This is a genomic window from Bremerella cremea (assembly GCF_039541315.1).
GTDB lineage: Bacteria > Planctomycetota > Planctomycetia > Pirellulales > Pirellulaceae > Bremerella > Bremerella cremea.
The window spans coordinates 692,057-749,727 of the sequence record NZ_BAABFZ010000005.1; the positions used below are offsets into that span (position 1 = coordinate 692,057).

The 57,671-nt window shown below is 56.7% G+C and carries 47 protein-coding genes, 1 tRNA gene and 1 pseudogene (2 of these 49 running past the window's edge); 17 read left to right on the plus strand and 32 right to left on the minus strand.

The genetic code is table 11. From position 1 onward, the window contains the following. The 9 genes and pseudogenes from ABD890_RS19695 to mch form a co-directional block, all read right to left on the minus strand. On the minus strand, positions 1–70 hold the 5' portion of the coding sequence (locus ABD890_RS19695; RefSeq protein ID WP_345093775.1) for a phytoene desaturase family protein. 1,322 nt of this gene lie to the left of the window's left edge; only the first 70 of its 1,392 coding nucleotides appear in the window; it begins with the start codon at positions 68–70; the stop codon falls past the left edge of the window. Positions 71–220: 150 nt separating this feature from the next. After that, positions 221–472, minus strand: a complete 252-nt coding sequence (locus ABD890_RS19700; RefSeq protein ID WP_345093777.1) for an acyl carrier protein — start codon at positions 470–472, stop codon at positions 221–223. Positions 473–498: 26 nt separating this feature from the next. After that, a complete protein-coding gene (locus ABD890_RS19705) occupies positions 499–1,752 on the minus strand; it encodes a beta-ketoacyl-[acyl-carrier-protein] synthase family protein (protein WP_345093779.1) in 1,254 nt (417 codons plus the stop codon). A gap of 64 nt (positions 1,753–1,816) precedes the next feature. Then, positions 1,817–2,818 (minus strand): NAD-dependent epimerase/dehydratase family protein, encoded by a 1,002-nt coding sequence (locus ABD890_RS19710; RefSeq protein ID WP_345093781.1) that lies wholly within the window; start codon positions 2,816–2,818, stop codon positions 1,817–1,819. A 27-nt stretch (positions 2,819–2,845) separates the two neighbouring features. Further along, complete coding sequence (locus tag ABD890_RS19715) at positions 2,846–3,634, minus strand: hypothetical protein (protein WP_345093783.1); 789 nt, start codon at positions 3,632–3,634, stop codon at positions 2,846–2,848. A gap of 66 nt (positions 3,635–3,700) precedes the next feature. Continuing rightward, positions 3,701–3,787, minus strand: a pseudogene (locus ABD890_RS25545) (MJ0042-type zinc finger domain-containing protein); the annotation flags it as partial. A gap of 46 nt (positions 3,788–3,833) precedes the next feature. Continuing rightward, on the minus strand, positions 3,834–5,522 hold the full coding sequence (locus tag ABD890_RS19720) for a fatty acid CoA ligase family protein (RefSeq protein ID WP_345093785.1): 1,689 nt from the start codon (positions 5,520–5,522) through the stop codon (positions 3,834–3,836). Then, on the minus strand, positions 5,523–6,410 hold the full coding sequence (locus ABD890_RS19725; protein WP_345093787.1) for an ATP-grasp domain-containing protein: 888 nt from the start codon (positions 6,408–6,410) through the stop codon (positions 5,523–5,525). Then, positions 6,407–7,363 carry a methenyltetrahydromethanopterin cyclohydrolase gene (gene mch, locus ABD890_RS19730; RefSeq protein WP_345093788.1) on the minus strand — a complete coding sequence of 319 codons (957 nt, stop codon included), beginning with the start codon at positions 7,361–7,363 and terminating at the stop codon, positions 6,407–6,409. The genes ABD890_RS19725 and mch overlap by 4 nt, the downstream gene beginning before the upstream one ends. Positions 7,364–7,599: 236 nt before the next feature. Between mch and ABD890_RS19735 the strand changes: the two genes are divergently transcribed. After that, positions 7,600–8,691, plus strand: a complete 1,092-nt coding sequence (locus ABD890_RS19735) for a tetratricopeptide repeat protein (protein WP_345093790.1) — start codon at positions 7,600–7,602, stop codon at positions 8,689–8,691. A gap of 124 nt (positions 8,692–8,815) precedes the next feature. Further along, positions 8,816–9,772 (plus strand): RluA family pseudouridine synthase, encoded by a 957-nt coding sequence (locus ABD890_RS19740; protein ID WP_345093792.1) that lies wholly within the window; start codon positions 8,816–8,818, stop codon positions 9,770–9,772. On the opposite strand, the gene ABD890_RS19745 is transcribed toward ABD890_RS19740, so the two are convergent. Continuing rightward, positions 9,730–10,518, minus strand: a complete 789-nt coding sequence (locus ABD890_RS19745) for a PIG-L family deacetylase (RefSeq protein ID WP_345093794.1) — start codon at positions 10,516–10,518, stop codon at positions 9,730–9,732. The genes ABD890_RS19740 and ABD890_RS19745 overlap by 43 nt on opposite strands. 217 nt (positions 10,519–10,735) lie before the next feature. Here ABD890_RS19745 and ABD890_RS19750 point away from each other — a divergent pair, with 217 nt between their 5' ends. Further along, a complete protein-coding gene (locus tag ABD890_RS19750; RefSeq protein ID WP_345093796.1) occupies positions 10,736–11,248 on the plus strand; it encodes a hypothetical protein in 513 nt (170 codons plus the stop codon). 24 nt (positions 11,249–11,272) lie between these two features. Here ABD890_RS19750 and ABD890_RS19755 read toward each other — a convergent pair whose 3' ends face one another. Both ABD890_RS19755 and cbiE read right to left on the minus strand, forming a co-directional pair. Then, the gene (locus ABD890_RS19755; protein ID WP_345093798.1) at positions 11,273–12,148 is read right to left on the minus strand and encodes a glycerophosphodiester phosphodiesterase; all 876 of its coding nucleotides are present in this window, start codon (positions 12,146–12,148) and stop codon (positions 11,273–11,275) included. Positions 12,149–12,187: 39 nt separating this feature from the next. Continuing rightward, positions 12,188–13,441 (minus strand): precorrin-6y C5,15-methyltransferase (decarboxylating) subunit CbiE, encoded by a 1,254-nt coding sequence (gene cbiE, locus ABD890_RS19760; RefSeq protein ID WP_345093800.1) that lies wholly within the window; start codon positions 13,439–13,441, stop codon positions 12,188–12,190. A 121-nt stretch (positions 13,442–13,562) separates the two neighbouring features. On the opposite strand from cbiE, the gene ABD890_RS19765 reads away from it, so the two are divergent. Then, a complete protein-coding gene (locus ABD890_RS19765; protein WP_345093802.1) occupies positions 13,563–14,537 on the plus strand; it encodes a phosphoglycerate dehydrogenase in 975 nt (324 codons plus the stop codon). A 144-nt stretch (positions 14,538–14,681) separates the two neighbouring features. Beyond that, entirely contained in the window at positions 14,682–15,737 is a 1,056-nt protein-coding gene (locus ABD890_RS19770) for a linear amide C-N hydrolase (RefSeq protein WP_345093804.1), read from the plus strand. A 95-nt stretch (positions 15,738–15,832) separates the two neighbouring features. On the opposite strand, the gene ABD890_RS19775 is transcribed toward ABD890_RS19770, so the two are convergent. From ABD890_RS19775 to queA, 4 genes are all read right to left on the minus strand, one after another. After that, a complete protein-coding gene (locus tag ABD890_RS19775) occupies positions 15,833–16,165 on the minus strand; it encodes a HesB/IscA family protein (protein ID WP_345093806.1) in 333 nt (110 codons plus the stop codon). A 171-nt stretch (positions 16,166–16,336) separates the two neighbouring features. Next, a complete protein-coding gene (locus tag ABD890_RS19780; protein WP_345093808.1) occupies positions 16,337–17,515 on the minus strand; it encodes a cysteine desulfurase family protein in 1,179 nt (392 codons plus the stop codon). Between the two features lie 119 nt (positions 17,516–17,634). After that, positions 17,635–18,255 (minus strand): phosphoesterase, encoded by a 621-nt coding sequence (locus tag ABD890_RS19785; protein WP_345093810.1) that lies wholly within the window; start codon positions 18,253–18,255, stop codon positions 17,635–17,637. Positions 18,256–18,561: 306 nt separating this feature from the next. Further along, positions 18,562–19,608 (minus strand): tRNA preQ1(34) S-adenosylmethionine ribosyltransferase-isomerase QueA, encoded by a 1,047-nt coding sequence (gene queA, locus ABD890_RS19790; protein WP_345093812.1) that lies wholly within the window; start codon positions 19,606–19,608, stop codon positions 18,562–18,564. 139 nt (positions 19,609–19,747) lie between these two features. Here queA and ABD890_RS19795 point away from each other — a divergent pair, with 139 nt between their 5' ends. The 3 genes from ABD890_RS19795 to ABD890_RS19805 all read left to right on the plus strand — a co-directional run bounded on the left by ABD890_RS19795 (position 19,748) and on the right by ABD890_RS19805 (position 22,484). After that, positions 19,748–20,878, plus strand: a complete 1,131-nt coding sequence (locus ABD890_RS19795) for a glycosyltransferase (RefSeq protein ID WP_345093814.1) — start codon at positions 19,748–19,750, stop codon at positions 20,876–20,878. Positions 20,879–21,361: 483 nt separating this feature from the next. Further along, entirely contained in the window at positions 21,362–22,249 is an 888-nt protein-coding gene (gene rsmH / locus ABD890_RS19800) for a 16S rRNA (cytosine(1402)-N(4))-methyltransferase RsmH (protein ID WP_345093816.1), read from the plus strand. 43 nt (positions 22,250–22,292) lie between these two features. Continuing rightward, entirely contained in the window at positions 22,293–22,484 is a 192-nt protein-coding gene (locus ABD890_RS19805; protein ID WP_345093818.1) for a hypothetical protein, read from the plus strand. Between the two features lie 102 nt (positions 22,485–22,586). On the opposite strand, the gene ABD890_RS19810 is transcribed toward ABD890_RS19805, so the two are convergent. From ABD890_RS19810 to ABD890_RS19820, 3 genes are all read right to left on the minus strand, one after another. Continuing rightward, a tRNA-Lys gene (locus ABD890_RS19810) sits at positions 22,587–22,659 on the minus strand. Positions 22,660–22,839: 180 nt separating this feature from the next. Further along, on the minus strand, positions 22,840–24,210 hold the full coding sequence (locus ABD890_RS19815) for a DUF1501 domain-containing protein (protein ID WP_345095050.1): 1,371 nt from the start codon (positions 24,208–24,210) through the stop codon (positions 22,840–22,842). 60 nt (positions 24,211–24,270) lie between these two features. Beyond that, entirely contained in the window at positions 24,271–27,534 is a 3,264-nt protein-coding gene (locus ABD890_RS19820; RefSeq protein ID WP_345093820.1) for a DUF1553 domain-containing protein, read from the minus strand. A 124-nt stretch (positions 27,535–27,658) separates the two neighbouring features. Here ABD890_RS19820 and ABD890_RS19825 point away from each other — a divergent pair, with 124 nt between their 5' ends. Beyond that, positions 27,659–28,228, plus strand: a complete 570-nt coding sequence (locus tag ABD890_RS19825; protein ID WP_345093822.1) for a DUF1802 family protein — start codon at positions 27,659–27,661, stop codon at positions 28,226–28,228. 435 nt (positions 28,229–28,663) lie between these two features. Here ABD890_RS19825 and ABD890_RS19830 read toward each other — a convergent pair whose 3' ends face one another. From ABD890_RS19830 to ABD890_RS19845, 4 genes are all read right to left on the minus strand, one after another. Next, positions 28,664–29,485, minus strand: a complete 822-nt coding sequence (locus ABD890_RS19830) for a DUF1559 family PulG-like putative transporter (RefSeq protein WP_345093823.1) — start codon at positions 29,483–29,485, stop codon at positions 28,664–28,666. A gap of 137 nt (positions 29,486–29,622) precedes the next feature. Continuing rightward, positions 29,623–30,015, minus strand: coding sequence for a hypothetical protein (locus ABD890_RS19835; protein WP_345093825.1), 393 nt, complete (start codon positions 30,013–30,015; stop codon positions 29,623–29,625). A 66-nt stretch (positions 30,016–30,081) separates the two neighbouring features. After that, the gene (locus tag ABD890_RS19840; RefSeq protein ID WP_345093827.1) at positions 30,082–31,029 is read right to left on the minus strand and encodes a DUF1559 family PulG-like putative transporter; all 948 of its coding nucleotides are present in this window, start codon (positions 31,027–31,029) and stop codon (positions 30,082–30,084) included. Positions 31,030–31,316: 287 nt separating this feature from the next. Further along, on the minus strand, positions 31,317–34,247 hold the full coding sequence (locus ABD890_RS19845) for a zinc-dependent metalloprotease (protein ID WP_345093829.1): 2,931 nt from the start codon (positions 34,245–34,247) through the stop codon (positions 31,317–31,319). A 154-nt stretch (positions 34,248–34,401) separates the two neighbouring features. Between ABD890_RS19845 and ABD890_RS19850 the strand changes: the two genes are divergently transcribed. From ABD890_RS19850 to ABD890_RS19860, 3 genes are all read left to right on the plus strand, one after another. Beyond that, positions 34,402–35,628, plus strand: coding sequence for a phosphotransferase (locus ABD890_RS19850; RefSeq protein WP_345093831.1), 1,227 nt, complete (start codon positions 34,402–34,404; stop codon positions 35,626–35,628). Between the two features lie 200 nt (positions 35,629–35,828). Then, on the plus strand, positions 35,829–38,468 hold the full coding sequence (locus ABD890_RS19855) for a protein-disulfide reductase DsbD family protein (RefSeq protein ID WP_345093833.1): 2,640 nt from the start codon (positions 35,829–35,831) through the stop codon (positions 38,466–38,468). 111 nt (positions 38,469–38,579) lie between these two features. Further along, on the plus strand, positions 38,580–38,954 hold the full coding sequence (locus tag ABD890_RS19860) for an endonuclease domain-containing protein (protein WP_345093835.1): 375 nt from the start codon (positions 38,580–38,582) through the stop codon (positions 38,952–38,954). Positions 38,955–39,017: 63 nt separating this feature from the next. Here the strand turns inward: ABD890_RS19860 and hisG are convergent, their stop codons facing one another. Further along, positions 39,018–39,869, minus strand: a complete 852-nt coding sequence (gene hisG, locus ABD890_RS19865) for an ATP phosphoribosyltransferase (protein ID WP_345093837.1) — start codon at positions 39,867–39,869, stop codon at positions 39,018–39,020. Between the two features lie 42 nt (positions 39,870–39,911). Beyond that, on the minus strand, positions 39,912–40,238 hold the full coding sequence (locus ABD890_RS19870; RefSeq protein WP_345093839.1) for a phosphoribosyl-ATP diphosphatase: 327 nt from the start codon (positions 40,236–40,238) through the stop codon (positions 39,912–39,914). 203 nt (positions 40,239–40,441) lie between these two features. On the opposite strand from ABD890_RS19870, the gene miaA reads away from it, so the two are divergent. Beyond that, entirely contained in the window at positions 40,442–41,407 is a 966-nt protein-coding gene (gene miaA / locus ABD890_RS19875) for a tRNA (adenosine(37)-N6)-dimethylallyltransferase MiaA (protein WP_345093841.1), read from the plus strand. 11 nt (positions 41,408–41,418) lie between these two features. On the opposite strand, the gene ABD890_RS19880 is transcribed toward miaA, so the two are convergent. Then, positions 41,419–42,135: a zinc ribbon domain-containing protein gene (locus ABD890_RS19880; RefSeq protein WP_345093843.1), complete on the minus strand. Its 717-nt coding sequence runs from the start codon at positions 42,133–42,135 to the stop codon at positions 41,419–41,421. 299 nt (positions 42,136–42,434) lie between these two features. Here ABD890_RS19880 and ABD890_RS19885 point away from each other — a divergent pair, with 299 nt between their 5' ends. The 3 genes from ABD890_RS19885 (at position 42,435) to mqnC (ending at position 45,084) form a co-directional block, all read left to right on the plus strand. Then, positions 42,435–43,025, plus strand: a complete 591-nt coding sequence (locus ABD890_RS19885; RefSeq protein ID WP_345093845.1) for a hypothetical protein — start codon at positions 42,435–42,437, stop codon at positions 43,023–43,025. A gap of 105 nt (positions 43,026–43,130) precedes the next feature. Continuing rightward, complete coding sequence (locus tag ABD890_RS19890) at positions 43,131–43,979, plus strand: menaquinone biosynthetic enzyme MqnA/MqnD family protein (RefSeq protein WP_345093846.1); 849 nt, start codon at positions 43,131–43,133, stop codon at positions 43,977–43,979. Further along, positions 43,957–45,084, plus strand: a complete 1,128-nt coding sequence (gene mqnC, locus ABD890_RS19895) for a cyclic dehypoxanthinyl futalosine synthase (RefSeq protein ID WP_345093848.1) — start codon at positions 43,957–43,959, stop codon at positions 45,082–45,084. The genes ABD890_RS19890 and mqnC overlap by 23 nt, the downstream gene beginning before the upstream one ends. Before the next feature lie 87 nt (positions 45,085–45,171). Here mqnC and ABD890_RS19900 read toward each other — a convergent pair whose 3' ends face one another. From ABD890_RS19900 to ABD890_RS19920, 5 genes are all read right to left on the minus strand, one after another. Next, positions 45,172–47,220 carry a prolyl oligopeptidase family serine peptidase gene (locus ABD890_RS19900; RefSeq protein WP_345093850.1) on the minus strand — a complete coding sequence of 683 codons (2,049 nt, stop codon included), beginning with the start codon at positions 47,218–47,220 and terminating at the stop codon, positions 45,172–45,174. Positions 47,221–47,422: 202 nt separating this feature from the next. Beyond that, positions 47,423–51,337: an AAA family ATPase gene (locus ABD890_RS19905; protein ID WP_345093852.1), complete on the minus strand. Its 3,915-nt coding sequence runs from the start codon at positions 51,335–51,337 to the stop codon at positions 47,423–47,425. A 49-nt stretch (positions 51,338–51,386) separates the two neighbouring features. Continuing rightward, positions 51,387–52,607 (minus strand): metallophosphoesterase family protein, encoded by a 1,221-nt coding sequence (locus tag ABD890_RS19910; RefSeq protein WP_345093854.1) that lies wholly within the window; start codon positions 52,605–52,607, stop codon positions 51,387–51,389. 194 nt (positions 52,608–52,801) lie between these two features. Continuing rightward, a complete protein-coding gene (locus ABD890_RS19915; protein WP_345093856.1) occupies positions 52,802–53,251 on the minus strand; it encodes a hypothetical protein in 450 nt (149 codons plus the stop codon). A 30-nt stretch (positions 53,252–53,281) separates the two neighbouring features. Next, complete coding sequence (locus ABD890_RS19920; protein ID WP_345093858.1) at positions 53,282–55,300, minus strand: ATP-dependent helicase; 2,019 nt, start codon at positions 55,298–55,300, stop codon at positions 53,282–53,284. 251 nt (positions 55,301–55,551) lie between these two features. On the opposite strand from ABD890_RS19920, the gene ABD890_RS19925 reads away from it, so the two are divergent. Then, entirely contained in the window at positions 55,552–56,586 is a 1,035-nt protein-coding gene (locus ABD890_RS19925) for a YihY/virulence factor BrkB family protein (protein WP_345093860.1), read from the plus strand. A gap of 1 nt (position 56,587) precedes the next feature. Here the strand turns inward: ABD890_RS19925 and ABD890_RS19930 are convergent, their stop codons facing one another. Then, positions 56,588–57,671, minus strand: partial view of an aminotransferase-like domain-containing protein gene (locus ABD890_RS19930; RefSeq protein WP_345093862.1) — the 3' portion only. The gene runs 368 nt beyond the window's last position; 1,084 of the gene's 1,452 nt are visible here — the last part of the coding sequence; its start codon lies off the right edge, out of view; its stop codon occupies positions 56,588–56,590.

The following is a 57,671-nucleotide window of genomic DNA, read 5'->3' on the forward strand; positions in this document are numbered from 1 at the left end:
CGAAATAGGCCAGGCGAATGCCAGCCGCGAGCCCGGACATGCCTGCGCCGATAATGATCGTATCGTACATCGTGACGATGGAGCTCCGACGCTCGTAGGTTATGAGGAGTGGATCGAAGCGGAACGCAACGCACCGTAATTGGCTTCCATCGTCATGCCAAGGCGCGAAACGCATTGGTTTCACACCCTACGGATTTGCGTGGGACCTGCCTCTTGCGAGTTACAGGTCTTTCATCTTCGGCTCGAGATAGCTGACCGTGCTGGCCATCGAAGCGAGCTCTGGATATTCTTCTTCCGGAATCTGCACTCGGTGACGCTTGCGGAGTTCCATGACGATGTCGAGGAAGTCCATGCTGTCGAGTTCGAGCTGGTCGCGGAAGGGCTTGTCATCATCGATATCCGTGATGTCGTCATCCGGAGCGATGTCCCGCAAAATGTCCAAAATTTCTTCCCGGATTTCCGCTGGCGTCATCCCGATCTGGCTCCTTCAAGCGTCTATTACAGCTTTTTGATGATTACTACAGAGTTGATTCCCAGCATCCCGAACGAGTTGTTCAGAATGGTCTGGACTTTGCCAAGTTCTCGCGGCTGATTCAAAACCAACCCGTCGATGGCACACGCTGGATCGAGGTCGTCCACGTTAATCGTGGCATGACAAACTCCATCCTGAAAGGCTGGCAGGTTTCCAGAGAGCTCGAGAGCCCCGGCTGCCCCCATGGCGTGCCCAATGAAACTTTTTGTGTTGTTGATAAACGTGGTTTCGCTCTTGCCGAACACGTCGCGAATCGCCGTGCATTCCTGCTGGTCGCCCAGGGTCGTGCCGGTGGCATGCGTGCTGACAATGTCGATGTCGGTGGCATTCATCCCGGCACGCTTCAAGGCCAGGTTCATGCACTGAACTTGTCGTTCAGGGTTGGGCAGCACGAAGTCGGTCGCGTCGGTGTTCATGGCATAGCCTGCCAATTCGCCGTAAATCTTCGCACCGCGTTTTTTCGCATCCGATAACCGCTCGAGCGTATAAATACAGCCACCTTCCGAAACGACGATGCCGTTTCGCTGGGTATCGAACGGACGCGAGGCCTTCGTCGGATCGGTATGCACGGCCAGAGCACCTTGGCTCTTGAAACCGGCGAAGATCCCAAAGGTATGGACGCTTTCCGAAACACCACCTGCCAAAGCCAGATCGCATTCGCCCAAGCGAAGCATCTGAGCCCCTTGAATCAGACCGGCATTTCCGGCGGCACAAGCAGCACCGATGGTGTAGTGTGGCCCCACAATGCCCATCGTCAGGCAGATCTCGCCGGCGGGATTGTTGGCCACGGTTCGTGGATTGTGATGGTGCGACCAGAACGAGGTGTCGTAGTCGTAACCCTTCAGGTTATAGACTTCGTTCTCGGTCTCGACATTGCCATGTTCGGTAACGCCAACATAGACGCCGACCATGCTCTTGTCGATGTTTTCCCATTCCAGGCCGCTATCGGCGATCGCTTCGCCAGCACAGTAAATACCAATGCTGCCAGCACGGGTACCGCGACGGATGTCGCGCTTCTTCTGGTAGCGGGTCGCTTCGTAATCGCAGATACCGGCGAGCGTTTCGCCAATGTATCGGATCTCGTAGTCAGACACACCGCTTTTGCCTGCGAGCAACGCCTCACGATACTCAGCGTACGAATTGCCATTCGGGGCGGTCAGACCGACGCCCGTGATGACGATGCGCTGTGAATCGGGTAGTTGTTCGGCAGTGGCAACCATTTGCCCATCCTCGGCAATTTAACGGAAACCGTTCAAGCTACCGATTCCCAGGAACCTTGACAAGTCACCTGCGAGAAGCCAAGTCGTCCGCCAGGCGTCGCATTCCCTCTTCCGTCGAGATTTTGGGAGAGTATCCCAAGTCGTGTCGTGCTGCGGAGATATCGAAATAATGATGCGTTGCCAGCTGTCGGGCGAGGAACCGCGTCATGCGTGGCTCTTCGTTCATTCGTCCCACCATTTTGTAGGCGGTTTCCATCATGGCACCGGCATAATACGCAACGTTTGCCGAAACGCGTTTTCGGATCGGGGGAAGGCCCTCCAGGGCCAGGATGTCGTTTATCCAATCCCAGAGGCGAACCGGAGCACCTTGAGTGATAAAGTAAGCCTTGCCGCCGACCTTCTCTGGAGACTCGAGAAGTGCCCCAGCCGCCTGAATATGAGCCGACGCCGCGTTTTCGACATAAACCATGTCGACGAGATTCTTTCCGTCGCCTACAACCCGCAGCTTACCTGTTTTCGCGCGAGCGATAAGCCGTGGAATCAAGTGCTGGTCGCGAGGTCCCCAGATGAGGTGTGGCCGTAACGCACATGTGAGCAGCGTGCCTGGCCGATTCGCCGCCAGGACGGACTGTTCCGCGATTGACTTGGAGTGCGGATAATGAGCGAGCCATGTTTCAGGATAAGGAGCCTTCTCATCAACTCCCTTTTGGTCGGTCCCGTCGAAGGTCACGCTCGGGCTACTGCAGTAGACCAGTCGCTCAACATTCCAGGCCTTGCAAGCGGCGATGATGTTGTCGGTGCCTTCGACATTGATGCCGTAGTAATCGGACCAGAGGCCCCAGATGCCGGCGATCGCCGCCACGTGATAAACCACGTCGCAGCCCTTCACTCCCTTTTCGACAGCCGATGCGTCACGCAGGTCTCCCTGGATGCATTCAACGCCGAGACGCTCGAGATCAGGATAGCGTTGCCGCCCCAAGACACGGACCGATTCGCCATGCTGCAGTAGCTGCTCGACGAGATATCGGCCAAGGAAACCACCTCCGCCAGTGACTAGGACGCTCAAATCGGATTCCCCTGATACCGTCTTGGATTAGAGGCCTTGAATCATCGACTTGGGAATCTGGAATCGGTACGAGCCGCTCAGGCCGACCGCTTCGCCAGGCAGATCGAGGTACAGATTCTGAACCTTGTTCGGATCGAAGTCCTCAGGCACGTCGAAGACGATGCAATCGGTTCCTTCGTCCAGCGGATCGAACGTCTTGCTCGGCGTCCACCATTTCAGATCCTTCAAGTCGTCAAACTTGAGGGGATAGTACACGTTCTTATCGTCATCCGAAAGCTGTGCCGTTCGGATTGCCCCACCCTTGGTGGTAAATTCGTTGCCATACCAGCTCTTGAAGTCGAACGTCTTGTTCGAGCGATTGGCCGTTTCCAGATAGATATTCACGAACGGACGGGACGACGTTACCAGTTCGCCTTGCTCGTCACGCCCGCGGACTTCACCCCAGTCGACGTGATTGACTTTGACCTTGAAGCCTTCCATGGTGGCCGAGTTCTTCGCCGGGATCCATTTGATGTGGATCTCACCCTTCTCGGCAGCTTCCATCACCTCTTGAATCTGATTGCCGCTGTTGGCCACGCCGTCTGCTTCGTAAGGCGTTTCATTGACGACTTCATCGCCACCGGTACTGATCACACCGACCGAGACCAGCACGACAAACAACACCACTGCCAGAAAGATCGGCAGCACAAACATGTACCCGATCTTCACAATCAGGTCCCAAGGAATTTCCTTGGTGGCCTCTTCTTCCCCTTCGGCTCCTTCTTCAGCGGTCGGCTGTTGATTGGGATCGGCGGCCTTCTTTTTGGATGGCTTCACGCCCGGTGCCTTCGGCGTAATTACGGGCGGTCCGACTTGAGGTGCTGCCTGAGGGACGACGAACACCCCCTGACAAGTAGGGCATTTGACCTGAGTTCCGGCCGGACTGTTAACACTGAGCACGGTCGAACAATGAGGGCACTTGAGATGCATCGCAGGGAATTGCCTTGAAGGTGAGACGATGAGGGCAAACGTCAGTTTACCGGGGCAGGACCGAGTCGAGCCGATCTTCGGCCCATAGGGTTAGTTTTTCCCGGAAAATCTTCGAGTTATGACGAACGTCGACCGGGAAATTCGGGTGCAGCAGGAAATGCTCTATTCGCTGCGTCAGCTGGCTTTTATTGCCGATCTCTCGCAGTTCGTCCAGCAGAGTGTCAATCTCTTCCGGCGTGTCAGGGTACATCCTAGGCCACGGTTGCACGATCACCACGGGGACCTGTTGGCCTAGTTCGCCAATCCCGACCAACGCACTCCGAAAGATCTTTTCGTGCGTGTTGAAGATTGCTTCGACCGGGATCGTATACATCGCCCCCTCTGCCGTTTGCAGACGATGCGATTTCCGACCACAGAACCAGAATCGGTCCTGCTCGTCGAGATAGCCAACATCTCCCATGCGATGCCAGACCGCGTCGCCATCGTAGATCTTCGAGCGACGTGTCGCCTCTTCACTGGTGGCGTAGCGCCGCGTGATCACCGGACCATGCACGATCAGTTCGCCAATTTCACCACGCGGTAGCGGCTGTACTTGATCGACCGATTCGATTGCCTCGTCCGTGATCGCGATCACTTGCCAGTCGATGCTGTTGAAGCGTGTGCCGACGCAAGTCCCGCCTCCTTCGCTCGACTTCGCCGAGGTTTCTTCCAACACCTCGGTCGCGGAAATCGAAGCCACCGGCAACGCTTCGGTCGCACCGTATGGCGTGTACATCTCCGCATTGGGTGCCGCTTTTTTCATCCGCTTCAAAACGTGCGGCGGCACCGGAGCCCCAGCCGACAGAACCCGCTTCAGCGAAGGCATCCATAACCCTTCGCGTTCGCAGAACTGCCCCACCGAGTTCCAGACCGCCGGCGAAGCGAACGACTGCGTAGCGTTCCAGTCGTCGACCGCTTCCAAAATATTGCGAGGATCGACGGTTGCTGGCCGGCTGAAATCCATTTCCGGAATGACCGAGGTCACTCCCATCGCACTGTTAAACAAGCCAAACAGCGGGAAGCCTTGCACATCGACATCGCCGGGCTGAATGTCGTACCGCTGCTGAATGAATTGCACCTGGCGGCGGAAGCCTTCGTGGCGGAACTCGACACCTTTTGGCGGACCGGTACTGCCCGAGGTGAAGATGATCGCGGCTTGATCGTCCGCTTCCGCGGCAAACGGCTGGAAGTCGCCGACATCGGTTTGGCGAAGTTCGTCGACGGTGGGGCCTCCCCAAAACCAGCGACGTCCGGCGGTGACGTTCCACTTGGAATCGCGATAGCGTCGACCACACAGTTTACGGATCGCATGCACGATCGGAATCGCAACAAAGCCCTGTGGTTTGACCTGATCGAGACAGGAAAGCACATTCTTCTTGCCCATACCTGGGTCGATGAGAATGCTGACGGCGCCGACCTTATACAACGCGAACACCAGCGAGACGAAATCGATTCCTGGCCGGACCATCAAGGCCATCCGCGTCCCTGGCGTGACTCCCATCTTCGCCAGGCCAGCTGCAATGACGGTGCTGTCTTTCGCGAGATCGGCGAACGTGATCGTGTCGTACTTTCTCTTACCCGATGCGTCTCGTTTCCCGGCGACAGCGATGGCGATACCATCGGGCTGTTTCGTGGCAACTTCATCCAGAAGTAGTCCCACGTTGAAGATCGTGTCGGCCGCGTTGGCTTCGAGCATTTAGATTCTTCCTACGACAAAGCGAATAAGCTCGGCAGCGATGTCGACGTCGCATGCCGCCGACAAGCCTTTCCATCCTGGAACAGCGTTGGCTTCGAGTAAATACCAGCCCCCTTCCCCGTCCGGCAGGAAGTCGAGGCCCGCGATCACCAATCCCAATGCTTCGACGGCACGGCGTGCCTGATCGGCGATCTCTGGCGGGATCGGCTCTGGCGTGGCGGTCGCTCCGTGACTGAGATTCGTCCGCCAATCGTCCTGGCTCGATCGCCGCATACCCCACATCTGATTTTCGAGCACCAAGACTCGCAGATCATAGCCGGGATGGGAAATGAATTTCTGTAGGTAGATCACCTGCCCCAGTTGCTGGAGCGTCTTGAACACGCGATGTGCAAGATCAGCACTTTCGACCCGCATGATCCCCCGCCCTTCGCCGCCGAAGATTGGTTTGACCACCACCGAAGGCCCAAGCATCTCGTACGACTGCATCGCTTCCTGCCAGGTCTGACAGACGTGCGTCTCGGGCACGCGAAAGCCTGCCTCGGCAAGGATCGACAGCGTAAGATACTTGTCGATCGCCATTTCCATCGAGCGCGGAGGGTTGACCACCAGCACGCCCTGACGCTGCAGGGCCGCCAAGGCATCCATCCGGAAGACCACTTGTTCCAGCGAACCAGGCGGCATCGTGCGTACGATCACCGCATCGAACTGGCCAGAGATCTTCACGCCGGCGTCGATGCACTCCGATCCGCCGATCTGGCTACGAAGTGCTCCGAAATCGAGGCGTTCGACTTCGGCCAAGCCGGCTGCAGCTCGCTGCAAATCACGGAAGTACCAGCTATCTTCGTTGGCCAACACGCCGATGCGTGGCAGTCGGGAAATCGAACTCACGGCGACACTTCCTGGCCAAACGATCGTGCCAGCACGGCTTCATCATGTTGTCCGAAGATCGTCGCTTTACCATCGATCAGGCTGAACAGGCAGACCTCGGCAGGGCTGAACAAGAGCGGATCGATCTGATAGAAGTCGAACTTCGCGTCGCGCAAGATCTGCTCGAACGGCTGGCCATGCATTGCGGACGAACTGCTGGGAAGCTGCTCGCCGTAGGTCCGCAGGTTCTCGGAAGTTTCGTGAACCCAGAGGGTGACCGTTCCCCCATACAGAATCGCGTCATTGGTTCGCCCTATTCCCACGACGTCGTCAGCAGCGACGGGAGGCAGCGGAGCCGAGCCGTAGCCGCTGGCGATCTTCGAGAGATCGAACTTCAGCTCGTGCAGCTTATGCAGGCAGGTCTCGACACTCCGGGCAACCACTTGGACGTGACCTGCCAGGCTGGCCGTGCGAGCCGCCAGCAAGACCAGGTTCTGGGGCTCGATCTGGCAATCAGCCGCGATTTTCTGACAAACTTCATCGCCGGGAAGCTGCGACGTTTCCAGCACACCGACGGCAACCGGGTAGTCGTCAACCAGGTTCATCGCTTGAATCACTGGCTCTTTGGCCGCTTTGACACGCATCGGGCCCGAGCCCATTCCAAAGAAGTCGCCCGCTTTGATCTGCCAGCCAGCATACTGTGAAGCAATGCAAGCCAGTTCCGGACGATCGGTGGCGACGTTTACTTGCAGTCGTGTGCCAGGCCCAGTGGTGGGTGTGAAGTCGACTTTTCCCAGCCCTGCCAGGCAGATCTCGGCCAGCAGGCGGCCAGCTTCCAAGCCGCCAAGTCCGGACGAAACGCCCAGATCCAGGACTTTCGCCCCGCAAGCGACCTGAATCAGTTGAGCCCCAACTTCGGCGGGGGCATCGATGATCGGCTGTACCAAGGCATGGGCCCGTTGGTTCAATTCCAAGATGGTCTCCTCTGCGTGCGAATGCGTCGTTCGTCCCGTGATTCCCCATCTTCTATCTCTTTCCTGTCTGCTGCAACGAGGCGTCTGGGGGACGGGGGGAGCGCTATTGACGCTTTTTGCCGGGTTCTCCTATACTCAGGCGCTTGTTTGTAAGCAATTCCTATGAAACGCTTTAGTGGCAGTCTTTCCCCTATCGCGTTTCCCGTGGCAACCACTCAAATAGCGTTGAATCTGCGATGAAGTCGGAACGTCGGCACGAAATTCAAGAGAATTCCCTGGCCCACTTTCTCGAAGGAATATTCGAGTCGGCCAAGCCTCACGCCAACATGATTGGTGGCGTGATCCTCGCTCTTTTGCTTGGCTATCTGGCCTACATCATCCTGAATCAGGAAAGCAGCACGGTCGAAGACGCCGAGTGGAGTGCCGTTTACACGACTCTCGACCAGTCGTTCCGCGTGGGTGAAGATGACGTCAAGCGTCAGGAAATCGCCCAGGAATTCGCGACCATTTCGACCGATTACGGCGATACCCGCCCTGCTTTGTGGGCCGAGTACTTCTACGGTCAGCAGAACCTGACCCAGGCCAGCGACGTCGCTTTCAGCGATCCGCAATCGGCCGCTGCCGACATCGAACGTGCCATCACTTCGTTCCAGAAGGTTTACGATTCGAGCGATCTGCCGGTCCTGAAAGTGAAAGCTTTGTGGGGTCTGGCCGATGCTTACGAACTACAAGCTACCAAAGAATCGCTGGGCAAAGCCAAGTCGTCCTACGAAGAAATCATGGTGATCTGGCCCGACACCAACACCTCGCGTGCCGCTGAAGAACGCATCGAACGGCTGGACAACGCCGGTATCGATAGCTTCTACGCCTGGTACCGCGATCAAGACTTCGCTGCTCACGCCGCGGAAGTCGAACGTGAAAATCGTGCTCCACTGCAAGGCACAATCCCAGGTCTCGAACCAGATGGCCCTGGCGGCAACATGTTCGACAATCCAACGGGTACCACCCCAGGTGCTGCTAACCCGTTGTTCACGCCAAGCATGGACTTGAACGCCCCTGGCGATGCTCAGCCGAAGCCATCCAGCTTCACCGAAAAGGAAGAAGCTGCCACTGCCGAAAAGGCAGCCGAAGAAGCGAAGCCGGAAGGTGACAAGCCTGCCGAGCCCATGACCGAAGCTGCCGCTGAACCGGAAAAGAAGGCCGAAGAAGCCGCCAAGCCAGAAGCCGAACCAATGAAGGAAGCTGCGGCGACCGAAGAGAAACCGGCTGAAGAAGAAAAGGCCGAAGAGCCTGCCAAGGAAGAAGCTGCCAGCGACGAGTCGAACTAGGCTCTCAGGCCAGTTCTGCTGGCTGGCAAATCTCCTTAGAATACGCTCATGGCCACGATTGTTCGTGGCCATGATTTGTTTTAGCCCCAGAAATATCGAGACGGACAACCGCAACTCGAAACCCATGCGATACACGGTCGACAACGCAGATGCCGGACAACGGCTAGATCAGTTTCTGGCGAAGAAGATCCATCGAGCCAGCCGCGGCCAGGTTCGCGAAGCGATCGACGACGGACAGATCACCGTTAACGATCAAGCTCAGAAGCCGTCGTATAAGCTGCGAGCGGACGATGTGATCGATTACCCACAAATCGATGCCCGCGAAGAAGAGCAAACGCCAGAACAAGTCGATCTCGACATTCTGTACCAAGACGAGCACCTGGCCGCGATCAACAAGCCGGCCGGCATGGTTACGCACCCCGCTAAAGGGCACTGGGATGGTACGTTGACGGCGGCCTTGCTGGCGAAGTTCAGCCAACTGAGCGATATCGGCGGCACGTCGCGTCCTGGCATCGTTCATCGGCTCGACCGCGACACCAGCGGCGTGCTGGTGATTGCCAAGAACAACGAAGCCCACCAGGCCCTGACGCAGCAGTTCCACGACCGTGAAACGGAGAAGGAATACTTCGCGATCGTGACCGGCTGTCCCGATCGCGACCGCGACATGATCAACGAGCCGATCGGTCCGCACCCGCGGTATCGCGAACGGATGTCGATCGTTCGCGACGACCCAGCCGGCAAAGAAGCCCAGACGTTCTACGAGGTCGCCGAACGCTTCGACGGGTTCTCGGTCTTTAAAGTGATGCCGAAGACTGGCCGAACGCATCAGATTCGCGTTCACCTGGCGCACGTTCGCTATCCGGTTCTCTGCGATCGTGCTTACGGTAGCCGTGCTCGGATCACGCTTGGTGAAATCGCTCGCACCGAAGACGCTCAAATCGTGCTGGGTCGCACCGCCCTGCATGCTCGCCGTTTAAAGATCACCCATCCGGTGAGTGGCGAGCCGATGGAATTTGAAGCCCCGATTCCGCCCGATCTTCACTCGACGTTGGAAGTCTTGCGCAAGTTCCGCTCGCTATAGTCGCGAGGTTCTGGATACAGCAGGTCCATCATGTCGTGGGTGCCGATGGCTCGCGTGGTGTAGAACAACTCGCCCGCTCCATAGCCCGCGGTCGCTCCCAGGTAGATCGCCGCTCCCCGCACGCGGTCGAAGATGTAATCTTTCGCCGGTGGGAACTGCGTCTGGTAACAGCGAACACTCTCGAGTTTGCGATCAAGACAATCGGTGATGTCGTGGACGAAGCTTCCCGGGGCGTCAAGCTTGTGAATCGGCTCGAAGGCAATTTTGTAGTAAAGCTGCCGCCCGATCGTATGCACCGGAAGGTGGTCGAACGTTTCGTCCCACTTCGTTAGCCGCGAATAGAAGACCGCCGCGTCGGTGATCTGCATCGCCTGCCAATGATCGGGCGACGCCATCGGCGTGCGATCGCCGAAGCCGATGACCACCTTCGGACGATACTTGCGAAACTCTTTCGCCAAAGCGACGCGGGCCTCGAAGCAATCGAACAGCCGGCGATTGGGCAGATCGAGCGTGATTCGCTTCGAGACGCCCAACACCTTGGCCGCCGCGGCTGCTTCGGCCAGTCGCGTCTCTGGATCGGGCGAACCGGGTGTTGGCTCGCCGTCGGTCAGATCGATGATCGCGACCGAATGCCCTTGATCGGCCAGCTTGGCGAGCGTTCCGCCGCAGGCAATTTCGACATCGTCCGGATGGGCTCCCACGGCGATGATATCAATCTGAGGGTACTCTTTCTCGACGTCGACCATGCTTCTACTTTCTTCCTTCGGCAAGTTGCGATTTCCATTCTAAGTCTTTGGTTCTTGGCTCGTCAGGTCAATCACCGTTCGCCGTAATCCCACAAGGCATGGCGAAAAATGGCTGCTTCGTGCTACGATTCTCATGCGGGGCCCCTCGGCTGGTGTACAATGCGGCCCTGCGATCGGACTTTCAGATTTCTCATTCGCCGCCTTAAAGCAGAATGCCATGCCTGAGCCTTACGATGCTTCGTTGATTACCGAAGGGATTGTCAACGAAGAGAACATGAACCTGATCCAGGCCGTCACGCAAGACGCGGCAGAATACTTGGATCTCTCGCTCGAAGAGGAAACGCCTGACGCGATTATCGCCAAGGTGAACGAGGCGATCTGCGATATCAAACTTGACCGCGGCAATCCGTTTCCCGAAGGGGAAGATATCGAGATCTTGCTGGGCTGCCTCTGGGCTTCTCAGTTGATCAGAGCGATGGACTTCGCGTGGGTCGAAATTGACTTCAACGACGAGGCTGACACGAAAGCGATCGGGCTGGTCTCGCCAACTCGCAATATTGCGATTTACCCTTTCAGCTTCGTCCACAGTTGCTTAACCGCCGGCGTCATTTGTACGATCGCGTTGTCTTACAACATGCTCAAAGAGAACGGCGTCGAGAGCTATTACGAGCCGAAGCAATACGGCGACATGATGGCCGATGTCTATCACATCGTTCCGCCAGAAGCGTAGACGCGTCGAATCTTCTTCCAGGGGCTATTTGCCCTGAAACTTCTTCACCGCAGCCACGGTCACTTCAGGGTAGTCGGTCGCGAACGATTCGACGCCCAGTTCCAAAAGCTGCGTGTACGCTTCTTCGTTCGAGCATTCCCACGGCAGCGTTTGAAACAAGATGCCACGCTGCTTCAGTTCATCCCGAACCTCGGTCAGAAACTTCTTGGAAGGGTTGAAGGGGTCATCACTCTTCAAGTCTCCCACGCGAACGTGGATCTGTAGCTGCGTGATGCCCTCGAAGTTGCCCTTGCGAATTTCAGCCAGCTTGGCGGTGAGCTTCTCTTCGCTGCCACCATTCCAGCAAAGCGTCTGGGACTCGGGCACGCGCTGCTTCCACTGCTGAATCAACTCAGGATGCGTGGTCGTGTAGATGACCTGCGGAGCGACCTGATACTTGTGAATCAATTCGATCAAGCGAGCCTGGTCGGCGGTCTTGATATCGAGATAGAGCATTCGCTCTGGTCGACCTTGCATCGCCGCAAAGATCGACTCCAGCTTCGGCACCTTCTGCCCTTCAAACTGCTTGCCTCGGAACGATCCCACTTCCAGATCGGTGACCTGAGCCGCAGTCATGTTCTCGATCTTCTGGCTCTTCTGCGATTCGTCGGCGTTGCCAACGACTCGTTTTAGATTGCCATCGTGGAAACAAACGATCACCCCGTCCGAGGTCGTCCGCAAATCCGCTTCCGGCGTGACGCCGAGGCTCCAACTGTACTGGAAAGCCTCGAGCGTGTTCTCGGGCTGGGCGATCCCGGCTCCGCGGTGGGCTTGGATCATGAATGGCTTTTCATCCGCCATTCCGATCGAAGCGAATCCCACAACCAAAGCCAGGCTCAAACCTCGCAGGCAACCAAACATCAGCGATCGTCTCTCTCAAAAGAATCTAGCGGCCGCGATTTACTTCTTCAGCGGCTTCTTGGCACTTACCAGGAAGGTCGGGTTGGAAGCCTCGAAACGGTGGCGTTCCAGCTGATAGGTCGCGTGCGAGATGTTCACCATCGTCACCTTGGCCTGATCCATCTGCTGATCGAACAACTGATGCACGTCGGCCAGGTTTTCGATACTGCTGAGATTGCAGACGATGCGTCCGCCGGGCTTCATGCGGGCAATGGCTTGTTCGCAGATGCCTCGGACCTGACGCCCAGTTCCGCCAATGAAGACGCAGTCAGGATCAGGCAGGTCGGCCCATGCGTCGGGAGCCTTCCCCAGAATGGCCTGAACGTTGGTAACACCGAAAGCATCGATATTGGTGCGGATCAGGCCGTGATCTTCCGCATCCATTTCAATCGCGTAGATGCTTCCTTTTTCGGCGATCATGCCTGCTTCGATCGAAACGCTGCCGCTACCAGCACCGATATCCCACATGACACTCGATTCGCCCAGGTCCAGCAATGACAAAGCAATGCAGCGAACTTCCATCGGCGTCAGCAAGCCACGTTTCGGCTTCGACTGACGAAAGACATCGTCCGGGTTACCGAACTTACGCTTGCCAACCAGCGACATCGGACGATCTGGCACGTCTGGCTTGCGAACGAGAATCATCACGTTCAGCGGACCAAAAGTCTGCTCGCTAATCTCTTTCAAATCGCCCTGGGTCACGCATTCGTTGGGCGAACCGAGGTTCTCGCAGATGTAGGCATGAAAGTAATCGAGATTGTGCCCGAGCAAAGTCTTCGCGACTTCGGCTGGCGGAATCGCTTCGGTCGTGAACAAGCCAATCGCTTCCGAGATGCGCGCGGCGGCCACAACCGATTCCAGTGGTTGGTTGGCGAGATTCGCCAGGTGAGCATCGTCCCAGCTCTCCTTGATTCGAGCAAACGCCAACTGCATGCTGCTGACGTGCGGGATTACATGGAAGCGATCTTTTCCGAGCTTATCGCAAAGATACTTCGACACCCCGTAGAACAATGGGTCGCCACTGGTCAGAAGAACGACGTTGCGATCCCGGTACTTTTCCAGGGCTTCGACGATCTCGCCCAGGTCGCCGCTAACCGGCACCTTCTCGGCAGAGACTTTTTCAACGTGTCCAAGGACCTGCGGATTGCCGATGATCGCCTGAGCATCGCCCAGGATCCGTGTCGATTGGCTGGTCAGCCCCTCGAAACCGTCATCACCAATGCCAACAATATAAATTTTGGGAGACGTAGTCACCGATTGTTCCATTACCAAGCGTCTGAAGTAGAAAAGACTTGCGTCGATTTTACGAGATGCGACCATTCGTGGAAAGTTCACCCAAGGGGAACTCCCGCTGCCACCTTTGCAAGGAACCGAGATGCCGACCGTTTGCGTTACCGCTCCGCACTATCACCAACCGAAGCACGACTACTACAACATTCTGACCGGCGCGGGGTTCGAGGTACGCTTCATCGATCCGAAACAGCACGACCTAAGCGACGCCGATACACTTTTAGCCCAGTTGGACGGGGCAGAAGTCACCATGTGCAGCATGGAACCGTACACGCCAGAGGTAATGTCCCGTTCGAACCTGCGTGTTATCTGCCGTTTTGGTGTCGGATTCGATGCCATCGATGTATCAGGAGCCACAGCTGAAAACATCGTCGTCTGCCGCACGACCGGCGTGCTTCAGCATTCCGTGGCCGAGCAGACACTAGCCCTCCTTTTCGGGGTGATGCGCGACGTGGTCCGCCGTGACCGAGCCGTCCGCGAAGGAAAATGGAGTCAGCCTCCCCTTCCCCGCCTGCATGGAAAAACGATTGGCCTTTTGGGCCTCGGTTCGACCGGCCGCTGCGTTGCTGCCAAAGTTCTGGGTTTGGGAATGAAGGTCATCGCCTATTCCCCATCGGGACGCCCCTATCCCGGCGTCGAGATGGTTTCGCTTGAACGGCTCTGGCGTGATTCGGATGTGCTGAGCATCCATGCCCCGCTGATCCCTGAGACGCGTCATATCGTGAACGCTGAAACGTTGGCGAAAATGAAACCAGGTTCCGTGCTGATCAACACCGGTCGTGGTGGTCATGTCGACGAAGTTGCCCTGGTCGAGGCCCTCAAATCAGGCCATTTGCTGGGTGCCGGGCTCGATGTCTTTCAGGAAGAACCAACGCCGGTTGATAACCCGCTGTTGAATCTCGACAACGTCGTGACCGCGCCGCACATTGCTGGGGGCGATCACGAAGCTCTCTACGATATCCCTGTGCTGGCCGCACAGAATATTGTCGATCTGTACGAAGGGCGCTGGCCGGCCGAGAATATCGTCAATCCCGAGGTACGGCCAACCTGGAAGTGGTAAATCGCCGTTTCAGCGTCTGACCTTTTCGCGCAAACGGGATAAATTCGCCGAGAATCGTGGGCGAATTCCACTCCGTGGCCAATTCCAGGGTGTAGGCTCCATGGAAACGACCCTTCAATTGCCCGGCCATCCCGAGGAAAAGCAATGACAACCATCCATTACATGCATGTTATCTTGTCGGCGATCATGATGATCGTACTGACGACCCCCACGATCTTCGCTTGCTCGCGGATCTTGTGGAATGACAACGGCGTGGGTGTCTTCAGCTCGCGCACGATGGACTGGCCCGAATCGACCGAGCCAACCATCCTGGTCTTTCCGAGTGGCATCGAGCGCGACGGCGGCAAACTAGCGGGCATGGACGTTTTTAAAGAGAACGCAGCTAAGTGGACCTCGAAATACGGCAGCCTCATCACCAGTGTCTATGGCATTGGCACCATCGATGGCATGAACGAAAAAGGGCTAGGCGTTCATGGGCTGTACCTCACCGCGACCGACTACGGCAAACGTGATGCCTCGAAGCCAGGCGTGCACGCAGGCCTGTGGGCTCAGTACATTCTGGACAATGCCCAGAACGTCGAAGAAGCGTTGGCGCTGAACGAACAAATCCAAGTCATCATGGTCGAGGCTCACGGTCGCGAAGCTTCCATTCACCTGGCCTTGGAAGATGCCAGCGGCGACTCGGCCATCATCGAATACATCGATGGCAAGACGGTTGTGCACCATGGCCGTCAGTACCAGGTCATGACCAATGACCCAACCTACGACCAGCAGCTCGAGATGTTGTCGAAGCTCGACTTCTCGAAGCCTAGCAGCGACTTGCCTTTGCCTGGCAACGTGAACCCACGCGACCGTTTCCAGCGTGCTTCGTACTACGTGAAGCTGTTGCCGAAGCCGAAAGATAGCGTCGAAGCGGTGGCCGACGTGATGGCGATTGCCCGGAACGTTTCGGTTCCGTTTGGTGCCCCTTACAAGAGTTTCGGTGTCTACAATACCGAGTATCGCACGGTGATGGACCTGACCAACCAACGTTACTTCTTCGAACTGACCACCAGCCCGAACGTGCTTTGGTTTGACGTGAAGGCCCTCGACTTCTCGCCGGGTGCTGCGGTCCTGCAGCTGGATCCTTACAAGAACAAATTGGCCATCAGCGGTAACGCGACCGATGCCTTCGAGAAGCTTGAGAAGGCTCCGTTTTAAGAACGCTTGATTGGATTAACCACCAAGAAACGAAAGCGGCCCTCGCAGATTTGCGAAGGCCGCTTTTTTCGTGTGTTTGTCGGTCGCGTACAGGACTAGGCCTGGAACGATTGACCACAACCGCAGCTTCGGGTCGCCTTTGGATTGTTGAACGAGAATCCGCGGCGATCGATACCATCGTAGAAGTCGACCGTAGTGCCATCCAGGTAGAGGGCATGCTTCTTGTCGACCACAACTTCCACGCCGTGGAAATCGTACTTGGTGTCTTTGTCCGTGTCGAAGTCCTGCGTCAGCGTCAAGCTGTACGAGAAACCGCTGCAACCGCCGGCGGTGATGCCGATACGCAGCTTGGTGTCGTTTTCGTGCTTCTGGTCTTCCAGGATTCGCTTGACTTCGTCGGCCGCTTTTTCGGTGATGACGACTGCCATGTTTTGAGTACTCCAGACGTTATTAACGCAAACTTGTATGTGTTTATTATTATCGATGCCTTGATCCGGGAAAAGGGTGCAAAAAATCTTGCCGAAACAATCCTGTTCCCTTTTTCGGTAGCTTACCCCAAAAACGAGGGTCCCTGGGACTTTTTGCCGGAACAATTCGCATCAAACGATCAGCTTGCGAAGTTTATCTACCGCATTCGACACAACGTCAACGGCAAATTCGACTTCCGAGACAGAATTGAACCTTCCCAGGCCAAATCTCAGGCTGCTGCGGGTCAAATCCTCGGACAGCCCCAGAGCCCGTAGGACATGGCTGGGCTGGGGATTCGCTGAGGTGCAAGCCGAACCGCTCGAAACAGCGATCTCGCGGACATTCATCATCAACGCCTCGCCGTCGACCTTTTCGACCGCGAAGTTGAGATTGCCCGCCAGGCGGACTTCCGGACGATCGAGTTCGGGCCCATTGAGGTGCAAACCATCGATCCGCTGCCGAAGGCCATCCCATAACCGTTGCCGCAATGTCGTCAGCCGAGCCGTCTCTTCGCTCATTTCTGCGACCGCCAGCCGAACGGCCTCGGCCAGACCAACAATCCCTGGCACATTGAGTGTGCCGCTGCGGATGCCTCTCTGTTGGCCACCACCCAGGATCGCCGGCTGAAGCCGCACGCGGGGTCCTGACTTACGGACATATAATGCCCCGACACCCTTCGGCCCATAAATCTTATGGGCTGAGAAGCTCATCAGGTCGACGCCCAACTTCTGGACATCGACCGGAATCTTGCCGACCGCCTGCGTGGCATCGCAGTGGAGCAGCACGCCGGCCTGTTTGCAGATCGCTCCGATCTCGGCCAGCGGATGGATTACACCAATCTCGTTGTTGGCCAGCATGATCGAAACCAGACCGGTATCAGGCCGGATGGCATCTTCGACTTGCTGTGGATCGAGATAGCCGGCCCAAGGGTCGCCCTTTTGTCGTGGAACCAGCCGCGAGACTTGGAAGCCTTGATGCTCGAAGTGCTCGATCGGATCGAGCACCGCTTTGTGCTCGGTCGTAACCGTCACGATATGGTCACCGCGACGACGCCGCTGCGTGAGCACGCCTGCGATGGCAAGGTTGTTGCTTTCGGTCGCCCCGCTGGTGAAGACGATTTCGCTGGGCTCGGCATTCAGAAGGGTGGCGAGCGATTGCTGGCAAGATTCGACCAACTGCTTCGCATCTTCCCCGAACAAATGCCCGACGCTGGACGGATTGCCGAAGACCTCAGTAAAGGTCGGGAGCATCGCTTCCAGCACGCGCGGATCGACAGCCGTCGTAGCATGGTTGTCGAAATAGATGGGCATCGGCTCGGGCCGCTTTCGTACCGAAGAAACCTGGCAAAGTAACGATTCCCCCTATCATACGCCCCGCAGGTCGTATCTCGCTACTTGCCAAAGATTCGCCGCTTGGTCACAGCAGGCGTTTACTTACCGTAAATCGCTTGCAGGCACATGCTCGACCAAGTCTCGAATTCTTCGAGCTTCGTCAGCATGTCGTTCACGGGGCGGAAGCCGGCATCGAGGATGTCTTCTTCGTTCGGCAGAACTTCCGGACGCTCGATTTTGCAAAGATAGACCACGCCCAAATGGACACGTCCGACTTCGCTTTCGTCGTCGTTGATCAGGCCGGCACACACCATTTCATGTGGCGCGTTGAAGGTGACTTCTTCGGCCAGCTCGCGACGCATGCCTTCCTGAAACGGATCGTGCGAATCGCTTGGTGCGTCTTCCGACGAAACGTGACCTCCGATGCCAATGCTGCGTTTGCTATGCAGACGCGATTCGCCTTGGCCCTTACCACGCACGTACTGGAAGACATGCTTAGAGCCCTGATCGTCGACGTACTCGAAGATCACGTACGGAATAAGCTGCTTGAATTCCGGCGACTTCTCCATGATGTCGCGAGGACGAAAGCTCATCTGCTCTGGCGTCAAAAGCTGGTCGAGGTAGTGTTCGACCTGGTCGCTGAATCCCTGGAATTGACCGATTTCGTGGAACTTCTCGGTGGGAACCACGAGTACCTGTTCGACTTCTGCGATGCTCATCTTCTACCCTTCCATGTGGGGGAAACTATGTGCGGGTCCAAGGGGACATCGTATCGAATCGCTAGCACGGGATCGACACCCCCAAACAATTTCACAGGCGGGCTTTTTGTGACCAGCCACTGCGGCACGTCACGATAAGCACTTTGCGCTGATTGGCATTCGTGGTGGTGAATTAAAATCTACCGCATATACCACGGGAAATCACCCCAATAATGGAGAATCGATCGCACGAAAAGCGAAAGAATTCCTCTTTGGGGGTCCACGATCAAATAGGATCGCAGGCCAATTGAGGTTTTGAATCTTCCCTTAGAGGATCAACATCGCGTCGCCGTAACTGTAGAAGCGATACTCTTCCCGGATCGCTTCGCGGTATGCCTGGCGAATCAGCTGATCCCCCCCGAACGTACGAACCAGGATCAACAAGGTCGACTTCGGCAAGTGGAAGTTGGTCAGCAAAACATCGACCGTTTTGAACTCGTAGGGTGGCCGAATGAACAGATTTGTCTTGCCACTCCAAGGCTTTAGTTGCCCTTCCGCGGCTGCCGTTTCTAGCACGCGCGTCGCGGTTGTTCCCACAGAAACGACCCGGCCGCCATCCGCTTTGACCTTCGCCAAGTGATCGACCGTTTCCTGGTTGATTTCACCGAATTCAAAGTGCATCTCGTGCTGTTCGATGTTGTCGACACCGATCGGGCGGAACGTTCCCATCCCGACGTGCAGCGTGACAAATTGCCGATCGACCCCCTTGGCGGACATCTTGTTCAGCAGTTCGTGCGTGAAATGAAGACCCGCCGTCGGAGCCGCCACAGCACCGGGCGATTCGGCAAAGACCGTTTGATAGTCCTTCCAGTCTTCCGGCATCATTTCGCCGCCACGAATATAGTGCGGTAATGGCACGCGTCCGACACGTTCCAGCACGGCAAATGGCGACTCTTCGCTCAGTGGCTTCACGGCCCACTGGCCGCCACCCAGGTTGGCCAGCAGTTCCAGCTCGACGTCTTCACGAGCCTCGCGATTTTCGAGCACGACTTTCTCGCCGGGCTGGATCTTGCCGCGAGTTTTGGCCAGAACCAGCCAGTTGCCGTTGGCGTCGGTCTCGACGAACAGCCCTTGCCAGCGACCACCCGTGTTCACGCGACGCCCCATCAGACGGGCCGGAACCACTTTGGTGTTATTCAACACAAGGCAATCACCTGCCCCCAGCAAGTCTGGCAGGTCGCGCACATGCTGATGGGTGATTTCCTCGGTCTGGCGATTGACGACCAGTAATCGCGCATCGGTCCTTTTCTCCAAAGGTTGCTGCGCGATTAAATCGGAAGGAAGATGGTAGTCGTACTGGTCGATACTGGTCATAGAGCTTTCGGAATTCCTCGGTAAATCCACAGTCCACGCCCATCCAAAGCGTGGTCCAAGGTTGAGTATATGTCGCCAGCGGGGAATTCGACTAGAGCCTGTTTGGGTCTAACCCATGTTCCGCCAAGCCACCTGCACCATGCCCATTGACCGCAAGCGAATCCTGATCGTCACCACCGAGCTGAGCATGGGAGGCGCTGAACGCTGCGTTGCCAACCTTGCCTGCCGGCTCGATCCGCAGCGATTCGAGGTTCAGGTCGTCGCCCTCGCGCCCCCGCCCGAGCCCCCCAAAGACGCGTTGGTTCACCAGCTTGCCGATGCCGAGATTCCTCTGACATTTCTCGACTGTCGCAGCAAATGGCAGTTGCTTTCGGCGACAGGCCGATTGAAGCAAATCATCCGTCGGTTTCAGCCCGATGTCGTTTGGAGCTTTCTGTTTCATGCGAACATCGTTTCGTACCTTGCCACCCGCAACATGCGACTGGTCCGCCTTCAATCGCTGCGGGTGGTCGAGCAAGGCCATTGGCGTCGGAAGCTTCAGTCCTGGGCGGCCCGTGGCGCGGATTGCGTACTCTGCGTGAGCGAAGGGGTCAAAGCGTTTGCCGAACAATCGCTGCGGTTGCCGGCCCAGAAACTGGTGGTAATTCCCAACGGGATCGATCTCGACGTGATCATCCCCACCAGCTATGCCGAGCCGATCGATCGACCGTTTCGCATCCTCGCAGTCGGCCGGCTGCACGAGCAAAAAGGATTCGACTGGCTCATCTTTCGCCTAGCCGAACTGCTGCGTGAGAAGCCGGAGTGGGAACTGGTGATCCTCGGAGAACACGGAGAAGGCAAGGTATTGGCGGAACTTCTCACGCAAGTTGAATCGGAAGAGCTCGAAGACTCGGTCTCGCTACCAGGCTGGCAAGCGAACCTCCCCGAGTGGTTCAATCAGGCCGAGATCTTCGCCCTTAGTTCCCGCTGGGAAGGGATGCCCAACGCCTTGATCGAAGCGATGGCCCACGGCCTGCCGGTGATGGCCACCGATGTCGAAGGGGTCGCCGAGTTGCTTCCCGGCAAGTTGGCTCGCCAGGTCGTCACCCACGATGAAACCGAGCAGGCAGAACAGCTCCTGCGCAAGTTGATGGACGACGCCGAACTTCGCCGGACGCTTGGTCAAGCGAACCGTCAGCAGATCGAGACGCAGTTCTCTCTTCGCCAGATCGTCCATCTTTACGAGTCGTTGCTGAATCGCCTGCTCGACACTTCTCGCCCCGAACGCTAGCACGCGGTTTCGGCAGGCCGAAAAACTTTTTGTTTCCGGGGGGCCTGTGTCCAACTCTTGGTTATGGCGTTGCTTAATGACGCTAGCTCAAAACGCTAGCAGAAATTTGGCGGGTTTTTCCGGATTGACGAAAAACGGGTGCCGAATATCTTCAATCACATGCTCGTCACGCGACATCAATTGCTGATCTTTTGCTTAACAAATATTGCTTAACTAAGAAACAAATCCTTACGTCCGTTGCTTGTCTTGCCCGCTGTCGATGTGCCCGATCAGGCCACTATTGGGACATTTGTCAGCACGGTTTCAAAGATTGAAATCGGGGCATTCAAGCCGTGTGAAGTGGCTAGTGCAGCGGCTACTTCACCAGATCCGTCGGTTTGGCGCACGGAAGCGCCACGACGGATTTTTTCCTTTCCGCCCTGCCACTGGGGCGGTGGCTCCGGTAAGCTGGAGACTTTGCCTTAAAGCTCGCTGCATAACTCTATGGCCGCACCGACCATTCACGTCCCTGTACTGCCGGCGGAAGTCCTCCAGTGGCTCGACCCTCAACCAGGAAAAATCCTGGTCGATGGCACCCTCGGTGGCGGCGGTCATACCCGCATGATGGCTGAGAAAGTCGACCCGGAAGGCTTCGTGGTGGCGGTCGATCGCGATGTGATCCCGCTGCAGCGAGCCGAGGAAACGCTATCAGGCCTGCCGGTGAAGATTGCTCACGCGAACTTCGTCGAAATCCCGAAGATCCTCGATTCGCTCGAGATCGATCAGGTCGATGGCATTCTTCTCGATCTGGGGCTATCAAGCGACCAACTGGCCGACGACGGCCGAGGCTTCAGTTTCGACAGCGACGGCCCGCTCGACTTGCGTTTCGACATGCGAGACAAGAAAACGGCCGCCGATCTGGTAAATCATCTGAAAGAGAAGGACCTGGCCGACCTGATCTATCAGAACGGCGAAGAACGGCTCAGCCGCCGCATCGCCAAGAAGATCTGCCATATCCGCAAGGACACCCCCTTCGAGACCGCCAAGCAACTGGCGGACGTCGTGACGAGTTGTTATCCGCCGGTGGCTGGCTCTGGTCGAGGCCGCATCCATCCCGCCACGCGAACCTTTCAGGCGCTGCGCATCGCGGTTAATCGCGAGCTTTCCTCTCTGGAAACGGCGCTGGAAACGTTGCCCGACCGTCTGAAGCCAGGCGGCCGACTGGCGATCATCAGCTTCCATTCGCTGGAAGACCGCCCGGTCAAACAGGCTTTCCTCGACGATCCTCGCTTAAGCCGCCTGACAAAGAAGCCAATTGTCGCCACCGAGGAAGAGATTGCCCGCAATCCTCGTAGCCGCACCGCCAAGCTCCGCGTCGCCGAGCGTGTCTAGCCAGCGGCTCCCCACGGCCAGCCTCGTGCCAGGATTCCGTACGATGACCGACGAAACCCTGAAAGCCTTACAACTGGAATGGGCCCAAACCAAAGCCCAGCTCGAAGAGCTTCGCGCTCAGCCCGAGGACACCGAGAGCGCCGACCTGGACGCGGAACTTCAGCAACGTCTCGACGAACTCGAATTCGAGATCGCCCTGAGGCAACGCGGCACCGGGCCCTGCTCGCTCATGTAACCGCCGGCGAAGACCGCCCAGCGATCCATTCCAAGAACCAAAAAGGGCGACTCCAGTCTGTGACCAGAGTCGCCCTAATCTGTTGAATCGTTTTGATTTAAGTGAGATTGCTGGGGCTCGAACCCAGGACCTACGGATTAAAAGTCCGTTGCTCTACCGACTGAGCTACAATCTCGTTTGGGAAGGGAACAAGTTTCGGCCGGATGGGGCGGATTGTCAAGGGGCCGTTTGGGGGCATCATGACGTAAGTGCATACGCCCGGGCATTTTGCTGCGTGAACTTCGGCTTTCATGGCTTTCTTTAAGACCGGAAAGTCACGGAAAAGTTCACAGCCGCTTTCTGCGTCTCACCGAGATCACGCCAGAATGTCGTGGACGATATGCCCATGAACGTCGGTCAGACGCATGTCGCGGCCGCTGAAGCGGAACGTCAGGCGTTTGTGATCGACGCCCATCAGGTGCAAGATCGTGGCGTGCAGGTCATGGATCTCGACTCGGTTCTCGACCACCTTGTAACCGAACTCATCGGTCTGGCCGTACACCGTGCCTCCCTTTACTCCGCCGCCTGCCATCCACATGGTGAAGCCGAACGGGTTATGATCGCGGCCGTTCTTTCCCTGGGCGAAAGGCGTGCGGCCGAATTCACCACCCCAAACGACCAGCGTCGAATCGAACATGCCACGTCGCTTCAAATCGGCCAGCAAGGCCGCGATCGGTTGATCGACCGCCAGGCTATTCTTCTCGTGGCCATCCTTCAGATTGCTATGTTGGTCCCAGCGATCGTGGCCAACGCTGGGAACCGTCAGTTCCACAAACCGCACGCCCCGCTCGACCAGGCGACGCGAAAGCAAACAAAGCCGCCCGAACGTTTGCGTCTTATCGAAGCTGTGATTCAGACCATATTCTTCCAGTGTTTGCGGTGTCTCGTCTCGCAGGTCCATCAGTTCCGGCACGGCGGACTGCATGCGATAGGCGAGCTCGTAGTTGGCGATGGCCGATTCGATCTGGTCGTTGCGTCCAACCCGATCGATCGTCAATTGGTCCATTTGATCAAGCAGGTCAAGCTTGCTGCGCTGAGCAGCGGGACTACGATCGCGCGACTTGATGTTGGCCACCGGCGGATCGCTGGCGGCGAAGATCGAACCTTGAAACGCTGCCGGTAGAAAACCGCTGTTGAAGTTATCGAGCCCGCCCGGCGGAATAAGGCCCCCGTTCAGCACCACGAAGCCTGGCAGATTGTCGTTCTCGCTCCCCAGCCCATAGGTCGTCCAGGCTCCCATGCTGGGACGCCCCTGCAACCCGCTACCAGTATGCAGGAAGTAATTGGCGTTGGTATGCTCCGAGAAGTTCGACGTCATCGAACGAATCACAGCCAGATCATCAACATGCTTGGCCACATGCGGGAAAAGCTCGCTAACTTCAATCCCGCTTTGACCATGCTTCTGAAATTTCCAGGGACTCGCCAGCGTTCCGCCCAAATTGTTGAACTGCGTTGGCTCAGTTTCCGCAGGGAACGGCTGGCCGTCGTACTTCTTTAGCATTGGCTTCGGATCGAAGGTATCGACCTGGGACGGCCCGCCATCCATATACAGAAAGATGACGCTTCGCACCTTCGGCGGAACATGCGGAGCCCCCAACAGGCCAAGCCGTTCGGCGGCGGACGCATCACGCTGCAACATCCAGTTCAAAGCGAGCGAACCAAAGCCACACGCGGCGCGACTCAGCAGTTGCCGGCGACTTAGCCCGGCGTTATTTCGAGAACCACAATCCACGACATCGCTCCGCGTTTAACGAACAAAAACAAAGGACTTCGCGTTGATCAGCACGTGTGCCAGATCTCGCCACAGTTCGACCGAGGCCAACTGCTGGCCAGGATCGACCGAGATCGTCTGGCCATGCGTCTCCAAAAACTGAGCCGCCAAGGACCGTTCTGCATCGGTCGGCTTGCGGGAGAACGCCTGTTCGACCATTCGCTCGAATCGCAAGCTTGCATCGTCGGGCGTTTCCTGAATGGCTCGCTGTGCCCAGACATGGCACTGTTCCAGGACCATTGGATCGTTCAACAGAATCAGCGACTGGGCTGGCACATTCGATTGGTTACGTCGACCAATCGTGGTGATTGGCTGCGGCGTGTCGAAGGCGAGCATCATCGGCGACAGAAAGTTACGACGAATCGACAAATAGATGCTTCGCCGCCCTGCCCCGTCCAGCGGTCCGCTTTGCCCAGGTCGACCACGGCCTTGCATGAAAGCCGTGAGATGAACCGGCACACTGGGCCCAAACATCGTTTCATCGAGGCGACCGCTGATCATCAGCAAGCTGTCGCGAATCGATTCGCCCGAAAGGCGTTTCACTTCGGCCCGGTGGAACAAGTCGTTCTTTGGATCGAGTTCTTCCGCGGCACCTTCCTGAACAGAAGACATTTGATAGGTCTGCGAAAGAACGACGCGACGAACCATCCGCTTCAACGACCAGCCATCGGCCACGAATTCGGTCGCCAGGTAGTCGAGCAGTTCAGGATGGGTCGGCGCCTGCCCGAGTACTCCGAAGTTGTCGACCGTCCGCACGATGCCACGCCCCATCAAGTAATGCCAGATACGATTCACGGCCACACGCGACGCGAAAGGATTGTCAGGCTGCATCATCTGCCGCGCGAGTTCCAACCGCCCGCTACCGACGGTATCGAATTGATGGTCGTTTCCAGCGATCGCCGTGAGCATTCGTCGCTCGATTAGATCGGCCGGATTACGAGCGTTGCCGCGAATCAACAGACGTTCGCTTTCCGCCGAGTTGTCCCACATCCCAGGAGCCGTGCGGGAACGCCACTTCACTTCGGCAAACAGCGGCTGAGTCGCATCCCGATATTGCTGCGCCAACGCATTCAAAGGATTGGCATCGCCGGGCATCACCTTCGTCCAGTTCCGCACCAACCAATCGGCCAGGGGTGCGTACTGAGAGTTGTCACTTGCTTCGCTAAAAGCCTTCACCAACAGCGCCGCAGGACTTCCCCCTTGAGCGACCGCCGTTTGAAACGACGCGGCAGCCGCTTGCTGAGCGGATGGCAACGGCGGAGGTGCGGTCCCTTCGGCGACCTGATAAATCTCGGCCGGCAGGCCATCGATCGGCGAGAGCTCGATATGAACCGTGTGTCCTTGATAATCGCGAAGGTTGTGCGTGACCCAACGCAGCTGCTCAGGATGGTCGGTCTTGAACTCCTGGCAGACAACGCCATGCAGTGGACCTTGAACCAGCCGATGCGAGTCGACCACGGCGAAGGCTCGGACGCTTCCTTTGACGAGGTAATGCACCAGGCCATCGCTCAACGTGAACGTGTTCGACTTGAGCGTTCGACCGGCGCGGTTCCAGTTGCGGATCCGACCGAAATCATCTTGCACGCCATTCTGCAGTTTGAGCGGTTCCCAGCGAGTGTCGAAGACCGCCGCCGTTTCGGTTCGGACGCCAGCGACCTCTGGCTGTTCGGTCTTCGCCCAGACGAATTGCCCGGCCGGTTGTGGTGCCGCACCAAATACAAAGCCATCGACACGCCACTGACCAGGCATGGCCTGGCTGAAGTCGTTGATGATCTGGCCCGAATAGGTATTCACTTCGCTGGTAAGCTGCGTCTCGGAGGGCTGGCCTTCGCCTTGGATCGCCATCGCCCAGTAGTGCAGCGGATGCTGTTGGTCTTTGCGGGCCTTTTCGAGTTCGGCAGCCCAAACCGAGTCGGCCTGGGTCAGCTCTTTTTCCCATTGGCCACTGACCTGGGAAACTTGCTGTCGATAGATTGCCTTCGCCTTTTGCTGAAATTCGGTATTCAGTTTTTCCAACGATTGGGCGATTCGCTGATTGTGCGGTTCGGTTTCAAAACGAACCTGGCGATAAGCAGAGCTTTGCAGGAAACCCATCTGAGCGTAGTAGTCTGCCTGACTGATGGCATCGAATTTATGGTCGTGGCAACGAGCACAAGTCACCGTCAGGCCGAGGAAAGCTTTGTTCATCACGTCGAGCATGTTGTCGAAGCGATCGGTTTCGTCCTTGCGGATATCGACCGGCGAATGCACCCAGTCTCCCATATGCCAGAAGCCTGTCCCCAGGACCGATTCGTTGAAACCGGTTTGAGCATCGACGCGTGGCTGGGCGAGAAGGTCGCCGGCGATGTGCTCGATGACGAGTTCGTTGTAAGGGATGTCGGCATTCAACGAGCGAATCACGTAGTCGCGATACTCGAACGCATTTGGGATGTCGTAATCAAACTCGTGCCCGCGCGATTCGGCGTAACGCACCAGGTCGAGCCAATGGCGTCCCCAATGTTCGCCAAAGCGAGGCGATGCAAGCAACTGATCAACCACCTGCGCCAAAGCTTCCGGCGAGGGATCGCTGAGGTAAGCTTCCAACTGCTCGCGCGTCGGCGGCATGCCGGTCAGATCGAAATAGACACGACGCAGCAGTGTGGCTTGATCGGCTGGGGAATTCGGCGAGAGGTTGGCTTCTTCCAGCTTCGCCAGAATGAATCGGTCGAGCGGATCCTTCGCCCAGGTCTCGTTCTTGACGGTCGGCAGCGCTGGGCGCGTGACCGGTTGCCAGGCCCAATGATCTGCTTTGCGTTGCTCGAGATCGAAGACTTCCTTCTTTGGCGTGTTATCTTCGCCGGGTGGCCAGGCCGCACCCGTTGCGACCCACTTTTCGAGCTTGGCGATTTCATCTTCTGGCATCCGCGACTTGGGAGGCATCTGATAGATGCCGTCGTAATGGATCGCTTCAATCAGCAGACTTTCGTCTGGTTTGCCGACGACGATCGAAGCCCCGCTGTCGCCACCTTCCAAAATGGCGGCACGCGACGTGAGATAGAGCCCACCACCAGGCGTCTCGGCCTCGGGCCCATGGCACTCAAAGCAGCGATTGGCGAGAATAGGCCGAATGTCTTTCTCGAAGAATTCAAGCTGCTGCGCGTCGAATTGCGGCGAGGCCTCTTCGGCGGCATCGATCGTAACAGCCACGATCAGTGTCAGCGCAACGGCAGCCAGCAATATTCGGAGGCGAGAGAACGTCATCGCTTCGATCCAGGCGGGTTGTGGAGAAGGAAGTGAGGTGGGATGGATTAGTTCCACCTTATCATTATGCCGCCCAGGTGTCACTATTTCTCTTGGCTCAATTTCACGGAGACCGGTTCCGCCCATGAACTGCCAACTTGCCTTGAAAGAATGGAACGTCGTCTGCGAGGCGATTCGCCGCGGACAACAGATCGTCCTGGCCCGCAAAGGTGGGATTTCGGAGCCCGAAGGTGAGTTTGAATTGCCCAAAGACCGCTTCTGGCTTTACCCGACTTACTTCCATGAGGCAGGATCGAAGCTGAACGAATTGGGCAAGAAGTTATTAGAAGATCATCCCGAGTTCACCCAGCCTCCGGCATCGGCGGAGGTAACGCTCGACCTGGTGTGCGAAGTGGTCGAAGCGATCTACATCGAAGACGAATCAAAGCTGCGTGCATCGTTGTTTGAACAGGTCTTAAACCAAGAGGCCGTGACGGCCCGCTTTCATTACCGGAACCCTGGAATTCACCTGCTGGTAATCCGAGCTTTCGAGGTCGCATCCCCAGCGATGGTGGTCCCGACCGAGGCGATGGCAGGCTGTAAGAGTTGGGTCGAGCTTGCCGAGTCGCTAGCCCCTGGCCAGCTATCGCCGATCGTCGATGAGGGCTCGTTCGAGATTCGCAAAAATTTACTACTTTCCGCTCTGAAGGCGTGAACCTACAATTGGATTGCCCTGTCCTAAGGGGGCGTTCACCGAGGAACATGATGACAAAATGGTCTTGCCATTTTGGAAATCATGTTGCAAAGTGAGTTTTACCTAGGGTCGCGTCACGCAACGCGACGTTACTGAAGACCGGCGGTTGGCTCTACACGGCGTTCTGTCCAACCAAAGGTGAGCTTTAGTAGAAAGGAGGTGTTCCAGTGGAATATGTCTGTAGTTGCCGTAGAGGTGGTTCTGCCTAACGGCTGCCGGCGGGTTGCCGGTAGGCAACCACATTCCTATCGGAACCTCTTCTAAGAGAATCCGATCAGGCTACCAATGAGGCCCCGCAAGTCCCGTGCAGGATTTGCGGGGTTCTCTTTTTCTTGGGCTTCGTATCTGCGTCGAAGCGATGCCGCTGACCACCTTTAAAATCCAAAGTGTCTTCCGTTACTTTTCGAGGCGGAATCCACCAGGTGCGTTCTCGTCGGCGACGATTCGTTCACCTCCGTTGATGGTGATCATCGCCTTGAGCACTTCCGGCGGAAGGTCTGGCGATAGCTGGATGACGTGTCCATCGGCCATTACCGCGCATGGTCCATCAGGATGATGGCTCGAAATTGACATCTTTTCCGGATCGTTGATCTGAAACGACATCGTCTCGACATCGAAGTCTTTTGGCTCGAGCCAAGAGATCTCTTCCGAAATGGTTTCTGCCACGGCGATCGTAGTGGAAAGGCCATCCGAAATATCTCGCAGATTGCGACCACCTTCCGGCAGGCCGAAAGCATTGTCTCCAACGAGCATCAAGTAGTTCGTGTGCGTTGACTTAGTGTTACGTTCGATCGGGCACTGCCATAACCAATAGGCGCGTGACGGTTTGTCTCGATTAACGTTCCCAGGGACAAGGTCACTTGCCTGTACCTTGCGCATGGGTTCGGGAGGTTTGCCTGCGTAATGAAACTCGCGGAACTCTAACGTTTGATTCCATTCGCTATTCCAAGGCTCGTCGAGGCGATACAGCGAATAGACCACTGACGATTCGACGAATGGTTGAATGCGAATTCGCCAACTGTTGTCGAGCATTCTCGCCGGCGGCATCTTCAGGTAAGTATCGTGGTAGTTGTGCAGCGCCAACATCACCTGTTTCAGATTGTTCTGGCACTCGATCGTATGGGCGGCATGGCGTGCGTCTTGAATTGCCTTGGCCAGTAACGGCACCGTAACGAGGATTCCGATCCCGATGCACACCAATATAAGTTTACGCTTCATGAGTCATTCCGATGGTCGACAAGTTGCCAACATCATCGTAAAGCAATGGGACATTCCGTGCGAATCGCTGGCCAAGAAAACAAACACGCCGGTGTTCGGTCCGGCGTGTTTCGTTCGCAATTGGGGTGTTGCGTTGATTACTTCTTCAGATCGAAGGTATAGACATTCTCAGCCTTGTTTTCGACCGTTTTGGTCAGAGTCGTTTGCGTGTTGTACTTCGCGGGGATGTACGGAATGTAATTTGGGAGGCCGTCGGGTGCTGGCTTATCTCCGACACGATTGGCTGTGATCTCGACCTTCTTTTCGCCTGGCGTGGCGATGAAGGAGAACTCGCCGTTGGAGATGGGCCCGGCACTCACCGGCCCGGTTCCGTCCGCCGGGATAAACAAAATCTCTCCCGTTTCGACCGGGGTTCCTTCAAAGGTAACGGCCCCTTTTACGGTGATTTCGGAAGCGGTGTTACAGCCTGCCAGCAATCCAATCAGGCCGAGTCCGATCGACAAGGCAATTGTCTTTCGATGGATGTCCATGCGTCGTCCTTTTCCCTGAGTCCAAGGGATTCAGTTCCCTTCAACGTTGTCTCGTCCAGTTGATAGTTAGTACGCCTTGGGAACTTCGCCACCAGCACGGGTACCGAGGTCACGCCAGGTTTGCGTGTCGATCGTTTCTGGCACGAAGTGCACACTGGCATCCATCAACGTCATCAAGGCACCGCCTGGATGCATGCTGCGGGAATAGATCACCTGGGTGTTGGTGTCCTGGGCACAAGGCGCGTAAGAAGGACTCGTTGGCGAACCTTGGCATGTGCGGCACTTGTCCGAGGCGGTCGTGTTCGGCGGCAAACGGGTGCTGACAATGCTGCTCAAGTGATCTGCCCGGTAGTACCGCCCGCGCCAGTCACGTTTGCCGGTGATGTTCGAGGGAACAAGCAGGATTTCAGCAGCCATCACCGTGTTGGCGGTCCCGTCGGTGACCGACGAGAAATCGGTCTTCGACAGGTAAAAGAACATGCCACTGGCGGCGTTGTCGGTGGTGGTCGTGATCTCTTCGTTGCCGTGGCAAAGCAGGTAGTTGCCGTGGAACCCGTCGTTAAAGTCAGGCACCGGTTCACCGGTTCCGTGGACTTCGCCGGTCTGACCACGATTGGGATCGGAAGGACACATGAGCGTTTCGATCTTGGTGTTCATCAATGCACTAGGGAACCCACTCGAGTTGCGCGTGGTGAAGTACTGCGAGAGCTGATCGTGGAGCGCCGCTTGTTCGAGGTAAGGCAGGATGACCGGCATCCACGACATCGAGTGTGGCGGCGTGTTCAAACTGTCGTTCAAACCGTCGGCAAACACCCCGGGCGGAAAGACGCGATGGGTATCGTGATAGTTGTGGAGCGCCAGCCCCAGTTGCTTTTGATGATTCGAGCAGGTCATTCGCCGGGCCGCTTCGCGGGCTTGTTGCACGGCCGGCAACAGCAATGCAATTAACACCCCGATAATCGCAATCACAACCAGCAATTCCACGAGCGTGAAGCCCGTCCGTTTGAGCACCATGGGACCATCCTTATGAAGTAATAATGAGATTATGGAAGAGCAACCTTCACACGGATTTTATAACGGTGCACTATCTACCAAAACTAATTTTTCGAATTTTTCACCATTTTTACCTTTCTCGACACGCCCCATTGGAGTGGACTGCCAGGCAACAAGGTTTACCAATCCAGAACCCCTCTACGGGATGCCATGCAGGCATGAACCCATAAAAAAAGCCCCACCCAAGCATGTGCCAGGGTGGGGCTTTGATTTGCTTTGAAAGGGTTGCCCGAAAGCAACCGCTTCGCTTAAGGACGCGACAGCGTCAGTTCAGCGTCGAGAACCTTTTCGATCCGACGGGTCGTTTCCAACAAGTGGGCCCGGGTGTAAGGATCGAGTTCCAGGTCTTTCTCTTGCAGTTCTTCCAGCTTCTCTTGCAGGTCGATCAACTGAGCATAGGCGATCGTCTGGCAGTCGGCCGGAGCGAAAGCATCCCCCATCGCCAGGGTCGACAGACGCTGCAGATAATCTCGCTGCAGGTTACGACGAAGGCTGCTGATCGCCGGCTTGCGAACCGTGTACTCGCCTTCTTCCAGCGAATCGAGTTCGCTGTAGATGGAGTCGGTCAGCGACTGGATCATTTCTGCCGTGGTGAAGGCATCTTCATCGGAAGGAACTTTCAGTTCGGCATCGTGCATCCGCTCGAGGTTCATCGCTCCCATCATGCGGGACAAGATCTGCGACTGCCATCGCGAGATGGTGTCGTGAATCGCGTAGTCACCTTTCACGTCGAAGTTGGTACCCCAGTGGTTCCAGTGCGAAGGAGCCAACTTGTTGTACAGGTCGGCATCGAACTGGAATGGAGCATCGCTGAAGACCTGTTCGCTGAGCAGGGTCATCACTTCACGCTGCTTTTCGGCGGGAACAATCTCGAATGGTGCCTTGGCGTCCTTCTGACCCTTGTGGGCTCGATTGACGTGCACGCCACCGATGTAACGCGAAGCGAAGTACATTGCCTGACCATGGGTATTCAACAAGGTGTTGAAGGCCTGACGGGCACGCGAGTAGTCGTCGCCATCTTCAACCACGCGATCGGCCAGACCGTCCATGGCAGCCTGAACAACGGCGGCCTGGTTCTTAGCGAACTCGATGGCGTCTTTGCCGAAGTCAAAGCGGTTGGAATCTGGATCTGGCGAGATGCTCGTGGTGTCTTCGTCGGTCGAGAAGTGCAAAGCTGGCTCGGTGCTGCGCGAGGCAATCTTGCCGAGTTCACCCTTTTCGCCATCGGTACCACCGCTGAACGGCTTGTAACCGTATTCGATGGCCCACATGTCATAGTCACCGATCGACTGTGGGAAGAACAGACCTTGCTTCTGGCCTGGAGGCGCGATGTGTGGTGGAACGTAGTCCATCACGCTGGCAACCGTAGCGGCGTCGCCTTCCATCTGGCTCATTTCTTCCATCGTGCGGTACTTACTGGCAACAAAGTTGTGACGCAGACCAAGGGTATGCCCCACTTCGTGCATTGCCACTTCCTTCAGACCTTCCATGATCATGCGATCGAGCAGTGCTTCACGCTCTTTCTTGATCTCTTCAGCCGAAGGCTTCTTTTCTCCTTCTTTCTTTTCGTCGTCCTTCGACTCTTCTTTTTCTTCCTTCTTGTCGTCGGAAGATTCTTCCTTCTCTTCGCCCTTTTCCTCGGACTTTTCGCCGTCGGTCATTTCTTCTTCCGACTTGGCTTCTTCCTTGTCAGCCTTCTTCTTCTTTTTCTTCTTCTCTTCGTCAGCCTTTTCCTTCTCGGCTTGAGCCAAGACCGCGGCAGCACCATAGGCGAACTGCTGCGACATGCCGCCCGAGAGCATGCACTGGTGACGAGGCGAGATCGAACCAACACGCTGCAAGAATTCCTCGGCGTTGTTGACGTCGAGAGGGCCACCCAACAGGGCTTCGGTTGCTTGCGGGTTGTAATTCTCGAAAGCGGACTTCCAGTAGTTCAAGAAGCCAGCGTCGAAGATAATGTCGGCATCCAGGATCTGACCGGTGTATGGATTCACACGGGATGGGCCCATAGCGAAACCAGCGTCCGAGGTGATCCAGCGGAAGGTGTTATAGCGAACGTCTTCCGGATCCCAATCGGCATCGTCTTCCTGCTGGCGGACATGGATGGCGTCGATGAAACCAGCCTTTTCAAAGGCCTTGTTCCAAGCCAGGATGCCGTCGCGGATTGGCTTGCGATACTTGTAAGGAATCGTGTTTTCCATGTAGAAGATGATCGGTTCTTTCGGTTCCGACATCTTGGCCGATGGATCGGCCTTTTCGAGCTTCCAACGGTTGATGAAACGAACGAACTGTTCGTCGTCACGGTTCGAGAAGTTCTTCACGGCCGTCAGGAAGTAACCAACGCGATCGTCGGCAACTCGTGGCGTGTAACCACCGGTTGGGATCTTGCTGATCGAGTAGTGGACGTCGACGGTCAGACCGCGTGAGTCAGCCACGGTGTCGATGTTCGAACGGCCGCTCGAAGCGTAGGTAGCTTCGACCTGCAGTTCGAGGTTCTTTTCAAAACCCTTCACTTCCCCAAAGATCGACTTGCTGGCCGAGAAACCGAAGCCTGGGAGCGTGTCGCCGATCATCGGCAAGTCGCTCATGAAAACAGGAGTCACTTCGACCAGATCGCCACCCTTCGGGCCCTTGCCGGCAATCGGCAGGCTGAAGAGCACGCTGTCGTTGTAGGCATGCTTCACGGCACGCGATTCTGGCTTGCCGTCGTTGGCCTTGAAGCGGACGTTCTTACGCAGGATGTGGACGCGATCGTCAACCTTACGGAACGACCAGACCCAGTCGTCGCCAAAGCCCCATGACATCCCGCCATACAGAGGTTCAATACCGGCACCACGTGCGATCGAGATCAGCACGATGAATTCGCCGTTGTAATGCGAACTACTCAGCTCGAAGAACATCCGGTTCCCTTTGTAGTGCGTAGGAACCAGGCCATCGGCCGTTTTGAAGTCCTTCAAGATACCGGACGAGGCCGAACTCGACCCGCCGGAGCTTCCACCGCTGGAACTGGAACTCGAAGCACCGGTGGTAGCGGCGATTTCCGACGGAATGCCCTTGGCGTTGTCGCCGGCAGCGTCGGACTTCGTATCGTCGGCCATAGCTACGTTGGCTGCGGCCAGGGCGACTACAGCCGTCGCACACCAAACCGTCGACCGACGCAAAATTGAAAACACCTTCATGCGTACAACTCTCGTACAAATTCAAGGAGGGGGAAGTGTCCGATGGTTTTCCGGATTTCGTTCCCAAAAGGAAACGTGCGGCGAGGTCCGATTTCCGCCCAGTCGGAAGCGGCCTCTTCTGATAGAGGCTTCCCAAGCTGGAATCTTGCGGAAAATGACAACGAAATTCAGAAAACGTACCAAAGCGACGTTCTGCCGAAGCGTTGGGAAAATATACCCTACTCTAAGCAGCCGCCGTAATTGTTCTATTCTGCGCACGAGATTTTGGGAAAGAAAAGCCGGTTGTACCAATAAAATTGATTCACAACCGCGATTATCCCAATTTTCCCGAGGCGGACTGGGACCGAAAATAGAACGGAAAAAACAGCAGGAAATGACTAGCCACAAGTCTCCACTCGAACCGGTTCTTTCCAGATTTCCCGCGATCCACGGGTTGGGCGGGCAGATCGAGCCTTGTCGAGGTGGACTGAGTGGAAGTAAGGCCTGGAAAGTGGTGGGTCGCTCCAAGTCCTTCTGCCTTAAGCGTATGCCAGCCGACTTTCCGGTCAATCTTCTGCAGGCGATCCATACCGCAGTTCAGACTCGTCGGCAGCAAGGAATGACCACCCTCCCCTCCTTCGTCGCGGCCGACAACGGCGAAACCTATATTCAGCACCAAAACCACTTTTGGGAACTTCAGGAATGGCTGCCTGGCGAGCCGCCTAACGCCCCACCAGATCGATATCAGAAGCAGGAAATGCTGGGCCTGATCGCTCAATTTCATGCGCTGTCCAGCGACCTCAGTCCGGCACTGGAAGTCTCGCCTGGTGCCGAGCGGCGCCTGGCCATGTTCCAGTACTGGAACATGGTCGACATTCCCCACACCCACGCCCTGATCAGCAAACTCGGGCACCCGCAATGGCAGTTCTGGCTGCACGCATTGGTCGACAGTTTCGTCACCTATCGCCAACCGCTAGGCTCGCTGTTGCAGCAAATGCAGGCCGAGCGAACGACACTTCGCACCTGTATTGGAGATCCGCGGCTGGAAAACTACCGCTTCGATGGTCCACATCTAGTGGGCATGTTCGACCTGGGCTCGCTGCGACGTGACAGCATCGCCTTGGATGTTTCGCGACTGGCAGGCGAAATGTCGACCGAAGGTGTTGTCGACTGGGAAGAGGTTTTTGCGCTACTCCCTGCCTCGCAACGGCTTACCCCTTCGGAAGAGCGGTTAGCGATCGAACTCGACGCGAGCAACGTACTACTTACGGGGCTCAATTGGGTACAGTGGCTCACGACCGACGGTTACAGTTTTGAAAACTGTGACCAAGTCAGTTCGCGCCTCCAGCATTTCCACACACGAATGGTGAAAATCGACGGGCATTTGGCCTGGAAAATCTAATTCGTTTGGTTGAAACTGCCTATGGTAAGAGGCATCACAGACTTTGATTCCTCTGAACGGGAATAATGAGTCAACAGGCTCGGATTCCCGTCGGAGCGAATTACGGATTCTACGTTTACGAACCGTTCGATATTTCCGAAGATGGAAGGAGACCGATTCGTAGGTCCTTTCCAGCTTTACTCTTGGGACAGAACTCTCTCATGAAGCGTATTGCCCCCCTCGCCGTGGCATTAATTCTTTGCTGCTTACCTACCCTGGGTTTCGCCCAAGGTTTTGGCGGCGGCGATCTGTTCCAGGGGATCGAAGGTTTCGACGACTTTGGCGGCAACCAGAACGATCCGAACCTGGAAGTCTCGGCGAAGTTCTTTGTCGATCCTTCCGGCACCCATGGCCGCATCGACGTGAAAGCATCTGTCGGCAGTGGCTGGTGTCTGTATTCGATTACGCAGCCCAAGGGTGGCCCGATCGCGACGAAGATCAAGATCGAAGAAAACCCAGCGATCCTCGCCGTGGGCAACTTCACCCCTGACCATAAGCCAAAGATCGTTCCTCCCGATAAGATCATTCGCGTCGCTCAAGAGAAGTTCTACGACACGGTGACCTGGAGTGCTCCGATCTTGCTGGCCAACGGCACCGATGCTGGATCGCTGAAGCTCGACGTCAAGCTCGCCGGTCAAAGCTGCCACGACAAGGGAACCTGCTTCCCCGTCTCCGGCGACGCCGTCGCGAAGTTTGGTGGCACCGAGAAGATCGCCAAGGACGAAACGCTGCTACCAGAGGTCGCAACCAAACCTAGTGCTGCGATTCCGCCGACCGACTACAAACTGCAAGGCACCATCGGCGACTATAAAGCGGAATCGGGCCATGCGATCATCAGCGGTAAGTTCGAACCAGCCCAGGTCACCCCAGGCGACAAGGTTACCGTCTCGCTGAGCATCAAGCCGACTGGCGACTATCACGTCTACGCATACTCCCCAACCGATTCGGAATTCAGTTACAAGGCGACCGTCGTTGGTCTGGGCGAACAGACGCCATGGCTTTCGATGAAGCCGAAGACTGAGAACCCCGTCGTCGAAAAGCCACTGATTGAAGGTCTGCCTGACATCGTGCGTTATCACGAAGGTGTCACGACCTGGAAGTTTACCGTTCAAATTCCGATCGATGCTCAGCCGGGCAAGTACCCGCTGGTCGGTTATCTCGGCTACCAGACCTGCACCAACACCACGTGCGATCGTCCTTCGGCTGTGATGTTTGAAGGCGTGGTTCAGGTCGGCGACAAGGCCGGCACCGATTCCTCTCCCCTGGCCTTCTCGAAGGCTCCTTATTCGACCGCGGCCGAGCGAGCCAAGATCACCAACGCCGAAGTCCAAGAAGCTTTGGGCGAGACCAGCATGGTCGTGCCGCCGCTGCGAGGCAATTCTGGCGACGACCAGCCAGAAGCCAAGGTGGTTGCTCCACCGGTTCCGCTAAAGGACAGCATCGCCTGGGAGGTGCTCAATCCACCAGAAAACGCCAGCCTCGGCTGGATCATCCTGCTGAGCTTTATCGGCGGGGCGATCTTGAACCTGATGCCATGTGTGTTGCCGGTGGTTGGCTTGAAGATCTTGTCGTTCGTCAATCAGGCGGGCAAGCATCGCGGTCAAGTCTTCATGCTGAACCTGATTTACTCGGCCGGTGTGATCTTCGTGTTTATGATCCTGGCGGTCTTCTCGTCGTCGTTGAATTTGATTGTCGAAGCCATCGCTCCACCGACCGAAGGAGCTGCCGCAGGTTCCGACGGCTTGGCTTGGGGCCAATGGAGCGGTGACTGGCGCTACATCCTGGCGATGATCGTGCTGGTCTATACGATGGGCCTGAGCATGCTGGGTGTCTGGGAACTGACGATGCCCAGCTTCCTGGGAAGTGGCAGCGTCGCGAGTGCCTCGAATCAGTCGGGGTACGGGGGTGCGTTCTTCAAAGGGATCATCACCACGCTATTGTCGACGCCTTGCAGCGGTCCCTTCCTGGGCCCTGTGTTCGGCTATACGATCTCGCAGCCAGTCTTCGTCACCTTCCTGGTGTTCGGGTTCATTGGCCTGGGGATGGCTTCGCCTTACCTGATCATTGGCATCAACCCACGTTTGATCGCCTTTCTGCCGAAGCCAGGCAACTGGATGGTCGCGTTCAAGCAGATCATGGGTTTCGTCATGATGCTGACGGTCGTCTACCTGATGTACACGCTGCAGGACGAATGGGTCGTGCCAACGCTGGTTCTGCTGGTCGCCTTGGGGGCCGCCTGCTGGATGCTTGGCCAGGTCCATACGCTGGAACACAAATCATCTCGCATCGCGACGACAATAGGTGCTTTTGTGGTGGCGATTGGTGTTGGTGTTTTCTCGTTCACCAGCCTGGTGGAAGGGGAAGCCCACGACGGGCAGATCGCCTGGGATACCTACGCCGAAGAACGTTGGCCTGCCCTGGAAAACGACATCTATGCCCGGCAAAAAGCTGGTGAAACGGTGATGGTCGACTTCACGGCCGACTGGTGCCCAACCTGTAAGTTCAACTACTACACCGCCATCAACACGGCTGGCGTCGGTGCCGTGGTCGACGAACACAAGATCGTGCCGATGCTGGTCGACTGGACCAACACCACGCACGACAACTCTGGCAAGGTGCAAAGCTTCATCAACAAGCTCGGGTCGAACAGCATCCCGCTGCTGGCCATCTTCCCCGGCGGCCAGCCTGGAAAGGTCTACGTGCTGAGCGACCTGCTCACCGAATCGAAGGTGATCGAAAGCCTGAACGCGGCTCAAGAAACTTCAAGCAGCGTGGTGAAGCAGACCGCGATGAACGAGTAATCGTTGGCCTGTTGTCCGAGCATCACAACTTCAGTCCCCTCGCCCCTGAGGGGAGAGGGTTAGGGTGAGGGGCCTGGTGAAATCGGTACCCTCACCTTCCAAGCTCGCAGGATGAATGATTTTCCTGCAGATCGCCAACAGCAACGACGCCGCCAACTGCGTCGAACTTCTACCGAACCTGAGCAGCTTTTATGGTCGGCACTGCGGGATCGCCGTTTAGGTGGCCTTGAATTTCGACGGCAACACGCAATCGATCCGTGGATTGTCGACTTTGTTTGCCTTGAGAAATCGCTGATCCTCGAAATCGATGGAGGCTACCACGATAAGAGTCAGGCAGAGGATCTGCGTCGGCAAGACGACCTGGAAGCTCGCGGCTTTCAGGTCTTACGCTTTCAGAACGAAGAGGTTCTAACGAATCTGGAAGGGGTCGTCATCGCCATCCGCCGACACTCGGGGCTCGCGGACGGAGAGAGCCCCTCACCCTAGCCCTCTGCCCCTTAGGGGCGAGGGGACAAGAGATTGCTGCAGACGGTTTACAAGACTCGCCGACTACAGGCGGCAGTTGGCGATGTTGGTTTGCAGGATCGCGGATGCTCCGAGCTGTTCCAGCTTTTCCATCACGTCGATCACTTCTTTGCGTTTGACCATGGCCCGGACGGCACACCACGCTTCGTCTTCCAGCGGGTTGATCGTTGGCGAGTTGAAGCCCGGCGTAATGGCTTCGGCGGCGGCCAGGTTTTCGCGGCGGATGTTGTATTCCAGCAGCGAATAGTCGCGAGCGATCACCACACCTTCCAGCCGACGAACGATGCGGTCGGCCAGTTCCGGCATCCGCTTCTGCTTGTTCTGGATCAGCACCGTTTCGTAGCTGCCGATTTCGGCGAAGATCTTCAATCGGTTCGCGGCCAGCGTGCTGCCGGTTTCAACCAGGTCGACAATCGCGTCGGCGATACCAAGCGAGATCATCACTTCGACCGAGCCTGACAGGTTCACCAGGTGTGGCTGGGCCCCGTTTGCTTCCAGATACTGACGGGTCACGTTCGGGAAGCTGGTCGCGACGCGACACTGCTTCATGTCACCAACCGTGTTCCAGCTGGTATCTTCTGGAACGCACAATGCCAGGCGGCACTTGCCAACGCCTAGTTCCATGCGGGTATCGACTTCGACTTCCGCTTCTTGAACCAGGTCGCTGCCGGTGATCCCCATGTCGATGGCACCTTCGGCACACAAAACCGGAATGTCATCAGTTCGCAGGAAGGTGATGTCGATCGGCATGTCGCGTACCCGAGCAAACAAGCTGCGGTCCTGGCGACGGAATTTGAGTCCAGCGTCGCCTAACAGTTCCGTGGCGACCTCAGCCAGACGCCCTTTGCTGGGAATGCCGATACGAAAGTTTTCCATGATTCAATGCTTGGGGTTGGGTGCTAGAGCGAGTGAGTCTGTTTACTTTTGGGGGCGGGAAGCTTTTTCGTCGATGCCCGAAACGCCGAATCGTCGGCCCAGTTCCGCTTCGACTTCTTCCAGGGCGATTCCTTTGTGCCCCAGCATGACGAACAAGTGATAAATCAGGTCGCCAGCTTCGTAGATCAAATGCTGACGTCCTTCGTCTCCCTCTTCGCCGGCGGCTTCGACCACTTCGGCGGCTTCTTCCATGATCTTTTCGCCGATCTTGGGGACGCCGCCGTTGAACAACTTCGTGGTGTACGATTTCTCAGGTGGGTTCGCGCGGCGGTCTTCAATCACCGCCATCAGGGCGGATAAGACGTTCACACGATTATCAGAGTTCGATTCGCCGGACAATGTTCGGCCCCTCTCGCAGCAAAGGTCGACGCGTGGAAAATCCCAGCCCTCCTCATCGGGTGGCCAGGAATCTAGTATTGTAGTCGGCTAGGGGAAAACTGAAAATTGGCCCCCCAACGAACCTTAACATCCGCAGTTTTCAGGGTTTAGGCCTTAAAAACGCCCCGCAAAGCATGACGAATCCCTCGACAGACAAAGAGTTTACCTTCCTCGATTGCTGGTTTCTTTCCGGAGCGACCGCCAGTGGCAAGACGCGCATTGGATTGCAGCTGGCCAAGAAAATTAACGGGGAAATCATCGCGCTCGACTCGATGTCGCTCTATCGCGACATGGATATTGGCACCGCCAAGCCGACCGCAGCCGAGCAATCCGAGGCGCCTCATCACCTGATCGATGTGCTCGATCCGACCGAAAACTCGAGCATTTCGCACTATCTCGAGATGGCCCAGGCCGCCGCGATCGAAATCCGCAGCCGAGGCAAAGAAGTCCTGTTTGTCGGTGGAACGCCTCTTTATCTGAAAGCTCTGCTGCGAGGCCTCTCGGAAGGGCCGGCCCCTGACAAAGCGTTCCGCCAGGCCCTGGAAGAGGAAGCGGGCCGGGTGGGCAACAAGGCTCTGCACGACCGATTGAAGATGGTCGATCCGCTGGCCGCCAATCGCATCCACGAAAACGACATCCGGCGAATCATTCGGGCCCTGGAAGTGCATCACACGACCGGCCAGCCGATGAGCCACTATCAATTCGAGTTCGACGATCATGCCCGACCGGAAGATTGTCGAGCCTTCTGGCTTTCGTGGGATCGCCCAACACTGCACGACCGGATCAATTCCCGCGTCGAACAAATGTTCGAGGAAGGTCTGGTTGCAGAAGTCGAGCGCCTGGTCGAAAAGCATTCGCCGCTCGGCACAACTGCCCTGCAGGCCGTCGGCTATCAGGAAGTGATTGACTTCCTGGAAGGCAAACAAGATCTGGAAACCAGTAAAGATCGCGTCAAAGCCCGAACCCGTCAGTTCGCCAAGCGACAATGCACATGGTTCCGCAGCTTGAACGAATGCCGCGAAATCCCTCTGGAAGGCGAGCTCGACGCCAATGCGGTCGCCGAGCAGATCGAACAACTAGGTCGCGCCAGTAGGACCTAGTCGGGCGAGAACTACCACCAGTTCACGTAATAGGCCGACAAGCCCATTGTCAGCCGCAAAAGCAGCGTGATTATCAGGTAGAACGAGAAGTGCAGCCCGCCCGATAGCGGCGAAATGTCAAACGAGCCCGCCGCGGCCAGCCCGCCGAATACCACGCAAAACGCGGCCATCATCACGTAGTACGGCAAGTACTCGTTCAGATTCGGGCTCAGATCCCAGTAGCCCACCAGAAACGCGTAGATTCCCCACAGCACAGCATACGCAGCCGAGCAAATCAGCACGCGTCCCCAAAGTTCCTGGCCGGCGTAAGGTTCGTATTCGTCGTCTCGCAGAAACCAGTATCCGCTCCAGCAGATCGGCACGGCGATCAGATAGCTGCCAGCGACCACAATCCAAGTCAAACCGCTCGGATCTTCGGTCGAGTGACCAATGAAAAAGGCGATTAGGAAGGTCGACAATGCCGCGACCATCACAACCGCCAACACGGTTGGCGAGAACTTCACGTCTTCGCGAGCCACTGGCTTGAAGACCAGCTTGCCGGAGGCGCTTTTCACACCGCCGAATTCTTCGCGTTCGCGAAGGACGACCGTTTCGCTCAGTTCCGGAACCTTGATCGTCTTCTTACAGTTGGGACAAGGGCCTTCCCGACCGGCGAACTTGGCGCTGACTTCAAAGCGTTTGAAGCAGCTGGGGCATGTTACGCGTATTTTTTCTTGCTGTTCGGCCATGTTGTTCCGCGAAAAGAGGCTGAAGCGGGAGGTCGGAGGAAAAGCTGACCCGCGGCCTTTAACTTGGCCCGGGCCCACATTTTAGTCAATGATCTGGCTGTTGATAATGCGTCGAAACGAAGAGACTTACGTCGATCCTTTGGCGAAACTTCGACAACACTCCTGCATTTCGGAATCCTGTCTCCCGGTTTTCATCAATCCCTCACATCGCCCCCTTAAACTAGTGGCATCAAGGCGGGCAGAATTCCGAGCCGAATTGATACGCTGTACCTTTCCGGCATTCACCGCCAGGAGTCATCTTGAACACGAAACCAGAGACAATCGTGTTTCTTTGCCCGAATGGGCACCGTTTGAATGCACCGAAACGCCTGGAAGGCCAGCCCGGCAAGTGCCCCCATTGCAACGTTCGTTTCCGTGTTCCCAATCCATCGGGACAACCTTCGCACGACTCGATTCAGCTTGCCAAGGCCGCTTCGACTTCGTCCTCGGGGGTGGGGTCCCTTTCCACATCTGGCGATTTCGATGGTTCCGGCCTGGCCGACTTCACCGACCTGGGCGGCCGAGACGAGGCCGAAACGTCCGAGGTTTTGCATTCGTCGATTGGACTGAAGGCTGCCTCCCATTCGCCGGCCAGCGGTGAATCGCTACGAATGTTCCTCGAATTTCGGGAGCTTTGGCAAAATCGAACGGCAGAAACCCGCTTCGAGGTCCACCTTCCCGAGGGGGAAGTACTCGTGCCGCAGCAGTTCTCTGTGGAAAAATCGACGCCAGAGCTCGGATATTTCGCTCGAAAGATGGAGTCCGAGAAATATCAGGTCCACCTGATCCCCTGGAAAGCGGTATGCCGGATTGTGATAAGCGGACTGTCCGACCTTCCCTTCGAGCCATAGTCTTCGTACGCTAAGAGATGGTTCCCTAAATCGGCGTCATTGAGCGATTTAGGGGGTTACGCTTCCCCGCGAAAATCGGTTCAACTCGCGGAGAAACCCGGTAACTTGCCTGAACTGATGGGTGCGAAAAACACCGTGAACGCTGTCGCCATGAAGCCTCGCGTTGGGGCCGTCCGCTACTTGAACACCAAGCCGCTGGTGCATGGCTTGGACGACGCCGACACGCCGTTCAGCCTGACGTTCGACTACCCAAGCCATCTGGCCGATCAGCTTGCGCTAGGCCTACTCGACGTGGCGTTGATTCCGTCGATCGAGTATTTCCTTGGTGACGGTTATCGCATCATCACCGACGCCTGCATTGGCTGTCTCGGCCCGGTTTGGAGCGTGAAGATCTTCTTCCGCACGCCCCCGGAACAAGTTCGCACGCTGGCCCTCGACGAAGGTTCGCGAACCAGTGCCGCCTTGGCCAAGATTTTACTGGCCGAGCGATTGGGCGTCCGGCCGCAGCTTCAAGCGTTGCCGCTGGGCAGCGATATGCGTGATTGCGAAGCGGACGCCATCTTGCTGATCGGCGACCGAGCCATCCATCCACCGGCGATCGACGCGGTGGAAGTTTGGGACCTGGGTGAGACCTGGGTCCAATGGACCGGCTTGCCATTTGTGTTTGCGATGTGGGTTGCCCGGCCTGGCATTCAGACCGAAGCGATCTCGCAGGCCTTGATGCATGCCCGCAACGGCGGACTCGACAATTTGCAGATGATTGCCGAACGCGAAGCACCGAAGCATCGTCTGACGACGAGCGAGTGTTTCCACTACTTCCACGATAATTTACACTTCACCCTTGGCCCGCAGGAAAAGGCCGGACTGAAGCGTTACTACGAATTGGCCGCTGGGCTCGACCTGGCTCCCAGTGGCAGGACACCGATTTACGATGATTGCGAAATTGCTCGATAAAGCAGTCGCGGGCGAGCGACTGACACCTGAAGAAGGTCTGCAGATTCTCGAATCGAACGACCTGCTGGCGATCGGCCGAGCAGCCGATGCGGTTTCGCGCCGGATGCACCCGGAGAACTACCGTACCTACAACATCGATCGCAACATCAACTACACGAACATCTGCACGGCGGTCTGCCACTTCTGCGCGTTCTATCGCAATCCGAAAAGCGATGAAGGTTACGTCCTGCCGCGGGAAGAGATCCTGAAGAAGGTCGAAGAAACAGTCGCCCTTGGTGGGGATCAAATCTTGATGCAAGGGGGTCTGCATCCGAAGTACAAGCTGGAGTGGTATGAAGAACTGCTCAGCGACATTCGGACCAACTTCCCCCAGATCAACCTGCACGCGTTCAGCCCGCCCGAGATCTATCACTTCACCAAGGTCAACAAGTTGCCTTTGCGAGAAGTGCTGCAGCGTTTGAAAGACGCCGGCCTGGGTAGCTTACCGGGCGGTGGTGCCGAGATTTTGGTCGACCGTGTTCGTAACGAACTGACCCGCGGCAAGGTGATGACCGACGACTGGCTCGACGTGATGCGAGTCTGGCACGAACTGGGAGGCCACAGTTCGGCGACGATGATGTTCGGCCATGTTGAAACCCTGGCCGAACGCATCGAGCACCTCGAACGCCTGCGTCAGTTGCAGGACGAAACCGGCGGCTTCACGGCTTACATCTGCTGGACCTTCCAGCCAGACCACACCGACATGGCCCACATTCCGGCCCGCGGAACGTTCGAGTACCTGAAGACCCAGGCGGTCTCGCGGCTTTACCTCGATAACATCCACAACATTCAGTCGAGCTGGGTTACCCAGGGGCTGAAGGTGGGGCAGCTCGCCATGCTCTACGGAGCGAATGACATGGGCAGCTTGATGATCGAAGAGAACGTGGTGGCCGAGGCTGGCACCGTTCACTTCCTGACGCTGCAAGAGATTCGTGATGCGATTACCGAACTCGGTTTCGAGCCGCGTCAACGAAACGTCCATTACGAATTGCTGCCGAAAGAGCACGAGATGAAAGCCGTTCAGGCCAACGTGCTGCGGAACAAAGAACTGGTCACGCTCTCGTAGGCGAGCCGTTCGACATCGAACAACAAAAAGCCCCAAGGTGATTTGCCTTGGGGCTTTTTTCGTCGATGCTTGTTTCGCCAACCAGTCTTATTTTTTGGCGGGCTTCAACTGCCAGGCTTCGTCAAAGAAGTCGGCGGCGACGATCTTACCGGGCCAAAGGGCGTCGGGCGGCGTGTTGATATCGACCACGGCCCAGTCGGGCAGCTTGGGTACCTGGCGAGCGTTGTTCAGATAGGCATACTCGCGATAGGTGAAGCCGCTGTTGATCACCACATACTTCTTCGGATTCAACGGGTTCGGGTAGATCAAGACCGGGGCGTTCTCGTTCGCCTTGAACGTTTGCTCTCCGACCTTCACTTCATCCTTGGTCCACTGGATCGGAAGCTTGTCGGCAATCTTTGCCAACACACTGTTGCTGCCGGGGTCGCCGAACAGAATTAGATTGCTGTTGGCAATATCGGCGTCCGAGATCGCGTTGTCTTCGCGGACGATCGCATCGCCGCGGAACTGCCGACGCCACTCATTCACAAAGTGTTCCATTTCGCCAACCGCCCAGGCATGAACCTTTTCGTTGTTGGCTTTCCCTGTCGGACTGACGACGACAAACGAATCGAGAAACGCGTCATCGATAGGTCCCTGTAAGCCTGGTACCTTGGCCAGGACATCGCCATCGGTCCAACCGACTTGCCACTGCTGACCATCCCACTGCAACTTGCAACTCCACGATCGATCGGTCTCGGGACCAGGGACTTTCAGTTCTTGGCGTTTGCTACCGGCTCCGGCGGCGATTGGCGAAAGCGATAACGTTACTGCACCTCGTATGCCTTGCAGAATGTCTTGCCCGGCCGGCAGATTCAATTCCAATCGGCTGACATTGTCGGTGGCAATCGCAACACGACCATAATCTTGCACGGCAGCCAAAACGCGGGCCTGCTTCCAATGCTCTTGCAAGCCACAAACTTTGATCCAATGCACCTCTGGGTAACGAAGCGTGAACGTTGCGAACTGGATCGTTCGGGGTGTTTTATTGCGTCCTGCTTCGGCAATCGCATCGAGCTTGGCGGAAATGATCTTCTTCGAATCGGCATGAATCGCGTGCTTGGTATCGGGACCGATCACATGCGTCAGATTCATCTTTTCCTGACGCAGGGCTTCTTCCATCACATCGGCGGCTTGCTTCTGCTTATCGATTTCGCCGCTGTAGGCCACCGTCGGCAAGTTGGCCAGATTGATGCAATAGCCCGGGCAATCGTACCACTGCCACAACGTCTTTTCGTACCAGGTTGGCTCTAAGGTTTCATTCTGGAAGACATCGAGAAACAACGGCGTTTCCGAGAAACCGGCACCTGGATTCGCGGCAAAGAAAAGGCTTGGATAATGAACCGCCATCTGCCAGCAACCAGCGCCCCCCATCGAGAACCCGCGGATCGCCACGCGGTTGTCGTCGATGCGATAGTTGCCTTTCACGTGGTCCATCGATTCCAACACATCGATCTCGCCGGCGAACTTAAACGCATTGCAGTAGCGCCCGAAAGGATGCAGCACGATGGTCCGCTCTGGCTGGTACTGGCCAGGCCGCGAGGCTCGTTCGGCAATGAAGTTAGCCTCGGTATTGCGTTCGCCACGACCATGCAGCCAGACATCCAAACGGAATGGTTCGGCCGATGCAAAGTCGTAATTGGCGGGAATTTCGAGTCCGTAAGGCTGAACGGTTTGATCGATCTTCGAGCGATATCCACGCACAACCAGTCCGGTCTGTGTCGTCCAGGGAGCCTTGCCGTCCAGCAGAGCCTCGGCACGGTTCAAGCCTTCGGTCAGCGTTTGCTTGGCGGCGGCGATGTCGTTCGGTTTGTAGAACTCGCGATACTTGAGTGCCTGGTGAATCGCTCGGGAATAGATCTCGACGTCTGGCAGCAACTGCGGGGTGCGGGCGTCGCGCCGCATCTTCAGCTTCTTGATCAAATCGTCGAGCCGTTCGAGCCCTTGCGCGAGTTGGTCGGCATCATCAGCCGGGACTTCGATCCCTTCCGGAGGAATCGGGCGAACGTTCGAGGCAATGTTATCGGCGGGACCATCCGCCCAGGCCGGCAAGGCCGCCAGACAAAACGCAAATACCAGGAGAAGGAGTTTGTGCATGAGGTCGATCCAGGTGGGAGGGAATCGGGCCAAGCGAAGATTTGGGGCTTGGCGAAGCTGCCTCGATTTTAACTACTGAGCCCCTGCGAGGAAACAATAGCGGAAAGTTAGAGATTTTTTGCCTGCCTTCGATCGGCAAAGCGCAAAGAAAAAGGGTAGCCGTGGCTACCCTTGGGCGTGGAATCGAGTCGCTTGCGTCAGCTTAGTCCTCGTCGTCGACGATTTCCTGGCGAACTTCGATTTCGTCGTGATCTTTGCGAGGATCCTTTTCTTCGTACCAGCGGCGAGGGGAGTCCCAACCGAACTCTTCCTGCTGCGTATAGACGTAGCGGATTCGCATCTTTTTCTTCTTCGGAGCCGGGATCAAAACCGGTTCTGGTTTTGGTTCAGGAACCAGTTCGAGCACTGGCTCGGGCTCAGGTTCCGGCTCTGGATCGGGTTCCCAGTCGAGTTCGGCTTCTGGTTCCAGAATGGCGTCCGCCACCGGGAACTCGACTTCTTCTTCGTAGGGTTCTTCGTCAACCGGCTCTTCGGCCAACAAGGCGTCCCAGTCGATGGCCACCTTGCGGTCGCCATCGGCATCTTTCAATCGGTAGTTTGCCGGAGCACTCATGTCGACGTCGAAGTCGGCCAGCGACAACCGATGCGGATCGGTCACGTCGCTACCCTTCAGGCGGTAGCTGACTTCTTCTTGCAGCACGTCGACACGCAACCGAACGAGATCGTTCGGCACTTCGACGATTGGCAGGGCGATGTCTTCGAAAACCGGCTTCTTGATCACTTCGAAGTGGATCGGCACGTAAGGTGGCAGAACGACTTCGGTGAATCTGGCGGCCTGGAATGGAACCGGCTCTGGCTTAGGGTTTTCGATGTGAACGGTGATCTCGCCCTTTGGCAGCGGAGTCGACTTCACCTTCTTTGGGGCTGGCTTCGGCTCAGGCGCGGGCTCTGGTTCCAGCTCCGGTTCTGGCTTGGGAGCTTCCAGTTCCATCTTCGGCATGGGCTGATCGATATCGATCAGGCCTGGTCGGCAAAGGCCGGTGAACTTAGGCAGCTGGCGAACGTCGGCCCCCATGTCCTGGAACATGGCCGCGATGTGTTCGTGGCAGGTAAAGATCAGCAGTTGATGCCCTTCCGCAGCAAACTCGCGGAATAGATTAGCGGTCGCCTTCGATCGCTTCGAGTCAAAGTTCACCAGCACATCGTCCAGGATGACCGGCAAGACGCGGCCCTGGCGAGCGAACAAATGAATCAACGCGAGACGAACGCTGAGGAAGACCTGTTCCCGGGTACCTTCGCTCAAGTGAGCCAGGCTCTTCGAGTCGGCATCACGTTCTTCGACGAACAGCGTGTTTTCGTGCAGTGGCGTCCAAATGCGGATGTAGCGATCGTCGGTCAGCTTACGCATGTACGACGATGCCAATCGCAGCGTTTCGGGCTGACGGTCGCTTTCGTAGACGCGGCGAATCTGTTCGAGGATGCACGACGTGGTCGCCAGCGTCTGCCAATTTTCAATGGCCTTCTCGAGCTGAGCTTCCACTTCGGAAAGTTCAAGCTGGGCATGCAGCAGGCGATCGTTCTTCTCGAGCGTCTCAAGCTGAACCTTCAGTTCGCCGCGACGCTCGAAACATTCCTGCATCCGCTTTTCAGAATGCTGATGATCTGCCAACAGCTTGGCCAGCTGTTCGTCGGCTTCTTTGCTGACGGTCGTTTCGAGCCAGGCTTCAATTTCTTCCAGTGTGCTTTCGGTACCGATCTTCTCGTCGATCGTTTCGGTCAGAGCTTCGAGCTTCGCTTCCAGCTCTTCGACTTCTTCAGTTTTGACGATCCAAGTGAGGTACTCTTCTTCGTCGCTGCTGCTGGCTTCTTCCAGCAGTTGCTCGCGTTCGGCCATCAGCTCTTTCGCTTCTTCGGCCACACGGCGGAAGTCACCACGAACCTTCTGACCTTGCTCGAACAAGCCAGTCCGCTGCTTGTGCTTCCCTTCCTGACGCAGCAGATCGTCTTCCAACTGATCCAACAGCAGCAAGGCGTCCTGGGTCTTTGGTGCCACACCGACATCTTTGGCCAGGTGCGAAATCCGGGTTAGCAGGGCATCGCGTTCTCGCAGGGCGATTTCGTTTTCGCCCTGGATCGCCTTCAAACGCTTGCGATATTGATGAATCTGAGCCAGGAACCGACCGAGCGACTTCACCCGATCTGGGTTGATGTCTTCCGGCAAATCGAGCACGCGAAGCGTTTCTTTCCAACGTTTCTTGGCTTGAACGACTGCCGATTCCAGCTCGCTGATCTGACGGGTGCTGGTTTCCTGCTTTTCGCGAACTTCACCCAGCTTATGGCCCAGTGGAATCAGTTCTTCCAGGCGAGTCAGATGATCTTCGGCCGACTTCAGACGAGCCATCAACGCGCCATTGCCACGCGGCAGTGCGATGTCGAGCTCTTTCTGTTCGGTAACCGCCTTGTCCATTTGCTGATCGAGCAGCATCAACTGACGCTTGGCCGAATCGAAACGTTGGGCCGATTCGTTGTCGAGCTTTCGCTTCATGCTGTACGACGCCACCATCGCCATGGTGCCGAAGATCCAACCGAAGTGGCCCAACTGCCAGCCAATCAGCAAGGCAGGACCAAACATCGAATACAGCGTCATCGAGCTGCCCACGATAAACATCGCACCCAGCATCACCATCTCTGGCTTCGGGGTGATCTGGTCTTCGAGCAGGTCGTGCGTTTCCCCTTCTGACTCGCGGTACTGAAGGCGAATCTGGTCGATCTTATCTTCGACCTGAATCCGGCGACGAAGCAAATTGACCAGATCGCCGGCCTTGGCGAGGGCCTTGTTCAGGTCTTCTTCACCGAGCGAAGTCAGCGATTCTTCGACTTCGCTTTCGACGCCGAGCAGTTCTTCGTCGTGGGTCGAAGTGTGTTTTCGAGCCGATTCCAGCTCTTCGGTCGAGCGTTCCAGGGTCCGCAGCGGTTCGCGAAGCGAGCGAAGCTGCTTGCGGCTCAGGTCAGGGTTCTTCCCGGCCCGAGTTTTCACGCCGGTCTGTTCCCACAGATCTTCGATCTCGGAGCGGATCTGCGTTTCTTCTTCTTTGTTGCGTTCGAGCTGCTGCGTCAGCGATAGGATCCACTGGCGTTGTTCCCCCAACGCATCCACACGGGCTGCCTGGCGGGCCAGTTCCTGGTTGACCGGAATCGAGCTATGGCGTTCGCGAAGTTCCGTGTACTGGGCACGCAAATCGCGGCACTTGGTCCGCTTCTTCGAGATTTGATCCTGCAGCGAATGCAGGTGACGCAGCGTATCCCGCGAGACTTCCGGCAGTTCGCCGTATGCCGCGATCTTCTCTTGCAGTTTATTGCGGCGCTGGATTTCAGGGCGAAGCGACTGTCCCAGTTCAATGAACTGGGCGAGGCGTTCGAGATCGGCAACTTTGAACTGGAACTGATCGATTTGCGTTTGCAGGGCTCGACGCTGGTTGATCAGGTTCGACCATTCCTGGGTGCCGCCGCGAAGTTGTTCGATTTCCTTCTTCAGGATCTGATGCTTTTCCAGCAGCTTGTCGACCAGGGCTTCTTCGTCCCGGCCCGAGATCAAGCGGCAACGGGAAGCTTCCAACTCACGCATCACTTCGGCGAGCGAGATACGATCGAGTCCGCTGGTCAGTTCATAGATCTTCTGAGCGGCGACGCTATCGTCGAGGGTCGCCAGCAACTGCATTTCGCGCAGACCAACGGCGAAGATGTTGCTGTAAGTCAGGCGGTCGACACCTTCCAGCAAGGCATCTAACTGGGCACGACTTTGCCGGGAACCATCGGAAGCTTCGATCCAGACCTGTTCTTCGCTGCCATCGTGATTGAACCGACGCACCACCTTAAAGCGGCCCATCGCTCCATTCACGCGCAGCCCACCGCCTGGCTCGCCACCATGGATCGGTGGCAAATAGCGACGTTCCAGGTCGGGCTCTTGGCCGTAAAGCATCGTGCGAAGAAAGTGCAGCAGCGTGCTCTTTCCCGCTTCGTTGTGACCGAACAGAACGGTGATGGTTGGCGACAACTGCTCGACACTCAGGTCGTGCCAGACGCCGAAACCGTCGATTTGAATTTGATTGAGTTGCATCCCTTCACTCCTGAAGATGGCCCACTTGCTCGGCCTGCGAAGTCTTCGATCACTCGGCTCGCAGCAATTGGACGCCCAACCGGCGTGCGTCTTGCAACACGCGGCGGCGATTTTCTCGTGACTCGATAGCGACTGCCTCGGCTAACTGGCTTTCCTCGTGCCCGGGGGCAAGGAATTGTGTCAGCTCGATCGGCAGACTTGGATCGGCGGCCAGCTCTCGCGTCAGACGCAAATAATCGCCGCAGATCGATTGTTCCTGGTACCAAGCTTCTGGAATGACCGAGGCAGTTTCGACCGTCAGTTCATAGGTCCACGAACCCATCGGTTCTTCGCCGAACTGCTTGTTCAGTTCGTTGGTGACCTCTTGCCAGGTTTCTTCTTTCAGCAGTTCGCGGGTCGCTTCGTTGGCGACAATCACGCGCCAGTCGATCATCAACTGGCGGTTTCCCTTGGTCGTGTTAAGCGTGTTCAAACGATTCTTGATGATCGTCGTGAGGTCCGAGAGCTTTTTGCAGTTTTCCAGTTCGATGATTTCGCTTTGCCAGCGACAGACGTCGGTTGGGACCGCTTCCATGGCGATATCCCCTTCTTCGTCCACTTCCACCAGTGTGCAGCTGCGCTGACCATTGGCAGTAATGTTTCGTCCCTGGGGAGAACCGGCGTACAAAGCCATGGAAGGTGAAGTCGCCAGCTTGTTGCGAAGTTCTTTCCCGCCGAGTGCCCAGTAAGGAATGCCGCTGCGGGCGATCGATTCTGGCTCAAAGTCACCATGCAGCGCGGCAATGGTGAACAAACCTGCCGCATCGGGGCGGAACTGGCTCCAGCCTGGATCGCGACCGATGAATCCCTGGGCGATGATCGTGCAAATGGCGTCGTTGCCACGTTGATGGAGAATCTCGACCGGCTTGCCAGGACCAATCGTATGAACGTTTGGCGGCAGATGAATTGAAGCAGGCCAACGTGCCGGTGGGTCGATTTCGCCACCAACCCAATAAACCTTGATGCCGGCGTCGTTCAGCGTTTCGAGCTGATCGAGCAGAAAACCAACGATCACGGGGCTGCTTTGCCGGACGTCGAGAATGTTGCCGGTAATCAGCACGAAGTCGACCTCGTGCAACAAGGCGTTTTCCACCACCTGCTGAAAGGCCTGACGCGGCGCAGTCAGGAAGATCTCGCGCAGATGCTTGGGGACTTCAGCGAGTCCGCCAAGCGGCTGATCGAGATGAATATCACCGGTTTGAATGAATCGGAATGGTGACCCAGGCGTCACGGCCTCTCTCCATGGCTGACGGCCCTCGAAACGACTTGCGATAGCATCTTGCATGCTGGCACGAGGAGTAGTTTAACCAAACGGCAAAGTTTCGCCTATCCAGATTTGTTCAAGTCATTCGGTGGCAAATGCCGACACGCAAAGCCACTCGCCAGAGGTATTCCCTGACGGTATCCCTGCAGAAACATCCCAAACTAGGCCTCGTCGGCGAGAATGACCATCAAATCTTGGACCGGCAGAGCGAGAAAGATTACCGAGAACCAGAGAGCCCCGAACAACAACAACAGATAGCCGACAAACCAAAGCCAGGTCAGCCATTGCAGGCGTTTGGGAAGATAGGGAACCGCCAGCGCGATCGGGCCATCGAGCAAGACGACCATCAAGGCGGGAATATACCAGTAGCTGGAAACGGTCCACGACCAACGAATCACCAGCTCGGTCCCAGCCGGCAGTTCGAGCTCGAAATGCTCGTACATGCGGGTGAACATTGGCACGATACTGCCATAAAACATGATCATCGCCGCAGTTACGACAACATGAATCCCCCAGGCAAGTCCCGAGATGAGAAGTCGCAAGATCACCGTCAGCAGCGATGGGCCAGCGTCAGGCTCGTTCGTTGGGGCGACAACTTCAACTTGCGACATCAGGGTGGCTCCGGTTTTAGGACGAACGGCTTACCGACGACGTACTTGGGCCGAAGGGCGTCGCTGCTCCGATTTAGGACCAGCGGGCCCACTTTGCTCCGCCTTGGCGTTGGGATTGTCGGCCTGACCGGTCAATTCGTAGAGGAACCGGCTGGTTTCGGTCGGACGGGGTTTACCCCATTTCTTCCGAGCCAAGGCAAACGAGAAGGTCAGCCGTTCCTGGGCTCGCGTGATGCCCACATAGCAAAGCCGACGTTCTTCCTCGATCGCTTCGTCCCCATCTTTCAAGCTGCGCTGGTGAGGTAAGATGCCTTCTTCCATGCCGACCATGTAAACATAGGGAAACTCGAGGCCTTTGGCAGCATGCAGCGTCATCAAGATGACGCCGTTCTTTTTGAGTTGCTTTTCTTTCTCGTTGTCGAAACCATCCCCGGCCAGGGCGGTGTCGTCGAGGAATCCGGCGAGGGTCGCCTTTTTCTTCTTCTTTTCTTCGTAAGCGCTGACGGCGTTGACCACCTGTTCGACGGCCGCTTCCCGTGACTCGCGATCGTTCGGGTCAGGGTAAAGCCGAGCGAGTTCCTGCTGATATCCGATCGCTCCGATCAAATCGCGGACGATGTCGGTCAACGAGTCCTTTTTCTCGACCCGAGCATGATAATGCTTGATCAGACGGACAAATTTGTTGATCGCGTCGGTCGTTGTCGACGAAGAACCTCCACGCAGCGAAGCGGCCTGGGGCAGCACTTCCCACAGCGGTTTGCCTTCGTTGGTGGCGAAGTCGAGCAGCGACTTGACCGTCTTCTGCCCGATACCACGCGGCGGTGTATTGATGATTCGCAGCAGCGCCACTTCGTCTTGATGCGAATTGATCAGCTTCAAGTAGGAAAGGATGTCGCGGACTTCTTTGCGATCGAAGAACGACATCCCACCGATCAGGGTGTAGGGAATGTTCATCGCGCGGAACTGCTGCTCGAACGCTCGAGGCTGTTCATTTGTGCGGAACAAAATCGCGAAGTCACGCGGCTCGACGTCGGGCTGGTTCACTTTTCGCGAGATGTCGCCGACGATTTCTTCCGCTTCTTTTTCTTCGTCTTTGAAATACAGCACTTTCGGCTGGTCACCACCATGCCGGGCCGCGTTCAGAATCTTGTCGTACCGGGTCGAATTGAAAGCGACCAGGCGGTTGGCTACCGTCAAAATGGCACTCGTGCAGCGGTAATTGTCCGCCAGCAGCACCACTTTGGCTTCGGGCCAGTCTTCTTTGAAGCGCAGAATGTGCTTCACTTCCGCACCACGCCACGAGTAAATCGACTGATCGTCGTCCCCCACCACGCATAAGTTGCGGTGTCCTTCGGTCAGACCGCGGACGATACGGTACTGAGAGGCATTCGTGTCCTGGTATTCGTCGATCATGACGTGATCGAACAAGGCAGCTTCCTGATCGCGAACGTCCGGAAAGTTGGTGAACAACTCTTCGGTGCAGAGCAACAAGTCGTCGAAGTCGAGTGCGCCGCACGATTTCAGGGCATTCTGATAGCGTCGGAAGGCCACAGCCGCCAGGTGGGCTTTATCGGTGTCGGCATGGGCAAACGCTTCTTTGGGCCGAATCCCAGCCGACTTCCAGCGACTGATAAAGTTCAGCAAGTCGCCGGGACGGAGGGTCTCGTTGGGGACGCGAATCTCGCGAAGCACACCCCGGGCCACCATTTCCTGATCACTACGATCGTAAATGGTGTAATTCAGCGGATAGCCCAGGTGATTAATATGCCGACGTAAAACACGAACACAATGAGAGTGGAACGTTGACACGACCGGTTCGTCTTTGGTCTGCTTGCCCAACAGTTTGAGGGCACGTTCCTTCATTTCGGCCGCAGCCTTGTTGGTGAACGTCACCGCGAGAATCCGCTGCGGCTTGATCCCATGCTTGATGAGATTCGCAATGCGGAACGTCACCACACGGGTTTTACCGGAGCCGGCCCCTGCCAACACCAACATAGGGCCTGACAGTGTATTAACCGCTTCAAGTTGTGGCGGATTGAGTCCGTTCACCCGATTCTCGTCCGATATTCCGTTCCACCGAATTACCCTTTGGCGCAATTAATGCCGCGTAAAGGGTTCAGGCCCAGATGGCCAGCAAAGCCCATTGATCGTACGTCGCTGCCCCCTGCAATTTCAATGGGGTCTTGCCCAACTTTCCTTGTTTACGGTCGCGATCAAACTACGCCGAATGGGTCGTCCCGATTAGAATGGCGGTTTCAATGCACTCAGACGCACCTAATGCTCCGATTTCCAGGACCGCTATGCTCGAGCCGTGGAAGAAATTTTGTTCGCAGATCGTTTTTCGCTGGGTCGAAAACGATCATTCGACTTCGGCCGCTGCCATCGCTTTTTACGTTATTTTCTCGCTCGCCCCGATTCTCGTGTTTGCCGTCGCCATCGCCGGCGAAGTGCTGGAAAGCGACACGAGTGCCCGGGAAGCAGCCATCGCGTTTTTGAATACCAGCTTAAACGTCGCTTCCGACAATGAGCCTTCAGAGACGGAGAAAGCTCCAGCGAACGGAACCGAAACCAAGCCAGATTCCGCCGATCCTGCCAAACCAGAGACCGAGGAAGAAGCGGCTGAGGAAGGGGAGGAAAAAGAAAAAGAGGCCCAGTTCCCGGCGAAGCTCGACTATGGCAAAGAGATCGTCGATCAGGTTCGGCTTTCCGCTTTCCGCGAAGCGACCATGCTGCAAACCATTACTCTGTCGGTGATCGCGATCTGGAGTGCTTCGGCAACCTTCATGCAATTGCGGGCGGCGCTTAACCGAATCAATGGCTTCGTGGCCGAAGGTATCCGAGACAGCGTGATTGCGGTCTTGCTCGGGCGAGTTCGTGCGACGTTGTTTTCAATCGGTGTCGGACTGATGCTCGCGGTAGCTACGCTGCTGAGTACGTGGTCGCACATTATCTTCGACCGAGCCTCGGACATGGGCTACACCTTCTTCGGCAAGCCGGACTGGCTGCCGACGCAGTTGATCTCGTGGCTGACCGTGCTGACGGTGTTTTATTGCATGCTCCGTTTCTTACCGATGAAACGGCCCCCTTGGCGAGAAGTGTTGTGCGGGGCAATCATCGGCACGGTCTGTTTTCAGCTTGGGAAGTACCTGATTATTCCGCTAGGCGAAAAGAACGTGGTGGCGACCGCCTACGTGAACAGCCGCTTCCTGGTGATCACGGTGATGTGGATCTTCCTTTCCAGTCACGTGCTGCTGTTTGCCGCCGAGATCGGGCATATGCTGTTCGCGCCCGATACCTCACCTTTTGCCAAGTACCGCCTGAAGACCGAATCGTAAGTTATCGCCCGGTCCGAATATACTCGCCCATCCGTTCCACCTGGCGATGCAAGAGTGGCGACCATGGGAAGCCTGTATTGATGCGGATGTAGTTTTTGAACGCCCCGCTTGGCGAGAAGATCGGCCCTGGAGCGAATTGAATTCCTTCTTCGCTCAGCGCGTGATACATCTTCATCGAGTCGACGTGCCGTGGCATTTCGATCCACAGAACGTGACCTCCCAGCGGTCGCGAGGCCCGAACGCCATCGGGAAAACAGTTTCGCACGGCCCTCAAGGCGTCGTCCATCTGCTCGGCAAATTGCGATCGCACTTTGCGAAGATGCCGATCATAGGCACCCGTTTCCAGAATTTCCGCCGCGACCAATTGGGGGGCGACTGACGTGCACTGGTTCACGACCAGCTTCATCAATTGAAACTGCTGGATATACCGGCCCGGGATACACCATCCCAGACGCAGTCCTGGCGAAAGAGTTTTGCTGAACGATCCGCAGTAGAGAACACGGCCCTGGGTATCGAACGCTTTAACCGCACGCGGCCGCGGCGATCGGAACGAAAGGTCCCCGTAAACGTCATCTTCCACCAGCGGAACCTGGTAGCGATTGAGGATTTCGACCAGACGCTTCTTATTCTCTTCCGGCATCAAGCTGCCAGTCGGGTTCGAGAAATTCGACACGATCGCGCACGCGGCAATGTCGTACTTCCCCATCACGTGGTCGAGATGATCAAGCTGAATCCCTGTTTCCGGATCGCAAGCGACTTCCACCGCTTTCACACCCAGTGACTGTAGCACTTCCAGCAGTGCGTAGTAGGCCGGCGATTCGATCGCGACGATACTGCCCGGAGGGGCGACGCATTTGATCGAAAGGTAAACCGCTTCTTTCGCGCCACTGGTTACCACAATGTCGTCGGGGCTGACGATGTAGCCTGCCTCGGTGCCACGTTTGGCGATCGACTTGCGCAATGCCTCGTGCCCTGGGACGCCATCGTAACCGAAGCAGGCATCGGGCAAATCTCGCATCACCTTCTGATACGACTTGTTCAGCACCCCCAGCGGCATAAGCTGCGTCGACTGGACGGCGGCCCCC

Bases quoted from the DNA above. Each gene is read 5' to 3' on its own strand.
- ABD890_RS19845 (WP_345093829.1), bottom strand. From the start codon at position 34,247: ATGAAGGTGTTTTCAATTTTGCGTCGGTCGACGGTTTGGTGTGCGACG.
- ABD890_RS19820 (WP_345093820.1), bottom strand. From the start codon at position 27,534: ATGACGTTCTCTCGCCTCCGAATATTGCTGGCTGCCGTTGCGCTGACA.
- ABD890_RS19900 (WP_345093850.1), bottom strand. From the start codon at position 47,220: ATGCACAAACTCCTTCTCCTGGTATTTGCGTTTTGTCTGGCGGCCTTG.
- ABD890_RS19700 (WP_345093777.1), bottom strand. From the start codon at position 472: ATGACGCCAGCGGAAATCCGGGAAGAAATTTTGGACATTTTGCGGGAC.
- ABD890_RS19745 (WP_345093794.1), bottom strand. From the start codon at position 10,518: ATGGTCGACGTCGAGAAAGAGTACCCTCAGATTGATATCATCGCCGTG.
- ABD890_RS19720 (WP_345093785.1), bottom strand. From the start codon at position 5,522: ATGCTCGAAGCCAACGCGGCCGACACGATCTTCAACGTGGGACTACTT.
- ABD890_RS19805 (WP_345093818.1), top strand. From the start codon at position 22,293: ATGACCGACGAAACCCTGAAAGCCTTACAACTGGAATGGGCCCAAACC.
- ABD890_RS19795 (WP_345093814.1), top strand. From the start codon at position 19,748: ATGCCCATTGACCGCAAGCGAATCCTGATCGTCACCACCGAGCTGAGC.
- ABD890_RS19705 (WP_345093779.1), bottom strand. From the start codon at position 1,752: ATGGTTGCCACTGCCGAACAACTACCCGATTCACAGCGCATCGTCATC.
- mqnC (WP_345093848.1), top strand. From the start codon at position 43,957: ATGATTGCGAAATTGCTCGATAAAGCAGTCGCGGGCGAGCGACTGACA.
- ABD890_RS19850 (WP_345093831.1), top strand. From the start codon at position 34,402: ATGACAACGAAATTCAGAAAACGTACCAAAGCGACGTTCTGCCGAAGC.
- ABD890_RS19780 (WP_345093808.1), bottom strand. From the start codon at position 17,515: ATGCCCATCTATTTCGACAACCATGCTACGACGGCTGTCGATCCGCGC.
- ABD890_RS19905 (WP_345093852.1), bottom strand. From the start codon at position 51,337: ATGCAACTCAATCAAATTCAAATCGACGGTTTCGGCGTCTGGCACGAC.
- ABD890_RS19860 (WP_345093835.1), top strand. From the start codon at position 38,580: ATGAATGATTTTCCTGCAGATCGCCAACAGCAACGACGCCGCCAACTG.
- ABD890_RS19855 (WP_345093833.1), top strand. From the start codon at position 35,829: ATGAAGCGTATTGCCCCCCTCGCCGTGGCATTAATTCTTTGCTGCTTA.
- ABD890_RS19835 (WP_345093825.1), bottom strand. From the start codon at position 30,015: ATGGACATCCATCGAAAGACAATTGCCTTGTCGATCGGACTCGGCCTG.
- ABD890_RS19770 (WP_345093804.1), top strand. From the start codon at position 14,682: ATGACAACCATCCATTACATGCATGTTATCTTGTCGGCGATCATGATG.
- ABD890_RS19830 (WP_345093823.1), bottom strand. From the start codon at position 29,485: ATGAAGCGTAAACTTATATTGGTGTGCATCGGGATCGGAATCCTCGTT.
- ABD890_RS19880 (WP_345093843.1), bottom strand. From the start codon at position 42,135: ATGGCCGAACAGCAAGAAAAAATACGCGTAACATGCCCCAGCTGCTTC.
- ABD890_RS19840 (WP_345093827.1), bottom strand. From the start codon at position 31,029: ATGGTGCTCAAACGGACGGGCTTCACGCTCGTGGAATTGCTGGTTGTG.
- miaA (WP_345093841.1), top strand. From the start codon at position 40,442: ATGACGAATCCCTCGACAGACAAAGAGTTTACCTTCCTCGATTGCTGG.
- ABD890_RS19925 (WP_345093860.1), top strand. From the start codon at position 55,552: ATGCTCGAGCCGTGGAAGAAATTTTGTTCGCAGATCGTTTTTCGCTGG.
- ABD890_RS19740 (WP_345093792.1), top strand. From the start codon at position 8,816: ATGCGATACACGGTCGACAACGCAGATGCCGGACAACGGCTAGATCAG.
- ABD890_RS19735 (WP_345093790.1), top strand. From the start codon at position 7,600: ATGAAGTCGGAACGTCGGCACGAAATTCAAGAGAATTCCCTGGCCCAC.
- ABD890_RS19765 (WP_345093802.1), top strand. From the start codon at position 13,563: ATGCCGACCGTTTGCGTTACCGCTCCGCACTATCACCAACCGAAGCAC.
- ABD890_RS19785 (WP_345093810.1), bottom strand. From the start codon at position 18,255: ATGAGCATCGCAGAAGTCGAACAGGTACTCGTGGTTCCCACCGAGAAG.
- ABD890_RS19755 (WP_345093798.1), bottom strand. From the start codon at position 12,148: ATGTTTGGTTGCCTGCGAGGTTTGAGCCTGGCTTTGGTTGTGGGATTC.
- ABD890_RS19750 (WP_345093796.1), top strand. From the start codon at position 10,736: ATGCCTGAGCCTTACGATGCTTCGTTGATTACCGAAGGGATTGTCAAC.
- queA (WP_345093812.1), bottom strand. From the start codon at position 19,608: ATGACCAGTATCGACCAGTACGACTACCATCTTCCTTCCGATTTAATC.
- ABD890_RS19825 (WP_345093822.1), top strand. From the start codon at position 27,659: ATGAACTGCCAACTTGCCTTGAAAGAATGGAACGTCGTCTGCGAGGCG.
- hisG (WP_345093837.1), bottom strand. From the start codon at position 39,869: ATGGAAAACTTTCGTATCGGCATTCCCAGCAAAGGGCGTCTGGCTGAG.
- ABD890_RS19915 (WP_345093856.1), bottom strand. From the start codon at position 53,251: ATGTCGCAAGTTGAAGTTGTCGCCCCAACGAACGAGCCTGACGCTGGC.
- ABD890_RS19775 (WP_345093806.1), bottom strand. From the start codon at position 16,165: ATGGCAGTCGTCATCACCGAAAAAGCGGCCGACGAAGTCAAGCGAATC.
- rsmH (WP_345093816.1), top strand. From the start codon at position 21,362: ATGGCCGCACCGACCATTCACGTCCCTGTACTGCCGGCGGAAGTCCTC.